Raw genomic sequence first — 55573 nt, forward strand, 5'->3', positions numbered from 1 at the left:
GACGTGTGCGCCCGCTTCCAGACGTCGCGAACGGTTGCGATTTCACGCCTGATCCGCGAGAGCGAAGTGCTGAGCTCCCGGAAGCACCGCAACGATCTGCATCGGGAGCAGGTCGTCTACGAGACGCTGTGCGAATTGTGGCCGGGCAAGGACCGCCGCGACCGCCTCCGTCTTGTCGCGATGGCCGCGAGCGGCGCCCTGCGCATCGCGGTCGACGCCTGGCTCGAGCAAGGCGGCAAGCGCCAGCTCACCAAATACGTCGAGGACGCCTTCGCCAATCTGAAGGCCGCGATCTGATTCCCGTCATTCCGGGGCGCGCGCAGCGCGAGCCCGGAATGACGAAAGATAGATTTCCGCGCCGCTGGCCGAGCAACGCCGCTTCCAAAAAGCGAAGGGCCGCCCGTGGGCGGCCCTTCCTGTCTTTACGCGCTCTCGGGCGCCTTGAGGCGGACCAGCTTGGTCAGGAGCGCATCGAGACCTTGACCGTCGCCCGCATGCAGGTCGATGCGGCCGACCTTCTCGACCAGACGCTCGAGCGACTCCAGCTCCTTGAGCCGCAGCAGCAGAGGGTTCTCCTCCATCAGCTTGGCGGTGTTCAGGAGCGAACGCGTCGCCGCGGTCTCCTCCTGCCGGCGGATCAGGTTGGCCTTCGCCACCCGCTCCGCCTCCACCACCTTGTTGACCAGCTCGCGGATCTCGCCGGGCAGGATCACGTCCTTCACGCCGAGCTCGGTGACTTCGACGCCGGAATCCGCGACACGGGCGCGGACATAGTCGCGAAGCTCCTCGTCGAGCGCCGCCTTCGCAGACAGCACCTCGTCCAGCGTGCGGCCGGCCACCGCCTCGCGGATCGCGAACTGCACCAGGCGGTACAGCCACGCATCCACGTCGGGCACCGTTGCCACGACCCGCTCGGGATCGACGATCCGGCGGAACGCGGTCAGCGTCACGCGCAGCGCGATGCGATCCTTGGTCAGCATCTCCTGCGCCGTGATCTCGATCGCCTGAGGACGCAGGTCGAGGCGCTTGACCTCGATCTTGCGGCCCGCGATCCAGAACGCGTGCCGGCCGGGCGCGAGCCGCTCGACCAGCTTGCCCTCGACCGTGAGCAGACCGGCCTCGTGGTTCTCGACCACCGCCTCGGTGATGACGCCGGCCCGGTTGGGCTGGATCATCGCGAGGTGGCGTGCCGTGACCCTGACATCGCTGGTCACATCGATGCGCTCGACGTCAACCGACGTCGCGACCTTCCAGTAGACGCGCGTCTGCCAGGGCGTCATCAGCTGCACGGGACGGCCGTCGAGGCTGACGATCGCGATCTCGTTCGCGCGGGTCTCGACCGCCTCGAACAGCTCGTCGGCGAGATCAGGGCGCGCGGCCTTGATCACCGCGTAACGATCCGCGGGGAATTCGCTCCGCACGACGCTGAACAGCTCGGCCTTGAGCTGATGCAGGGGATCGAACCGGCGATGACGTCCGGGCGCGAGCACCTGCTCGAGCCGGCCGTCGCGCGTCAGCAACGCGCGCTCGCCATCCTTCACCGTCAATGTGGTCGTCAAGAAATGCCAGGTCATGGCACGCCTCCTTTGTTGCTCTCTGGCCCATGGGCCGGAGAGCGGGTTTCATTTTGCAAAGGACGTGAGGACGCGAACGCGGCTTCCTGTCAGCCAAGCGGGCCGTGGCTTGAGCCTGCGCGATGACGGGCGCACGCGCGCGTTCGCGCGACAAATGTCGCGCGGCCGAGCGGAGCCACCCGGCATCAGCACAAGCGGTATCCACCGCGGCGCAAAGCCGGTCTCACAGTGTCTAGGTTCGGACGAAGAGCCTTGCGGCAGGACGGCCGGACTGCGACTGAAGCGCGCGTCCGGTCCCCTTCAGAGGTATCAGCTTTTCAGGCCGAACGGAGCGCTTGGAACGGGAATCGAACCCGTGACCCGATGAGTATCATTCACCTGCTCTAACCAACTGAGCTATCCTTTGTGAGACGTCCGGAATCGAACCGGTGCCTTCGGGGTTTCATCCCCGATGCTCTCCATGAGCTACATCTCGCGATCTTCATTTCGGCGGAACACGACACCGCAAAGCGGCTCGCGCCAGTCGGGATCTCAACGAGCCCGAACCCATGGCCGAAGCGAAGGAGCGGGCTAATAAACGAAGCGCGCCCAGGTTGCAAGAGGCGGCGTGTGATTTTTTCATGACGGGGCGGCGTTGTGGCCCAGTTGACCACGTTCACCTCGTCATTCCGGGGCTCGCGAAGCGAGAGCCCAGAATCCATCGAGCCGCAAGCGTTGCTGAAAAATGGATTCCGGGCTCGGCGCTGCGCGCCGCCCCGGAATGACGGAGGATAAGTCCGTCTTCCCGTCTCCCCCTCATCCGGTGCGCGCTGCATCCTGGAAGCAGGCGCGCAGCCAGTCGATGGTGACGCGCGTTGCCGCATCGCGCTTGAGATGGCTTTGCACCAGAAGCCAGACGTCGCGCCGCTTCGGCAGCAGCGTGGCGCGCAGACGGCGATCGGTCAGCAGGTCCACGCAACTGTGCTCCGGCAATACGCCGACCGCCTGATGCGACTGGATCAATTTATGGATGATCCGGACATTGTCGGTCACGCAGCGCGCGCGAAGTCGCTTCGCGCGCAGGAACTGCATTTCCGGAATCGCTCCGAGCTCGTCGGGATAGACGCACGTCACTGCTTCGCCCGCCGTCATCGCGACCGGCTCGAAGAAATACAGCCTGACTTCGGCAAGCTTCGAGATCGCAAAATCGCCCTTGTCAGGCTTGCGCAGGCGGATCGCGAGATCGGCCTCCCAGCGCGAGAACTTGACGTTCTCGCTCGACGTCAAAAACTGCAACGTCAAGCCCGGATGAGCGCGCAGCAATTCGCCGGTGCGCGGCGCCAGCACCTCTTCCGCGATCGCATTGGTGGAGGCGATGCGCAGCCGGCCGACCGGGCCGGGCAGGCTCTCGCCGATCCGGCCGATCTCCTCGGCATGCGCGGCCATCGCCTGGATGTGCGCGAGCACCACGTCGCACTGCCGGGTCGGCTTGCGGACGCCGTCGGCAGCCTCGAACAAGCGCAGCCCGAGCGCACGCTCGATCCGCGCCAGCCTGCGGCCGACCGTGGTCTCGTCGATCCGCAGCCGCGCGCTGGCGCCGGCATAGGTGCCCTCGTCCCTGACGGCCGCGATGATGCGAAGATCGTCCCAGTTCATGGCGTCAGGCTACATCGCCTCCGGCCTGCCTGCAATAACGCAGCCACCGGCTGCGATATCCCTGCATAACAGCAGGCCCATCCGCGGCTATATTTTCGCCAGACGCATCCTCTGGAGTTCTCAGGACCATGACCGCAGCCAAAACGCTGATGCAGCTTGCCGGTATCGACCTCACCCCGCCCCGCCTCGGCGACAGCTGCCTCGTGCTGATCGATATCCAGAACGAATATCTCGCCGGTCCCCTCGCCTTGCCCGACGCCAAACCCGCGATCGCGCGCGCCACCGCATTGCTCGCCCGCGCGCGAGAAAGCGGCGCTGTTATCATCCACATTGCGCACAAGGGAGCGCCGGGAAGCCTGTTCGATCGCACTGCGGAGCGTGGCGCGATCGTCGCGCCGCTGGCGCCGCGGCCCGGTGAGATCGTGATCGAGAAGCAGTTGCCGAACGCATTCGCCGGCACAGACCTCGACGCTCAGCTTGCCGCGACCGGCCGCAAGGAGCTCGTGCTCGCCGGCTTCATGACGCATATGTGCGTGAGCTCGACCGCCCGCGCCGCGCTCGATCTCGGCTTCCGCACCACGATCGATGCCGACAGCTGCGCCACCCGCGACCTGCCCGACGGCACTGGCGGCACGATTGCCGCGAAGCTCATTCACGACGTCGCCCTCGCCGAACTGTCCGACCGCTTCGCGATCATCGCCCGCGGCAACGCCCTCGCCTGAGATCACCATCATGCTCGAGCTGTATTTCTGGCCGATGGCCTGCTCGCTCGCCAGCCGGATCGCTCTCATGGAGGCCGGCATCGACGCGCGCTATCACATGGTGCATCTCTGGACCAAGAAGGTGCTGGAGGACGACGGCGACTTCCGCGCCGTCGCGCCGAAGGGCGCGGTGCCGGTGCTGGTGCTCGAGAATGGCGAGCGGCTGACGGAGAGCGCTGCGGTGCTGCAATACATCGCGGACCTCAAGCCCGAACTCGGCCTCGCGCCGGCACCTGGCCATCCGGACCGCTACCGCTTGCAGGAATGGCTGAGCTTCATCGGCACCGAGATCCACAAGGGATTCCTGTTCCCGACCTTCTGGTACAAGGACGATGCATCGCTCGCCAAACCGCGTGCCAGGATCGGACAGACCTTGTCGGTGCCATCAGCGCATCTTACCGACCGCGAATTTCTGGTCGGTAACCGCTTCACGGTAGCGGACACGCATCTCGCCTGGGCTCTGCTGTTGCTTCGCACCGCCGGCGTCGATGTGGCGCAATGGCCGCCGCTGGCCGCCTATCTCGGACGCATCCAGGCGCGGCCACAGGTCAAAGCCGCCATCGGCATCGAGATGCAATTGTGGAAGAGCGTCGCGGCGTGATCGCCGCGCGCCCGGCGCCACGTTACTGAAACGCGACCTCGGCGAAGCTGCGCAGCTTGCGCGAATGCAGCCGCTCGGATTCCTGCTGCTTGAGCCGCTCCAGCGCCTTCAGCCCGATCTGAAGGTGCTGGCCGACGCGCTGGCGATAGAATTCGCTCGCCATGCCCGCCAGCTTGATCTCGCCATGCAGCGGCTTGTCGGAGACGCACAGCAGCGTGCCATAGGGCACGCGGAAGCGATAGCCGTTGGCGGCGATCGTCGCCGATTCCATGTCGAGCGCGATGGAGCGCGATTGCGACATCCGCCGGATCACCTGCGGCCCGCTGATTTCCCAATTGCGATTGTCGACGCTCGCGACCGTGCCGGTGCGCATCAACCGCTTGAGCTCGAATCCGGTGAGCCCGGTCACCTCGCCGACCGCCTCCTCAAGCGCGACCTGCATCTCGGCAAGCGCGGGGATCGGCACCCAGAGCGGCAGCTCGTGATCGAGCACATGATCCTCACGGACATAGCCATGGGCCAGCACATAGTCGCCGAGCCGCTGCGTGTTGCGTAAGCCAGCGCAATGCCCGATCATCAGCCAGGCATGCGGCCGCAGCACCGCGACGTGATCGGTGATGTTGCGCGCGTTCGATGGACCGATCCCGATATTGATCAGGGTGATGCCGCGATAACCGGGTTCGACGCGATGAAACGCCGGCATCTGCGGGACGCGATCCGAAGCCGTTCCGCTCACGCCGCCGCCTGCCAGCGCGTTGCGCGTGATCACATTGCCGGGCGCGACGAACGCCTCGAGGCCTTCCTCACCCGATGCGAGACGCTGCAGGCTCGATTGCGCGAAAGCGTCGACATAGAACTGGTAGTTGGTGAAGATCACGAAATTCTGGAAGTGCTCGGGATCGGTGCCGGTGTAGTGATAGAGCCGGCGCAGCGAGTAATCGACGCGCGCGGCACGGAACAGGGCCAGCGGCTCGGGCGTGCCCGGCGTCAGTTCAAACGTGCCGTCCGCGATCGCATCGTCCATCGCGGCAAGGTCGGGCGTATCGAACACGTCGCGCAGCGACCTTGTGAAGGCCGAACTGTCGGCGATGGTCAGCGCCGCCTCGATATTGATGTCGCGCCGGTAGGCGAAATGGATCGGAATCGGCTCGTTGGACTCGCCGATCTCGACCGCCACGCCATGGTTCTTGATCAGGAGCCCGATCTGCTCGGTGAGGTAGGTCCGGAAAATGTCCGGCCGAGTGATGCTGGTCTCGTGGACGCCGGGTCCCGCGACAAAACCGTAGGCGAGACGGGAATCGAGCCGGGCGTGCGACGAGGTCGTGATGCGGACGAACGGGTAATGCGCCCGCACCCGCGTCGTGCACGGCACCCCGTTGACATAGGCTTCGAAGCGACTGCGCAGGAATCCCGTGTTGCGCTCGTAGATCTCCTCGAGACGGGCAACGGCGGCCGCAGCATCGACGAACGCTTCGGTCGTGATCGGCGGCGGGGTTTCGATGGGGGGTGTCGGAGACATTGTTCGCTTTGCACCGGATCCGTTGCCGAGTTGGGACTCGCCCTGGATCAGCGCAGTATAGCGACAATGGCCTCCAGTTCCAGATCGACCCCGGACTGCGCTATTCCGGCTCGCGCGGCGGCAGCGCGCAGATCTCGGACCGGGTCAGGAACCGGCGCTCGCGCCCGTTGTCGAGCGAGAACATGCCGCCGCGGCCGGGAACGACGTCGATGATCAGATCGGTGTGCTTCCAGACGTCATATTGCGAACCGCTGATATAGAACGGCGCCCCGCCGATCTCGCCGAGCTTGACGTCATGATCGCCGATCAGGAAGTCACCTTGCGGATAGCACATCGGCGACGAACCGTCGCAGCAGCCGCCCGACTGGTGAAACAGCACTGGCCCATGATCGGCGACGATCTCGGCAATCAGTTCCAGCGCAGCCGGCGTCGCGGTCACCTTGTCAGCCATCTCGGCCTCCGTGATGGAGGCTCCGGCGGGACACCCCGCCGAAGCCTGTCGCGTTCGTCCGCAGCGCGCGGCCTGAGACCTCAGAAGAAGCCGAGCTTCTTGGGGCTGTAGCTGACCAGGATGTTCTTGGTCTGCTGGTAGTGGTCGAGCATCATCTTGTGCGTCTCACGGCCGATGCCCGATTGCTTGTAGCCGCCGAACGCCGCGTGCGCCGGATAGGCGTGATAGCAATTGGTCCACACCCGGCCGGCCTGGATGGCGCGGCCGAACCGGTAGCAGCGATTGGCATCGCGGCTCCAGATGCCGGCACCGAGACCGTAGAGGGTGTCGTTGGCGATCGAGAGCGCTTCGTCGTCGGTCTTGAAGGTGGTCACGGACACGACCGGTCCAAAGATCTCCTCCTGGAAGATGCGCATCTTGTTGTGGCCCTTGAAGACGGTCGGCTTGACGTAATAGCCGCCCGACAGCCCGCCGCCGAGATTGTTGCGCTCGCCGCCGATCAGGACCTGCGCGCCCTCCTTCTTGCCGATGTCGATGTAGGAGAGAATCTTCTCCAGTTGCTCGGAAGATGCCTGCGCGCCGATCATCGTGGTCGGATCGAGCGGGCTGCCTTGCGTGATCGCCTCGACGCGCTTCAGCGCGCGTTCCATGAAGCGATCGTAGATCGACTCCTGGATCAGCGCGCGGCTCGGGCAGGTGCAGACCTCGCCCTGATTGAGCGCGAACATCACGAAGCCTTCGACCGCCTTGTCGAAGAAATCATCGTCCTCGGCGCAAACATCGCTGAAGAAGATGTTGGGCGACTTGCCGCCGAGTTCGAGCGTCACCGGGATCAGGTTCTGCGATGCATATTGCATGATCAGCCGGCCCGTCGTGGTCTCGCCGGTGAAGGCGATCTTGGCGATCCGGTTTGACGACGCCAGCGGCTTACCGGCCTCGAGGCCGAAGCCGTTGACGACGTTCAGCACGCCCTTCGGCAGGAGGTCGCCGACCAGTTCGAGCCACACCAGGATCGAGGCCGGCGTCTGCTCGGCGGGCTTGAGCACGACGCAATTGCCGGCGGCAAGCGCGGGCGCCAGCTTCCAGGTCGCCATCAGGATCGGGAAATTCCAGGGAATGATCTGGCCGACCACTCCGAGCGGCTCGTGGAAGTGATAGGCCACCGTGTCATGGTCGATTTCTGAGATCGAACCCTCCTGGCCACGAACCACGCCGGCAAAGTAGCGGAAGTGATCGATCGCCAGCGGAATGTCGGCGGCCGTCGTTTCGCGGATCGGCTTGCCGTTGTCCCACGTCTCGGCGGTGGCGAGCTTGTCGAGATTGGCCTCCATCCGGTCGGCGATCCTGTTGAGGATGAGCGCGCGCTCGGCCGCGCTGGTCTTGCCCCAGGCGTCCTTGGCCGCGTGCGCGGCATCGAGCGCCGCCTCGATATCCGCAGCGTCCGAGCGCGGGATTTCGCAGATCGGCAACCCGGTGACCGGCGAGATGTTGTCGAAATATTTTCCGGAGCGAGGTTCGCGCCATTCGCCCCCAATGAAATTGCCGTAGCGCTTGGCGAACGGCGCCTTGAGCACGGACTGCATGTCCACCTTGTTCATGTGTTCCTCCGTTGGCACGCCGATGCACACAGCGTTGGCTCCAACGGTCGGTCAAATCATGCGCGCAGAACAGGGACCCGCGTCAGGCGCCGACGGGAACTGTCGCAAATCTGAGACAGAGTGCGCCGCCAATCGGCGGCGGCGCGACATCGCCTGGGGGCTGGACCCGGCTCCCGGCGGAAACGCCCTAACGATGCAAGCCAAGCAGCTTCAGCTTGCGGTGCAGTGTCGCGCGGGACATGTCGAGGTCCTTGGCAGCCCTGGACGCGTTGCCGCCGGCCCGCGCCAGCGCGCGCTGCAGCACCGCGCGTTCCGCGGCAACGAGGCCGCCATCATCGCGGGTCTCGCCGATCAGATCGGCGGCCGGCAGCGGCCGCGCCAGCGACGCCGCCGTGAGGCCGAGCGCACGGCGCGCGGCACGCGTCGCACCGACCACGAGGTCGTCGCGATCGACCGCTAGCAGCGAATTCACGGCGCGCTCGCTTCTCGGTGTCAGGAGAATTCGTGCGTCGGGAAACGCCCGGCGGAAGTTCTCGGCTTCGATCGCGCGCGCGGCATCGGTGACCGTGGTCGCGATCAGACGGGAGAATCCGCCTGTCAGGTCGGCCCGACAGGAGGAGACGTCGAGCGCGGCGGCCAGTTCACCGTGCTCGTCGAAGACCGGCGCAGTGGTGCAGAACAGGGCGGAATTGCGCGTGAAGAAATGCTGCTCGCGATCGATCGACAGCGGCCGCTTCTCGACGATGCAGGTGCCGATGCCGTTGGTCCCCTCATGCTTCTCGCTCCAGACCGCACCGGTCCAGAGCCCCCATGCGTCGAACGTCGCGTCATCCGCGTTTGCGCCGCGCCGGTCGACGACAACGCCGTCGCGGTCGGCGAGCAGCACCGAACAACCGACCCCGCCCACGGCAAGGAACAGCCGGTCGAGCGTGCGCTGGGCGACCGCCAGGAATTCGCCGAGACGCTGCTGCGCGGCGGCGACGTCAGCCTGCTGGAGACGATACGAAGGCAGGCGGCTCGCCGGATCGAGCGCGTGCAGATGACCGGAACGACGCCACGACGCCGACAGGTCGGAGGGCGCTCCGCCTCCGGCCAGCACGTCGAGAACCTTGTCCGTATGCATGACACCTGGCGACCGGCTCATGCTTCCCTCCCTGCTCCGCGGGCTCTGTGACCCTCGGGAGCGCGGCGTTGTTGGCCCTGGCACCCCTATATTTTGCAGAATATAGCGTGCCCCGAGGGCTTTCAAGGGAAGGCCTCATTGCGGCGCTTCCGGAACCGGTGTATCCTCCCAAGCCACCTGCCCTGAGGCAAGCCGCGCACGGGTGTCAGTCGCCGCGGCATCAATCGACCGCCGTCCCCGTTCTCTCGATCCGCGCCCCTCCCATTGGGCGATCGCGGCCGGCACATGAAGACGTTCGTGTTGTCGAAAAAGCCGTGGTCCGGAAGGACCGCGCTACTGGATCCGCGCGAGCACCGCGAGGCGGCGGATGCCCTTGTTGCGGTAGGCGTCGAGGAACGCGTAATAGTCCTTGAACGAGACGCAACCGTTGGAGTCGCCGTTCGGGCCGAGCATGAAGGTGTGCGCGAGCAGGCCGTCGCGGTTGAAGATCTTGCCTTCGCCGCCGATCGGATTGAGCCGCAGCGCCGGCACGCCGTGGAACAGCGCCTCGCGCGGCTTGAGCTCGTAGATGTGCGGCGGCGTCACGCCGACCATCTTCATATGCGAGGACCTGGGATCGTCGAGCCGGGAGCCGAGGCCGGAATGCGCCTCGAGCCGCGTGCCGTCGGGCAAATACACGGTCTTGGCCGAGATGTCGTAGACCGCGGTCTGGCGGTCATAGGGCGGCGAGCCGCCGAGCATCGGGTTCTGGTCCAGCGTCGAGGGAATGCTGCCGGTGACATTGGCGTCGGCGGAGGCGAAGGAGAGCAGCCCGCCGCTCGACTCGCGCTTGCCCCACAGCTTCTCGACCATGGTCTGCCGCTCGCTCGATGCGATCGACAGCACCGCGGCCTTGGCGCGCGCGGCCATGTCACGGACGCCACCGGATTTCGTCGCCTGCTTGGCCTCGGGCGCCTTCTCGGCCGCCTTCGACTCAACCGTCGCGGAGGGATCGTTGAGCGCCACCTTCAGATTGGCGGCGGCTTGCTTCTTGGCGGTCTCGACCGATTTCGGCGCCGGCAACGGCTTCGATGTCTCGGCGAGCTCTGCCGTCGCCACCGCCCTCGCCGCGACGGCGACCTTGGGTTCAGCGGCCTGCTTGATCGGGTCGATCTGCGGTGCGGCGTCGGCCACGACGCTGGACGCGACGCCCTCGGGCGCGGCGGCCGCAAACCGATCGTTAAACATAAGTGACGGTGTCGGGGCTTCCGACTTCGCGACCTCGGTCTTGGCGGGCGCCGCCGGCGCGGGCGTCAGGGACGCGAACACCTCGTTGAACGCGGGTGCGGGCCGCGCGGCGACCGCGACGGGCCGCTTCACCACCGGCGCGTCAAACGACGCATTGCCGACCGACGGATAGACGCTCGCCGCAAAGATGTTGGCATAGACGGTCCAGGCGCAGCCAAGCACCAGCCCCGCCACCGCGGCGCTGCCGAGGAAATGCTGTGGGAGGATTTTTCGGGAGGATTTCTTGCGGCTTGGCGCCCCAAGAACATACGCACTCGCACTCGTACCCATACGCCCGGCGCTCAAAACAGGTCCACCTTTGTCCCTCACTCGACGCATCGTCGAACGGTGTTCGGCTCAACGTCGCGCGGGGGCACAGACGGCCATTAAGGCGACTTTTAGTTAAATGCGACTTAACCGGATGCGATCCCCTGCAGCGCGGGAAGTGCCTGTGGCGTAGGGCTTTTTTAAGATGGCATTGGACCGCCAAAACGGCTTTTTTGTCCCATGATGGGACATTCCGGCACGCGGTTCCGCTACCGCATGCCGAGATAAATCCTAGGGAGAATTTCCTTGCCGACGGCCCCGTAATCGAGCGGGGATCGAGCAAAAACCATCTCTCAATAGCTGAGCTTCGGATACCAGTCTGCGCCGCGCCCCTCGCGCGTGGTGTCGAGCACGGTCCAGAGCGGATCCATGTCCGGCGCGCCGCGCGGGTCCTGGCCGGGGTCGACCGTGCCGGCTCCCATTTCGCCGGCCCAGAAATGCCGGATCACGCCGCTCTGGCGGGTGAAGACATTGTAGCCCGGCACGTCGCTGTCATCCTTGCTGACATAGTCACGCGTGTAATCGCCCGACGCATCCGAATAGACCTTGTGACGCGTCCAGCCGCGCGCCTTCTTCGCCTCGATCAGCCGCGCGATCGGCGAGCGTGCCACGAACACGAACGACACGCGCTGCTCGATGTCAGGCAGCTTCTCCTCCCACGTGCCCATGAACGATGTGCACATCGGACACGGCTTCTCGCGCTGCGGACCGAACATGTAGCTGTAGATGATGAGCGTCTGCTTGTTGCCGAACAGATCGGCGAGCGAGGCCGCGCCGGACTCACCCGTGAACTCATACGCCCTGGTCACCTCGCCGCCCGGCGGCAAGGCGCGGCGCAGCTCGGCGACGCGCGCGATGTACCGGCGCAGCTCGATCTCCTCGACGAGCAGTGCCTGGCGCGCCCGACGATATTCGGCGCTCTCATTGGGAAAGCGCCTGGCGTTGGTGTTGGCGAGTTCGCCGGCGGGCTTGAGGACGGAACTGATCATGGTTGGAACCTCGCGTGGTTGACGGGCTCCCTGGAAGACGAACCGGAACCGGTCGATCCGACATCAACGACGACGATTTACTGCAGTTCCGGCGGCGGCGAACGGTCGAAGACCTCGCCCTTTGCGCCGTCCAGCAGATCGAGCGCGTAAGTCTCGATCACCAGCGGCCCGCGCATGCGCTTGGCCTCGGCGACGGTTTCGACATGGGCGAAATTGTCGCGCACCGAGGCCGGCATCGCCTGCTCGACCTCATGCACATACAGCAGCTTGCCGGACAGCTGCGCCGGGCTCGGCTCGGGCATGTTGACCCAGCGAATGCGCTGGCCTTGTTGTGCGACGCAGGTGCCCTTGGGGAGATAGAAGGCAAGCCAGCCGGTGGTGCCGTAGTCCGGCGACAGCACACAGCTCGCGCCGGAGCGCGCGCGCACCGCCTCGATCTCGCCCGCGAGCTCCTGCCAGCCGACACCGACGCTACGCACGGTGGCGTCGCGGCGGTAACCCGAGAGCCAACCGGTGTTGGCCTGCACGATCAGCAGCGCGAACAACACGACGCCTGTCGGCGCAGCCCAGCGGCGGCAGAAATCGATCGTGCGCTGCTCGCGCGGCGCCCACTGCACCTGGATCGCCGCGACCGCGGCCGCCACCGCAAAGGCCGGATAGACCGGCGCGAACCAGTTGGCCTCGACCCGCGCATGCAGCGCGTGCCAGGTGAAGTAGACCACGATGGTCCAGAACATCGTGTTGACCAGCACGCGCGCGGGCATCGCGCCGGCGCGGCGCCGGTAGAGCGCGTAAAGGCCCATCACACCGAGGATGAAGACCAATGGCGTCGCGAACGCAAACTGCGTCGGGATCAGCTCGGCAATGTAGTTCGGCCGGAAGTCCTCGATCCGGGCGCGGCCCATCTGCTTGATGAACGACACCCAGTGGTGATCGGCATTCCAGAGCACGACCGGCGCAAACAGTCCGGCCGCAACCAGGCCGCCGAGATAGAGCCAAGGCGAGAGATACCAGCGCCGCAGCTTCGGCACGACAGCAAGCCAGATCAGGATCGCGGGTCCGAAGAACAGCGCCGTGTATTTCGACAGCAGCGCCAGGCCTGCGCTGACGCCGACCGCGAGCCACCAGGCGCCGCGGCCGCTCTCCAGCACCTTTGCGAGCGAATACAGCAGGAAGCTCGCCGCAACCAGCAGCGGCGCATCCGGCGTCACGATCAGCGTACCGACGGCGGCCATCAGCGTGACATTGAGCAGGATCGTTGCGCTGGCGGCGATGCGCTGGCCGCCGAACAGGATCTCGGCCGCCCGATAGATCGCCCAGCTCATCGGCAAGGCGAGCAGGATCGACACCAGCCGCACGCCGAACGGCGTATCGCCCGCGATCATGGTGCCGAGCCGGATCACGATCGCGACCATCGGCGGATGGTCGTAATAGCCGCCGGCGAGCGCCTTCGACCACATCCAGTAATAGGCTTCGTCGAAGGTCAGCGGCGTCCATGCGGCGGCGGCCAGCCGCAACACGACCAGCGCGCACACCGCAAGAGCGGTGTTCCGGGCCAGCCGCGCCTCGTTCGCGTTCATGCCACCGTCATCGCTTGCGCCAGACGAACAGCCCGGACATCGCGTAGTTCCACACCACGCCCATCAGCGCGCCGGCCGCGCCCGCAAGCCACCAGATCGGCTCCTGGTCGTAGACCGAGAACGCGACGCCGACATTGGCAAGCAGACCGACGCTGCAGACCAGATAGAACAGCAGCAGGCCGCGCAGGATGCCGAAGCCCTTCAGCCGCTGGTCGCGATAGGTCAGGAAATTGTTGAGGATGAAGTTGCTGGTCATGGCGACGATCGCGCCGGCGGCCTGCGCCTCCGGGAACGGCGCCTTGAACAGTTCCAGCGCGATGAACAACACGCTGAGATGCACCAGCAGGCCGAGCCCGCCGACCGCTGCGAACAAAATGAAGCGCAGCGAGATCACGTCGTTGGTCAGCTTCGCCAGCACCAGGCCAAGGAAGTCGAGCGCGACCATCGAGTCAAGCTTGCTCTCGCCATGCTGGCGGGCACCGAATGTGTAGGGAATCTCGACCGCGCGCAGCTTGCCCTCCGCCGTCGCCACGACATCGAGCAGGATCTTGAAGCCCTGGGTCGACAGCTGCGGCGCGAGCTGCTCGAAACGGTCGCGGCGGATCATGAAGAAGCCGCTCATGGGATCGGCGATCTCGACCTTCAACGAGCGCCGCGCGATCTCGGTGGCAAAGGCGCTGGCGCCGGCGCGCTGCTTGTTGAAGCCTTCGGTCTTGTAGCCCTCGATATAGCGGCTGCCGACCACGAGTTCGGCCTCGCCGCTCTGCAGCAGTGCGACCATCTTCGGGAGCTGGGTTTCGTCATGCTGGAGATCGGCGTCCATGACCGCGGCATAGGGCGCGCTCGACGCCAGGATGCCCTCGATGCAGGCGCCGGACAGGCCGCGCCGGCCGATCCGGCGGATACAGCGCACCCGGGAATCCTTCCGCGCCAGCGCGCGCACCACGTCCCAGGTCCCGTCGGGCGAATTGTCATCGACGAAGATGACCTCCCAGGAGACGTCCTTCAGGGTCGCGTCGAGCCGGCGGTACAGCACCGTGACATTGTCGCGTTCGTTGAAGGTCGGGACGACCACCGAAAGCTGCGGCAAACTTGCTGCTTGCGAGGCGGTTTCGGGGGCTAGCTTGATGGCGTCATTCATGAGCGCCAGCGTATAGCCGCAGCCTCCCCCGCTGCCAAGGCGGGCCGGCCCAAACGCGGTCTCGGGAAGCGGGAAAACGGGGCAAAATAGCCCTAAAAATGCCAACGACCACGAACAAGGGGCGCGCGTACATCCGGCGCAGCCAAACAATGTCGTGGTCGTCCCGGCGCCGGAGCCCTTAAGCTGCAACGTCGCCGTTATGAGCTAGATAAGTAACCCCCATGCGATCCGCAAGGGGCGGTCTGCAAATGGGTCTTGGCGCTAGTTGTTGGGGACTTCCCGGATCACCGGGCCGCGTGGCACCGGGGCCGCCGGTGCGGCCTCGGCGGCGGGCGCCGCCTGCGGCTGCACGGCTGCGGGCTTGGTCGGGTTACGGAGCTGGCTTGGCGACGGCCCATAGATGAACGCCGCCGCGAGCGCCACGGCCGCGACCACTGCGCCCAGGAAGCCTGCCGTCGATTGTGACCTCATGCCGATCAATCCCCTCGCCTCCGCGGATTGATATCAAAAATCGGCCGGCCGCAACAGGATTCGGGAACCTATTTCGCCGCGGCCCTGCGGCGGGTAAAGGCGGTCACGATGTCCTTCTGCGCCAGCTCGATCGCGCGGTTGGCCGTCGTCAGGTTGGCGTCGGCATCCTGCTTGGGAAACTGCAGCGACAGGAAGTCGATCAGCGACACCCGAAAATTCTGCCGCTCCGAGGGACAGACATTGGCGATCAGCGAGCTGAACTCCTGGTCCGACATCGCCTTGTTGCTGTCGCGGGGATATTCGCGGGCGAGACAATTCCAGTAGGCGTCGCGACCGGTGATCGCGAGCTTGTGCGCATCGTCGACCTCGTCGGCCATTGCAGCGGACGATACGGCAGCGGAGGACGTGATCAGGAGGGCGGCCGCAACCAGCATGCGCATGTGTTGTTCTCCATTTTGGCGCATCGTAGCGAAGAGCGACAGCGACGATAAGCACCCGCGCGGCAATCTGGCAAACTGGCCAATCACGATTATTTTGACTACTCTCGATCCCTGTTCCCCTCCTCGCGATGAGTGCAGTCGTGGCCAAAGCTCCCACCAAGGCGACCAAGACAGAGACCAAGACAGACGCAGGCAACATCTATATCGGCATCGGCGGCTGGACTTTCGAGCCGTGGCGCGGGGTGTTCTATCCCGAGAAGCTGACGCAGGCGAAGGAGCTGTCCTACGCCGCCTCGAAGCTGACCTCGATCGAGATCAACGGCACCTATTACGGATCGCAGAAGCCGGAGAGCTTTCGCAAATGGGCCAGCGAAGTCCCTGATGGATTCATCTTCTCGCTGAAAGGGCCGCGCTTTGCCACCAACCGCCGCGTGCTCGCCGAAGCCGGCGATTCGGTGAAGCGGTTCTATGATTCGGGCGTGCTGGAGCTGAAGGACCGGCTCGGGCCGGTGCTCTGGCAGTTTGCGCCGACCAAGAAGTTCGACGGCGCTGATTTCGGAAAATTCCTCGAGCTGTTGCCGCGCAAGCTCGACGGGCGCGCGCTGCGCCACGTCGTCGAGGTGCGTCACGACAGCTTTTGCGTACCCGAATTCATCGCCCTCATTCGCGAGCACCAGGTGCCGGTGGTGTTCGCCGAGCACGGCAAGTATCCGGCGATTGCCGACGTCGCGAGCGACTTCGTCTATGCCCGGTTGCAGAAGGGCAATGACGAACTGAAGACCTGCTATCCGCCGAAGCAGCTCGACGCCTGGGCCAGGCGGTTTCAGGACTGGGCCGGCGGCAGCGAGCCGGACGATCTGCCGCGGGTCGACAAATCAGCGCCGAAGAAGACGCCGCGCGACGTGTTCGCCTATGTGATCCACGAGGGCAAGATCCGCGCGCCCGCGGGCGCGATGGAATTGATCGAACGGGTGAAGTGAGGGATAGCTGATGGCGAAGGCGAAAAAGCTGTTCACCATCGGCTACGAGCAGACGCCGTCCAAGGCCGTGCTCGACGAGCTCCAGCACGCCGGCGTCAAGCTGCTGGTCGACGTCCGCGCGGTGGCCTCCTCGCGCCGCCCCGGCTTCTCCAAGAGCCAGCTCGCCGCAGGCCTCGACGAGCGCGGCATCGGCTACGTCCATCTCCGCGGCCTCAGCACGCCGAAGAGCGGCCGGGAGGCGGCGCGCAGCGGGCAATATGGCCTGCTGCACAAGATCTATTCGGCGCACCTGAAGACGGTGCAGGCCAAGGAAGAGCTCGACGAGCTGTCGGCGCTGGTGAAGAAATCCGGTCCGGTCTGCATCCTCTGCTACGAGCGCGACCACGAACATTGTCACCGCCGCTGGATCGCCGAGATCATCGAGGAGCGCGACGGCGTCAAGATCGACAATCTCGTGGCGCCGCAGGTCTAGCCTTTTCCCTCCAGGCGCAACGTCCCCTGCATCATCTGCACACAGGCCCCGCCGACATGCGCGGATAGGACTGCGCCATTCTGCTTGCGCACGCGGGTCAGCAGCAGGCTCGGCCGGCCCATGTCAAAACCCTGGCCGACCGTCAGCTTCAGGTCGGCGTCGCGCAACGGATCGAGCGTGGCAAGCAGCGCGGCCGCGGCGACCGTGGCGCTGCCGGTCGCCGGATCCTCGATCAGGCCGCTCGATCCCGGAAAGAACATCCGTGCCTGCAGATCGCACGGCGCCTCCGCGACGGGGACGTCGCGGGTGTAGAAGTACGCGGAGAATGCTCCGTCACGGGGGAAGAAACGGGCGAACGCCGCCGCATCCGGTTTTGCCCGCCGCACCGCATCGCGCGATGCGACCTCAAAGACCAGGAACGGCGTTCCGACGCCGACCACCTGCGGTGCCTGGCGATCCGTCCTGACGTCGTCTGCCGTGAGCGAGATCAGGCTCGCGACCTCGCCGGAAGAGAACTGCGCCAGGCGCGACAGCGGCTGTGGCGCGGTCAGCTCAGCGGCGACGACCCTGCCGCCCTCGCGCGCGATATCGACCGGGACCAACCCCGCTTTCTCCTCGAAGATCAGACGCGGCTTCGGCTCCTTCGCAAGCTGTGCCAGCACGAAGGCGGTGCCGACATTGGGATGCCCGGCAAACGGCAGTTCTCTGACCGGCGTGAAGATGCGAACCTGGGCGTCGTTGGCCTTGTCCTGCGGCGGCAGCACGAAGGTCGTCTCGGAATAGTTGAACTCGGTCGCGATCGCCTGCATCTCTTCGCTCGACAGCCCTTCGGCGTCGAGCACCACGGCGAGCGGGTTGCCGCCGAAGGCGCGATCGGTGAAAACGTCGACGGTGATATAGCGGCGCTGCATCTTGCGTGTCCTTGTGCCGGTCATTCCGATGGCGCCATCGTAGCACAGCAGCAACGACGCCCTTCAGAGCACTCGGTACAATCGCGCTCCTTGTTTGAGCATGATCTTCTCGGAAAACCGCTTCACACTTTTCCGGATCATGCTTTAGAAGCGAAACAACTCGCGCGGTGACGCGAGCACACGCGCGCGCTCGTCGGCGTCGGTGACGAGCTCATCGAGGAATTTGCGGTTCGTCGCGTAGCTCTGCGTCGCCTCGAATTGGGTGTGCGGCCAGTCGCTGCCCCACAGCAGCCGGTCGACGCCGAAAGCCTGACGCAGCAGCGGATAGGCCTGCTTGGCGAACGCCTCACCGGCCGCGCCGTTACGATAGGGCGCCGAAATCTTCACCCAGACGTTTCGCGTCGCGCCAAGCTCGAGCACCGACTGGAATCCGGGATCGTCGATGCCGAGTTTTGGATCGGGCAAGGCGAAGTGATCGAGCACGACTTTCACGCCCTGGTCGAGCAGGTTTGGCGCGAGCGTCGCGAGATCGGCGGCGCTGCGCTGGATCTCGACCTGCCAGTCGAATGTCCTGATCTGTGCCAGCATTGCCGTCCACTCCGGCGACGAAAGATCAGGCAGCTTCTGGCCGACCAGATTGAGACGGATGCCGGCGACGCCGGCGCGATCGAGCGCGCGTAGCTCGTCGGCGGCAACGGCAACGTCGACGACGGCGATGCCGCGCAGGCGGCCGTTGGTCGCCTTCAGGCATTCGGCGAGATAAGAATTGTCGGTGCCGAGAAAGCTCGGCTGCACCAACACGCCGTTGGTGATGCCGTTCTGGTCGAGCTGCTGCAGATAGAGCGCGAGCGGCGCGTCGTAGTCAGGCGCATAGCGCCGGCCGGGCGCGAGCTTCAGTCCGCGATGGAAGACGTGGGCGTGGGTATCGATCGCGAGTTGTTTCGGCACCTCAGCCCTCAATCCGCCTGCCGACAGTGCGGCAACCACTCCCGCGGCAAACCGGCGCCGCGTCAACCCATGTTCGTACGATGTCATGATCATTCCTCATCATCACGCGCGCGTGGCGACCGCCTGCTCGAAAACCTTGCCGCGGGTCTCCGGCAGCATCAGCACCGCGACCAGCACCAGCGAATAGGCGAACGCCGCGTCGATCCCGATCGCCGCACCGAGGCCGAGGTGATCGCTGAGATAGCCGACCAGGAAGGGAAACGCCGCGGAGACGATGCGGCCGAAATTGTAGCAAAACCCGACGCCGGTCCCGCGCACGCCTGCCGGATAGAGTTCGCTGAACAGCGCCGCCATGCTGGCGGGAATGCCCGCCGAGAAGAAGCCCAGCGGGAATCCGAGTACCAGCATCTGCGAATTCGAGAGCGGCGCGAAGATGTAGACCAGCACCGTCACGACGCAGGCGGCGGCGAACAGCGTCACGTTGGCGCGCCGCCCGATCCGGTCGCTGATGATCCCCGAGATCACGCAGCCGCAGAAGAAGGCGACGATGATCACGGCGAGATAGGCGCTGGAGCCGAGCACCGAGAGATGCCGCACCTCGCGCAGGAAGGTCGGCAGGAATGTCGTCAGCGCCGCATAGCCGCCATGGGCGCCGATGCCGAACAGGCCGCCGATCAAGGTCGAGCGCAGCACGTCGCGGTGAAAGATTCCGGCAAGCGTCGCAAAGAACGGCGGCTCGGCCTCGCGCGTTGCGGCGCGCGGCGGCTCCTTCAGCCCGCGGCGGATATACAGGATCAGCAGCGCCGGGATCAGACCGACCGCGAACAGGATGCGCCAGGCGATATCGGCGGGCGCATAGGTGAAGACCAGGGCCGACAGCAGCACCGCCGCACCCCAGCCGACCGCCCAGGCGCTCTGCACGGCGCCGAGCGCCTTGCCGCGATGCTCGGCGCGAATGATCTCGGCCATCAGCACCGCACCGCAGGCCCATTCGGCGCCGAAGCCGATACCCTGGATCGCCTTCAGGATCACGAGCTGGGTGTAGTTCATCGCGAAGGCCGAGGCGAAGGTCGCGAGCGCAAAGGTCGCGACCGTGATCTGCAACGCCTGCACCCGGCCGAAACGATCGCCGAGCGCGCCGCCGAGCCAGCCGCCGAACGCGCCAAAGAACAGCGTGACCGAGCCGAGCAGCCCGGCATCGGCCTTGCTGATCCCGAATGCAGTGATCAGCGCCGGAATGGCGAGGCTGAACATCTGGACGTCGAGCGCATCGAGCCCCCAGCCGCCGAAGCTTGCCCAGAAGGTGCGCCGCTCGAGCGGCGAGCATTCGCTGTACCAGTTTGCCATTTCTTCTCCCTGTGAATTCTTATGTTGTTATGTTTGGTTGCCGCGCTACCTGATCTCGGCGTGGTAGCGGAAGCGATCCGCCGGCCCGCGCGAGCGGCGCCATTCGATCGGCCGCCGCTCCAGATCGAAGGCCAGACGCTCGATCACGATCAGCGGCGCGTTGGCCTCCAATCGCAGCAGACGCGATTGCATCTCGGTCGCGATCTCGACGGTGAGGATTTCATCGGCGGAGACCACGACCTGGCCGCAGCGATCCTCGTAGAGCGGATACAGCAGGTCGCCGAACTCGGTGGTCGCCAGCGCGAGCAGCGCCTCGAAGCGCGACCTCTCGAGCCAGATCTCCTCGGCCAATAGCGGCACGTCGTCGATCAGCCGCAGGCGCGACAGGCTGATGACCGGCTCGCCGACGCCGATGCGCAGCGCCGACGCCACAGCCGATGTCGCCGGCATCGCCTTGCGCCGCAGGATGCGGCTTTGCGGCACGCGGCGCTCGCCGCACTCGGACTGGAAGCGGAAGAAGCGGAACAACGAGGAATTGAACCGCGCGCGGCGCACGAAGGTGCCGCGGCCCTGCTGGCGCTCCAGCACGCCGTCGCTGACGAGCTGATCGATCGCCTTGCGCACGGTGCCGATCGCGACGCCGTAATGCGCGCCGAGCTCGGCCTCGGAGGGGATCAGGTCCCCGGGACGCCATTCGTTGCGATTGATGCGCGCCGCGAGGTCGTCGCGGAGACGCTGGTAGCGCGGCAGGCGATCGTCGAGGGCTGAACTCATATAGTCATCTATATGAGTATGGGATGCGACGTCAATCGCTACCCTGATACCTCAAGCCTGAATGCTGCGCCCTACCCCAACTGCCAGACCGGCACCGGGTGCTCGTAACCCCGCACCGGAATCTCGCCGCGCGAGACGGCGTCCTTGCATTCGTCGCCGAGCGCCTCGCGCACGGCAGACGAGATCAGGAATTGCGAGCCGAGATCCTTGTTGAGCGCCTCGAGCCGCGCAGCGAAATTCACGGTGTCGCCGATCACGGTGTATTCCTTGCGCCGCGGCGAGCCGATACTGCCGGCCACGACCTCGCCGATATGGATGCCGATCCCGATGCGCAGCGGCCAGCTCGACGACGCATTGGTGCGCTCGTTGGCGGCCAGCATCTCGCGCGCGGCGGCGACCGCCTGATGCGCGGCGTCGCCGGCCTCGAACGGCGCGCCGAACAGCGCGAGAAAGCCGTCGCCGAGAAACTTGTTCACGATGCCGCCATGGCGATCGAGGATATCAACCAGCACGGCAAAGGCGCCGTCGAGCCGATCCACCACCTCCTGCGGCGAGCGTGAGCGCGCGCCTGCGGTGAAGCTGCGGAAATCGACGAACATCACGGCGACGCGGCGGATGTCGCTCGCGGTCGTGGCGCCCTCCGCCATCAGGCGTTCGACCACCTGCGGCGAGACGTGCTGGCCGAACAGATTGGTGATGCGGTCGCGTGCGGTGGCAGCCGCAATGCTGGCCGCGAATTGGCGCCGCAGCTGCAAGCCCACCCCACCGGCCAGCACGCCGCAGATCAGGATGATCGTGCTGCGCGCGGCGTGATAATAAATGCCTTGATCGGCCGCGACGCCGTCAGCCGCATGGAAGAACACCGCCATGTAGAACAGCTCGGTCGCCGCGACGAATCCGGTGAAGGTCGAGAGCCAGAAATCGAGCCGTAGCGTCGAGAGAATGATGAAGACGAAATAGACCAGAGGGGCGACGAAGCCGAGCGCCTCCTGGCGGCCCATGCTGTCGATATGCAGCGCCAGCACGACGGTCGGCAATGAGGTCTCGACCAGCGCGCCGATGTAGCGCCGGATCACCGGCAGGTCGCGGCCCTTGCGCCTGTACCAGCTGATCGCACCATGCACCCAGATTTCGAACAGGATCAGCGGAACGGTGACATAGAAAATGTAGTCGGGGCTGAGATTGCCGTGCCAGACCCGGCTGACCGCCTCGGGCGCGAACACATACACCAGCAGGCTGATCGCCCCCAGCACGATGGTCGTGCCAATCAGCACCTTGATGCGCAGCAGCTCGGTGGTCATCACCTCGCGCATCAAAGCGTGTTGGAAATCGGCGGATACGGTCGTGTCCTGCACCGCTTTGTCTTTAACCCAGAACCCGGCCATGCCTCTCACCCGGTCATTCCGGGATGGTCCGAAGGACCAGACCCGGAATCTCGAGATTCCGGGTTCGGTGCTTCGCACCGCCCCGGAATGACAATGAACAATCACTCCCATTCTGCCTCAATCGAGCGTACGGCGGAAGCGCGTCACGGCGACTGTCATGGCGAACAGCATCAGGGCGGCGAGCGCAATCGTGTCATATCGCAGGTTCGGCATCGCCGCGCCCTTCAGCATGATGGCACGGACGATGCGGATAAAATGGGTCAGCGGCAGGACCTCGCCGATATATTGCGCCCAGACCGGCATGCCCGCGAACGGAAACATGAAGCCGGACAGCAGGATGCTCGGCAGGAAGAACATCATCGAGAGCTGCATGGCCTGCAGCTGGTTCTGCACGATGGTCGAGAAGGTATAGCCGATCGACAGATTGGTGGTGATGAACAGCGTGGTCAGCAGCCCCAGCAATGTAAGGCTGCCGAGCACCGGTACGCCGAACAGCAACACGCCGATGCCGATGATCAGCCCGGCCTGGATGAAACCCACCATCACATACGGAATGATCTTGCCGAACATCACCTCGACCGGCTTGATCGGCATCGACAGCAGGCTTTCCATCGTGCCGCGCTCGATCTCGCGCGTCACCGACAGCGCGGTGAAGATCAGCATGGTCATGGTGAGAATGGTCCCGACCAGGCCGGGCACGATGTTCAGGCGGGATTCAGCCGCCGGGTTGTAGCGGGCATGGGCGCGGATCTCGAACGGCATTTCGGGCGGATCGCCGATATGCAGGTCGTGCGCCAGCGCCGACTGCACCAGCGGCCCGAGCGCGCCGAGCGCCGAGCCCGCCGCGACCGGGTCGGTGGCGTCGGCCGCGACCAGCAGCGCCGGCTTGTCGCCGCGTCGCACCGCGCGCTCGAAGCCGCGCGGGATCTCGACGCCGAACAGCACCTTGCCGGATTGCAGCAGCTCATCGAACTGCTCGACGGTGTGCACCTCGCGCGTGAAGCGGAAATAGGCGGTATTCTCCATCGCCTTCAGGATCGAGCGTCCGAGATCGGAATCCTCCTGCAACAGCACCGCGGTCGGCAGATGACGCGGCGTGGTGTTGATCGCGAAACCGAACAACAGCAGCTGCATCACCGGGATGATGATAATCATGGCGAACGATACGCGGTCGCGGCGAAGCTGGATGAATTCCTTGACCAGCATCGCGTAACTGCGCCGCCAGAAGCCGAATACCGGCTCCCTCTCTTCACCATTCCGGATCGTATCCGTCGCGCTCATCGGAAGTCATCCCTGGAAGTTGTCTCTGGAGCGCCCCATCAGGTCGATGAATACGTCTTCGAGCGACGGCTCGCTCGCCTGCCAACGCCACTTCGCGTTGCGGCGATACGGCGCAATGGCGCCCTCGAGCGCCGCCTTGTCGCGGCCGGAGACGTGCAGGCTGGTGCCGAACGGCGCCACCATGTCGACGCCCGGCTTGCCCGTGAGCTCGGCCATCAGGCCGTTGAAATCCTCGCCGGTGACGGTGTAGGTCGACAGCTCAGACTTTGCGATCACCTCATCCACCGTGCCATGCGCCAGCAGATGGCCGTAAGCGATGTAGGCGATCTCATGACAGCGCTCGGCTTCGTCCATGTAATGGGTCGAGACCAGCACGGTGAGGCCTTCGGCGGCGAGTGCGTGAATCTCGTTCCAGAAATCGCGCCGCGCCTTGGGATCGACGCCGGCGGTGGGTTCGTCGAGCAGCAGCAATTGCGGATTGGGCAGCGTGCAGGCGCCGAGCGCCAGTCGCTGCTTCCAGCCGCCCGACAGCTCGCCGGCGAGTTGCTCCTCGCGCCCCTTGAGGCCGATGCGCGCGATCATGTCGCGCGCGGCGCCGCGCGCGTCCAGCATGCCGTAGAGCCGCGCGACGAACTCCAGATTCTCGCGCACCGACAGATCCTGGTAGAGGCTGAAGCGCTGCGTCATGTAGCCGACCTTGCGCTTGATCTTGTCGGCATCGCGCCGGATGTCGTAGCCGAGGCAAGTGCCCTCGCCACTGTCGGGCGTCAACAGGCCGCACAGGATGCGGATGGTGGTGGTCTTGCCGCTGCCGTTGGGGCCGAGAAAGCCATAGATCGAGCCGCGCTTGACCTGCATCGACAGGTCGTGGACCACCTCTCGCCCATTGAACGATTTGGTCAGGCCCTTCACATCGATCGCGATGGACGATGCGTTGGAGCGGGCGTTGGTCGGACCGCCGTTCATCTGCGCTCCGCCATCGGCGTCTTCGAGTTAGTCTTGGGATTGAGGTAGATACTGATCGGCTGGCCGACGCGGAGGACATCGGGCCGGCTCGGCCGCGCCTGGATCAGATAGACCAGCTTGTTGCGCTCATCCAGGCTGTAGATGACGGGCGGCGTGTACTCCGCCGTGGTGGCGATGAAATAGATCTTGGCGGTGAGATCGGCGGCGCAATTGTCGCAGGTCACCCTCACCTCGTCGCCGAGCGCGAGCTTCGGCAGCTCGGTTTCCGGCACGAAGAAGCGCAGCTTCATGTTGCCGGGCGGCATGATCGACAGCACCGGCCGCTGCGCCTGCACCATCTCGCCCTCGCGGAAATAGATCTGCTGGATCGAGCCCGCGATCGGCGCAATGCCCTTGCGGCGGTCGAGGCGGGTCTGCGAGGTGACGACACGCGCTTCCGCGACGCGCAGCGCCGAGACGGCGGAATCCAGATTGGCCTGGGTGCCGGCGCCGGTGCCGCGCAGCGAGGCGGCGCGGTCATAGCTCTGCTGCGCGTTGGCCAAGGTCGCGTTGTTCTGGTTGAGATCGGCGCGCTGCAGATCGTCGTCGACCGAATAGAGCATATCGCCGGGCTTAACCTCGTCGCCCTCGCGCACATTGAGCTTGATGACGCGGCCGGATTCATCGGGGCTGACGAAGATCATGTCGGCCTCGACCCAGCCCTGGAAGCCGGGGTCGCGCTTCTCCTTGCAGCCGGCCAGCGCCACGACCAGCGCGACTGCTGTCACAAGCTTCATCGTGCGCGACGCGGTCATGTCTTCCTCCGTTCGCCGAAGATCAGATCGAGATGAACCTTGAACATCGCGAGCCCATCGAGCGGCGCGTGCCGGGCAAACAGGCTCTGCCAGATCACCGCGACGATCGCGGGCGCGACGACCAGCTGCGGGAAATCCCCGAGCTCGCGGTGCGTGATCTCGCCGCGCGTGATCGCGAGCTGGACCAGCGCCTTCATGCCGGTCAGGCCCTTCGACACCACCTCGCGGAAATAGAAATCGGCGATCGCCGGAAAGCGCGGCCCTTCGGACACGATCAGGCGGATGATGTCGCCGCGCCGGGTCGCCACGACCTCGCGCATGAAGGTCTCGGCAAATCCCTCCACCGCGTCGCGCACGGGACCGGTGATCGTCGGCAGCGCGGTCAAGCGGCCGATCAGCGGCACCAGTGCGGTGCGGATCAGCTCCTCGAACATCGATTCCTTGTCCTTGAAGTAGAGATAGAGCGTGCCCTTGGCGACGCCGGCCCGCTTGGCGACGTCGTCGAGCCGCGTCGCGGCAAAGCCGCGTGCGATGAACTCGTCCATCGCCGCCTCGATGATCGCCGCGCGCCGCTCCGCGGATTTCCCGGCGCGGCTCGCAGCCGGCTTCGTCTCAGGCACTGTTGCCGAGGCCACCTTCGGGATCCTCGCCGCGGCGGCCCGGATCGTGATCCGGCGGTTGGCGGGCTGGGTGCGGGTCGTCTTGTTGCTGCGCTTTGTCATGGCCATAATATGACTGACTGGTCAGTCATTGTCAATGTGATTCAGGAAAGCCCGGTTCGATACGAAATGTTCCTGTTCGCGTGCTTGAGCGGGATCAAAAACCGTTCCCATTTCCGGGCTGACGGTCAGAGGCCGTGCGACCGCGGTCTCGCGGCGCAACACTCGAGGAAAGCCGGGTCCCGATCGCCCCTACGGGTCCCGTGCACGCTCAAGCGTGCACTGCATTCCACACCGCCCTCTCCGTCATTCCGGAGCGTGCGAAGCACGAGCCCAGAATCCATCGCGCCGCGTAACTCCCGGACAAATGGATTCCGGGCTCTCGCTTCGCGAGCCCCCAGGTGCGCAATTGCGCACCGGGGAATGACGACGGAAAGAGTTGGCGCGCTACGTGTGAAACTTCAGCCCATCGAGGATCTTGTCGACCACCTTGCGCTCGGCGCGAAAGGCAAGGCCGACGAGGTTGAGTTCCGTGCGCGCGACCGCCTTCACGACCTCACGGTTGGCAGCATCATGCGTGGTCTTGAACATGTCCTCGGTATAGAGCGCAGGTTTCACCTCGCGCGCCAGCGCACGTTCCAGCGCGCGCGACAACTGCGCGCGGTCGGCGCCGTAGATCAGGATCGGCTGGCCGATCAGGGACAGATACTTCGTCCCCGAGCCGTCCTCGTAGTTCTCGCCGATGCATTCGGGAAAGGAAGCGGCGATGCCACCGGCGAGAAACGACGCCACGTTGAGCTTCTGCCAGACTTCCAGGTCGGTGCGGATCACGACCGCGATCTTGGTATCGAACTGCATGGCGCGAGTTTAGCGGCAGCGGCGGCGGAGACCAGCCCTGACGGCGCAAGGCACGCTAGCATATTGGTGACAGCGCGTAGCCCGCATGAGCGAAGCGATATGCGGGTTCGACCGCCCCGGATATCGCTTCGCTCATCCGGGCTACGAGAGCCGAGTTGTTGTTTCCGAATGTCGCAGGCCCTCACGCGGCCTCGCGAACGGACCGCTTACCCCTTGGCGTCGCATGCCCAGGCGCGGATCACGCATTCCTTGCCGCCATAGTCGTAGCATTTCTTGGTCGCGGCATTGAGCGAGCTCGAGATCTTCGGCGCCACCGCATAGCCATGCGCGCCGCAAGGATTCCTCATGTCGATCGCGAGCGCGGCACAGGCGCGCTTCATGGTCACGGTGGTGCAATCGTCCTTGCACTGCTTCAGCGCCGCGGCGCGCGCCGCGCCTTCCGCCGGGTAGTCGTAAGCCTGGCCATACGCCCCGCATTTGCCGACCGCGAACGCGCCGGCCGCGCGAGCCTTGGGGATGAAGGATTCCACGGAGAAGCGCGTGGCACCGAGTAGCAATGTCAGGACGAGAATCGTCAGCGCGCGGCGCTGCGCGGCGGCGGTCGAAATGATCAAGCGGAAATCCCCCAAAGTCCGGCGCGGACTGTACAAAGGGGTCGTTTCCAGATGGTGAATGACGGGTTGCGACGAGTTCTATCCGCTGGTCGTCCCGGCGAAAGCCGGGACCATAACCACCGCCTAGTGTGATCGAATTCGCTGGGGCCCCAGCGTCGCACAACAAGTGCATCCTGTGGTTATGGGTCCCGGCTCGCGCTTCGCTTGGCCGGGACGACGGCAGATGGAGCTAGCCGCGGCGCGCGGCTTCCAGCGCCTGCGGCGTGTCGATGTCGAGGAAGGCGCTGTTGCCTTCGACCGGGACCTCGGCGACCACCTCGGTATGCTTGGCGATCAGATGACGGGCGCCGATGTCGCCGTCGAGCGTCATCAATTCCCTGAAGAAGCGCCGCGACCACAACACCGGATTACCACGGCGACCCTCGCAGACGGGCACTGCGATCAGATGGCCGCGATCGGGCGCAAAGTTTTCGATCAGGCGATCGATCAGCTTCGCATCGATCAGCGGCATGTCGCCGAGGCAGACCACCGCGCCATCGGCGCTGTCGGAGACCGCCGAGATGCCGGCCTTCACCGAGCTGGCGAGACCGCCGGCGAAATCCGGGTTGCGGACGAACCTGACCTTGAGTCCATCAAGCGCCTGCTCGACCAGATCGGCCTGGTGCCCGGTGACGACGATCACCTCCGAAGCCTTCGAGGCCAGCGCCTGCTCGGCGACGATTCGCGCGAGCTTCTTGCCGTCGAGCTCGGCGAGCAGCTTGTTCGGGCCGCCCATCCGGGTCGAACGTCCGGCGGCGAGCACGATGGCCGCGACGTTGCGGTTGCCTTCGGTGTCCGGGACGGTGCGCGGCTGCGGCCGCGTCACGATCTCCATCAAGAGGCCGCCGACGCCCATGCCGGTGAGATCCGACCGTGTCACCTTGATGCCGGCGAGCAGCCGCATCAGCACCCAGTCAAAACCGTTCTCGACCGGCGAGCGCGCGCAGCCCGGCGCGCCCAGCACCGGCACGCCGCCGGCGCTGCCGATCAGGAGCAGATTGCCGGGATCGACCGGCATGCCGAAATGCTCGATCGCGCCGCCGATCTCGGTGATGGCGGCCGGGATCACGTCGCGGCGGTCGGCGATCGCCGATGCGCCGAACACGATGACGAGCTCGGCCCCCAAGCCGAGCAATTCCTTGATCGAAGCCGCGAGTACGGTCTCGTCATGCGGCACCCGGCGCTCGGCGATGATGGTGGCACCGGCCGGCGCGAGCCGTTCGGCGGTGACGCGCAGCGTCTTGTCGATCACCTTCGGCGCAAGGCCCGGCAGCAGCGTCGAGACCACGCCGACCTTCTTGATCGTGTAAGGCGCGATCCGCAGCGTATCCTTGCCCGCGACTGCAACTGCGGCATCGCGCAGCCGGCCCTCGACGCCGAACGGGATCAGCTTGACGGTCGCGATCATCTCGCCTTCGACCACCGGCTTGAACGCTGAGAGCGTTGCAAAGGTGATCGCCTCGTCGACGCCGTTGATGCGATCGACCGCGGCGCTGTCGACCACCAGCACGCCCGGGCGCGCCGCGAACAGATTGGCGCGGCCGGTGAAGGCGCGCTCGACATTGACGCCCTCGCCCGCCACCGCCTGCGCGATGCTGGCGGCCGCGACGTCCTCGGAGACGTCGCCCTCCTCCAGCCGTACCACGACGATGTCCTTGACGCCGGCTTTGGTCAGCGCCTCGACCTCGTCAGGGCCGATCGTGGTGCCCTTCTTCAGCACCAGCGTACCCTGGCGGAGCGTGTGCACGGTGACGCCGCCAATCGCGTCGGCCGGACTGGCGGGACCGAACTTCATGCCGCTTCTTCTTTTTCTTTGGGAGGCAAGCGCAGCTGCGCGGTGATCTCGGCCATGATCGCAACCGCGATCTCCGACGGCGACACCGCGCCGATATCGAGCCCGATCGGCGCGTGGATGCGCGCGATGTCGCTGTCCTTGGCGCCCTGCGCACGCAGCCGCTCGGCGCGCTTGGCGTGCGTCTTCCGCGAGCCGAGCGCGCCGATATAGAAGCAGTCGCGGTCGAAGGCGTGCAGCAGCGCCGGATCGTCGATTTTGGGATCGTGCGTCACCGCGACGAACGCCGTGTAGTGATCGACGTTGAGCGGCGGCAGCGCGACGTCGGGCCATTCGGCGACCAGCGGCACGTCGGGGAAACGCTCCGGGCTTGCAAACGCGGTGCGCGGATCGACCACGGTCACGTCGTAATCGAGCGAGCGCGCCAGCGGCGCCAGCGCCTGGCTGATATGGACCGCTCCGATGATCACGAGCTTTGCGGTCGGCGCGTAGACGTTGAGGAACAGCTTCTTGCCCGCGACCTCGACATTGCCGCTCTTGCCCATCCGCAGCTGCTTGGCGAGCTCGGCGCGTAGCGGATCGGCGGCGATGTCCTTGGCCTTGACCAAGCGCTGCTCGCCATTGGCGGTGTCGGTGACGATGATGACCGGGCGGCGCGCGGCGCGTTCGGCATTGAGCTCTTTGAGGATCTCGAGTTTCACGGCAAGTGCCCCGTTTCCGAAGTTCGTACCTCTCTCGCGGCGCCCTCTCGTACGAACTTCGGAAACAAGAGGGGCACTTGCAACTTAACGATTGTAGTGCCGCTTATCGATTTGAAGTTCCTGAACCGCACGCGCGGCATACACTACAGGAACTTCAAATCGGCGGCACTACCCGACCTTCTCGACGAACACGCGGATGGTGCCGCCGCAGGAAAGGCCAACATTCCAGGCCGTCTCGTCGGCGACGCCGAATTCGAGCATTTTTGGCTGGCCGCTCGCGATCACGTCGAGCGCCTCGGTGACGACAGCGCCCTCGACGCAGCCGCCGGAGACGCTGCCCAAGAACGTGCCGTCGTCATTGATGACGAGGCTCGAACCGGCCGGGCGCGGCGCCGAGCCCCAGGTCTCGACCACGGTGGCGAGCGCCACGCCATGGCCCTGCTTCTGCCAGGTCTCGGCGGCCTGAAGGATGTCTTCGTCGCGGTTCAGCATGGTGGCCTCCTGCTATCGGGTCAGGCTTCTTAGGCTACAGAGCGGATCAGGCTGCGGTGGTGCGCCGGTGGCGGGGATGACAGCGCCCCGATCAAGCCCTTGATGGACGTCAAGTTATGCACCGGACGAAATTCGTCAACGTGGGGCAGCATCATTTTGATGCCCTGGGCCTTGGCCTCGAAGCCGGAATAGCGCAGCAGCGGGTTGAGCCAGATCAGGCGGCGGCAGGAGCGGTGCAATCGGTCCATCTCGAAGGCCAGTTTGGCATCGGCCTCGCGTTCTAGTCCATCGGATATAAGGAGGACGATCGCGCCCTGCCCGAGCACCCGGCGGGCCCAGAGCTGGTTGAAGGTGTGCAGCGAGGTCGCGATCCGCGTCCCGCCGGCCCAGTCCTCGACCGAGGACGTGCAGCTCGCCAACGCCTCGTCGGGGTCACGCGCCCGTAACGCGCGCGTCACATTGGTCAGGCGGGTGCCGAACAGGAACACCGAGACCCGCTTGCGGTAGTCGGTGATGGCGTGCAGGAAGTGCAGGAACAGGCGGGTGTACTCGCTCATCGAGCCGGAGATATCGAGCAGCGCCACGATCGGCGCCGGCTTCTCGATCCGGCCGAGCTTTCGGATATCGATGATCTCACCGCCGGTGCGCAGCGAGTTGCGCACGGTGCGCCGCATGTCGAGCCGCAATCCCCGCGCATCCGGCTGGTAGCGGCGGGTGACCAGTTCGGCCTGCGGCAGCCGCATCCTGGCGATCTCGCGCGTCACCTCGGCGATCTCCGCCGCGGTCATCTGCGCAAAATCCTTCTTCTGCAGCACCTCCTTGTCGGAGACCGAGAGCTTGAGCTCCTGCTCCTGGGCCTGCGGCCGCTCCTCGCTCTTCGCCGGCTGCGCCATCGCCTCCTGGACGCGGCGCGAGGCCGGCGGCGGCTTCTTCCTGGCGTGATCGGGCAGCGGGACCGAATCCAGCATGCTCTTCCACTCCTCGGCGGCGCGGAAGAACAGCTCGAAGGCCTGGCGGAAGATCAGCGCGTGCTCATGGCGCTTGACGAAGATCGCCTCCAACGTGGCGTAGAAGTCTAAGCGATGGCCGACCTCGATAAGCTGCAGCGCATCGAGCGCATCGATCACCGAGCCCGGCCCCACGGGAAGCCCGGCCGCCCGCAACGCGCGGGCAAAGCCGATCACGTTGTCGGCCATGTGGCCGGTTGGGGGATTGAGGTGGTTGATGGCCATTAGATGCGCACTCTCTCCAACCCGTCATTCCGGGACGCGCGCAGCGCGGGCCCGGAATCCATTTTTCAACGCCGATGCGGCCCAATGGATTCCGGGCTCGCGCCAAGTGGCGCGCCCCGGAATGACGAACCTTTGTTGCGGCGCCCGACTGAACGTTGTTGCGGCGCGCGCGACTTACGTCTCGCTCGTCGCTTCCTTCAATGTCTTCTGCAACGCATCGCCCTGCATGCGCGCGATGTCGTCCTGGTACTTCAAGAGTGCGCCCAGCGTGTCGCCGACCACCTGCGGCGTCAGCGAGCGCGCGTCGAGCTCGGACAGCGCGGTGGCCCAGTCGATGGTCTCGGCGACGCCCGGCGACTTGTAGAAATCCTGGTTGCGGAGCGCCTGCACGAAGCGGACGACCTGCTGCGACAGTTTGGCGGAAATGTTCGGCACCCGCGACTTGACGATCGCGAGCTCGCGGTCGGCCGTGGGATAATCCACCCAGTGATAGAGGCAGCGTCGCTTCAGCGCGTCGTGGATCTCGCGGGTGCGGTTCGAGGTAATGATGACGATCGGCGGCGCCGGCGCCTTCACGGTGCCCAGCTCGGGGATCGTGACCTGGAAGTCGCTGAGGATTTCCAGGAGATACGCCTCGAACGCCTCGTCGGCGCGGTCGAGCTCGTCGATCAGCAGCACCGGGGGGCCAGCGACATCGGGCTCGAGCGCCTGCAGCAGCGGCCGCTTGATCAGGAAGCGCTCGGCGAAAATGTCGCTGGCGAGCTGGTCGCGATCGGTATCGCCGGAGGCTTCCGCGAGCCGGATCGCGATCATCTGCGCCGCGCTGCTCCACTCATAGACGGCGGAAGCGACATCGAGACCTTCATAGCATTGCAGGCGGATCAGCTTGCGCCCGAGCGCCGCCGACAGGACCTTTGCGATCTCGGTCTTGCCGACGCCGGCCTCGCCTTCGAGGAACAGCGGCCGGCCCATGCGCAGCGCCAGATAGGTCACGGTCGCGAGCGACCGCTCGGCGAGATAGCCGCGCGACGTCAGCAGCTCCTCGAGCGCATCGACGGAAGTGGGTAACGCCGGTGCACTCATGGAACAGCCAGTCTTCGAACAGGGGTTAGCAAAATCACGCCGTGGATTTGGTTCTTGGAACTAGACCTTGCGATCTAGCTCTTGGGATCTAGTCCCTTGTCTAGTCCCTTGGATCTAGTCCTTGGCGTTGGCGGCTTCCACCGCCCTGCGCGTCAGAACGCCGATCAGATGGGCGCGGTATTCGGCACTGCCGTGCAGGTCGCTGTTCAGCCCGTCGGCCGGAACCGCGATGCCGTCGAGCACCTTGTGCGAGAAGCGCTTCTTCAGGGGCTCCTCGAACGCGGTGACGCGGAACACGCCGTCAGAGCCCGCACCGGTGACCGCGACGCGCACGTCGGACGGACGCTTGGCCACGAACACACCAACCAACGCGTAGCGCGAGGCCTGGTTGCGGAACTTCACATAGGCCGCCTTCTTCGGCAGCGGGAACATCACCTTGGTGATGATCTCGTCGGCCTCCAGCGCGGTCGTGAACAGGCCCTGGAAATACTCCTCGGCCTTGAGGCGGCGCTTGTTGGTGACGATGGTCGCGCCCAGCGCCAGCACCGCAGCCGGATAGTCCGCGGTCGGGTCGTTGTTGGCGAGCGAGCCGCCGATGGTGCCACGGTGGCGCACGGCGGGATCGCCGATCATGCCGGCAAGCTCGGCCAGCGCCGGGATCGCCTCGCCGACAACAGCGGAGTTCGCGACCTCGGCGTGCTTGGCGGTGGCGCCGATCACCAGCGAGCGGCCCTTCATCTCGATCGTGTCGAGACCTTCGATATGGGAGAGGTCGACCAGATGCGGCGGGCTTGCGAGCCGCTGCTTCATGACCGGCACCAGCGTGTGACCGCCGGCGATCAGCTTGGCGTCCTCGTTCTTCACCAGCAGGTTGGCGGCCTGCCGCACGGTGCCAGGGCGATGATATTTGAATTCGTACATTGGAATGTCCTGATCGCTTGTCGCGACGAATTGCTGATTAGGCGAGGTCCGATTTGGCCATCGCCTTGGCGCCGGCGGCGATCGAAGCAACGATGTTCTGGTAGCCGGTGCAGCGGCACAGATTGCCTTCCAGCTCCTCCCGGATCACCTCGTCGGAGAGGTCGTGGCCCTTGCGATGGACCAGGTCGACGGCGGTCATGATCATGCCCGGCGTGCAGAAGCCGCACTGCAGGCCGTGATGCTCGCGGAAGGCCTCCTGCATCGGATGCAGCGGCGCGCCATCGGCCGCCAGCCCCTCGATGGTCTTGACCTCATGACCGTCGGCCATCACCGCAAGCGTCGTGCAGGACTTCACCGCCTTGCCGTCCAGATGCACGACGCAGGCGCCGCACTGCGAGGTGTCGCAGCCGACATGGGTACCTGTCAGCCGCAGGTTTTCGCGCAGAAACTGGACCAGAAGGGTACGGGGGTCGACGTTCGCGTTCACGGGGTTGCCGTTCACGATCATTGAAATCTTGGCCATCAGCACTCTCTTATCTGCCCCACCGCATATCGGCGAAGCAGGCGGTTTAAAATCATTCCAGACGGCATAATATGGGCGCGCCCTGCGATGGGCAACCTTTCGAGCCACCCATCCAGGACATAACGGCAAGGCACGGCGGGGCCTGAATGATCCGGCCCGCCTGCGGGGCTAACCTTGTACCGCCTTGGCAAAATTTGCAAAGAATTCGTCCGCCAGCTTCTTGGCGGCGCCGTTGATCAGGCGCTGGCCGAGCTGGGCGAGCTTGCCGCCGATCTGCGCCTCTACGTTGTAGCTCAGCAGCGTGCCGCCATCCTTGTCGGCGAGGCCGACGGTGGCGCCGCCCTTGGCGAAGCCGGCCACGCCGCCCTCGCCTTCGCCTGAGATCTTGTAGCCGTTCGGCGGATCGAGATCGCTCAAGGTGACCTTGCCCTTGAAGCGGGCCGAGACCGGGCCGACCTTCATCTTGGCGGTGGCGCGGAAGCCGCCCTCGTCGGTCTTCTCCAGCTCTTCGCAGCCGGGAATGCAGGCCTTCAGCACCTCGGGATCGTTGAGCTTGTCCCACACAGCCTGGCGCGGCGCTGCAAGCTGGACTTCGCCGGTCATTGTCATGGCCATGGGGGACCTCCTCGATCGCTAGAACCTTTGCCCCCAAGTAAAGCAGCCCGGGCGCAAAGGAAAGGGCACCTTCGGAGGATGAGCGATGCATATTCGCACCGCAGCAAGACGCGTCCGCCGTTCACGAAATCGCGCAATCTACGCTGCCGAAATTGGCGGCAGCGGCGGGCCATTGGCAGGAGCGCGCGACAGTGGTTAGGTCGCGCGCCATGAGCACAGCCCTCTCCCCCCTGCTTGCGCCGATGCTGTCGAGCGCCGCGATGCGCGCGGTGTGCGACGACGCTGCCACCCTGCAAAACATGCTGGATTTCGAGGCCGCGCTGGCCGGCGCCGAAGTGGCCTGCGGCGTGATTCCCGCGGCTAGCGCGGGACCGATCGCTAGCGCCTGCAGGGCCGAATCATTCGACCTTGCCGCGCTGGCCGATGCCGCGACGCGATCCGGTAATCTGGCGATCCCGCTGGTAAAGGCCCTGACCGCCAACGTCGCCAAGGCGGATGCCGAGGCAGCGCGCTATGTGCATTGGGGGGCGACCAGCCAGGACGTCATCGACACCGCGACCATGCTGTCGCTGCGCGCCGGCATCGATGCGCTGCTCGCCGACCTCGACCGCGCCGTTGCGGGTTTTGCCGGGCTTGCCCGTGCCCATCGTGACACCGCGGTGGTGGCGCGGACCTGGCTGCAGCATGCGCTGCCGATGCCGTTCGGCCTGAAGCTCGCCGAATATGCCGCGGCCCTGCATCGATCCCGCAAGCGCTTACTGCGCCTGCGCCGCGAGACGCTGGCGGTGCAATTCGGCGGCGCCGCCGGCACGCTCGCCGCGCTCGGCAACAACGGACTTTCGGTCGCAGCAGCGCTTGCGCAGGAATTGGACCTGCCCTTGCCGGATGCGCCCTGGCACACCCACCGCGACCGCATCGCCGAGGCCGCGTCGGTGTTCGCCATCCTCGCCGGCAGCTGCGGCAAGATCGCGCGCGACATTTCACTGATGATGCAGACCGATGTCGGCGAAGCCTTCGAGCCCGCCGGCGCCGGCCGCGGCGGCTCCTCGACCATGCCGCACAAGCGCAACCCCGTCGCCGCCGCGAGCGCGCTGGGGGCTGCGACCATGGCGCCGAACCTCGCTGCCACGATCTTCGCAGCGCAGGTGCAGGACCATGAGCGCAGCGCCGGCCCGTGGCATGCGGAATGGCCGACATTGCCGGGCCTGATGCTGGTGACCTCGGGCGCGCTTGCCGCCATCGTCGATCTCGCCGAAGGCCTCGAGGTCGATGCGGCGCGCATGCGCGCCAATCTCGATGCGACCCACGGGCTGATCATGGCGGAAGCCGTCACCTTTGCGCTCGCCGAAAAGATCGGCAAGGGCGACGCCCATCATCTGATCGAAGCCGCGAGCAAGAAGGCGGTCGCCGAGAAGAAGCATTTGCGCGACGTGCTGTCGGCGGATGCGACGGTCACCGCGCATCTCGACGCCAAGAAAATCGCGGGGCTGTTCGAGCCGATGGCCTATCAGGGCGCCTCGCAGGCGCTGATCGACCGCCTGCTGGCTTCACTGGATGACAAGTAGCGGGATGACGAGAGGGACAAGACAATGCCGATGATCAACGCCGACGGATGCCTGCTCAACGTCCAGGTGGATGGCCGCGACGGCGGGCCGACCTTGATGCTGTCGAACTCGCTCGGCTGCACCTTGCAGATGTGGGAGCCGCAGATGCGCGCGCTGACACAGATGTTCCGCGTCATTCGCTACGACCGCCGAGGCCACGGCAAATCCGGCGTGCCCGCAGGGCCCTACTCGATGGAACGGTTCGGCCGCGACGCGCTAGCGATCCTCGACGACCTCAATATCGAGAAGGTGCACTGGTGCGGCCTGTCGATGGGCGGCATGGTCGGACAGTGGTTAGGGGCCAACGCGCCTGAAAGATTCGGCAAGATCATCCTCGCCAACACCGCCTGCTACTATCCCGATCCGACCAACTGGCTGAACCGCATCAAGGCGGTGAAGCAAGGCGGCATCGCGGCCGTCGCCGACACCGTCATCGCGGGCTGGCTGACCGCCGACTTCCGCGAGCGCGAGCCCGAGACCGCGGCACGCATGAAGGCGATGCTGCTGGCCTCTCCCGTCGAAGGCTATCTCGCCTGCTGCGAGGCGCTGTCGACGCTCGACCAGCGCGCGCTGTTGCCCCGGATCAAGAGCCCGACCCTGGTGATCGCGGGAAAGCAGGACATGGCGACGCCGGTGTCGGCGGGTGAGATGATCCGCAGCGGCATTCCCGGCGCCAGCATGACGCTGCTCGATGCCGCGCACATCTCCAATGTCGAGCAGTCGCACGCCTTCACCGAAGCCGTGGTCGGCTTCCTGACGCAACGCTGACCACGACGCCGTAGCCCGGATGGAGCGAAGCGAAATCCGGGACAAGTATCGAGACGAACGCCGAACCCCGGATTACGCTTCGCTCCATCCGGGCTACGATTCCAAATGCACAACAGCATCATTGCGAGAAACGAAGCGACGAAGCAATCCATCCTTCCGCATAGGCGGCCCCATGGATTGCTTCGCTGCTCGCAATGACGGGAGGAGACATCAATGGACGACAATCAGCGCCGCGACGACGGCATGACGCAGCGCCGCAAGGTGCTTGGCAATGAATGGGTCGACAAGTCGATCAAGAACCGCAACGCGTTCAACACCGACTTCCAGGACCTGATCACGCGCTATGCGTGGGGCGATATCTGGACCCGGCCGCATTTCGATCACCGCACGCGCCGCGTGCTGGTGATCGGCACCATGGTCGCGCTCGGCCAGTGGGACGAGTTCCGCCTGCATGTGCGCGCAGCGCTCAGCGAAGGCGGCTTCACGCCTGAGGACATCAAGGAGATCCTGCTGCAGCAGGCGATCTATTGCGGCGTGCCCGCCGCCAATCACGCCGTCAAGGAAGCCGGCGCGATCATTGCCGAACTAGGGCTGCTGAAGGGATAGTTCGCTCGCCGGTGTGCTGGCCTCGGCGGCCGGCGCCTCGGTAGCGGGCTTCGGCGAGGTCTCGAGCAGCATCACGATCGCGGTGCCGAGCAGCATCAGAAGCTCGGCCGCATGCATCCGCAACGCTTCGATCTCGCCGACCTTGGATGCCATCATCATGCTGGCAAAACTCAGCACGCTGCCGAGGCAGAGCGCCACCGCCAGCGCCTCGTCCGCGCCGCTGCTGGTCTTGCGCAGCGGCGAGAACGCGGCCATCGCGAGGAAGACCGCGAAGAACGCCACCACGGTGATCCGCGCCAGCGCCAGCAGCCATGCGAGCCGCACCGTCGCCATCTTGCCGAGGTGCAGATAGTCGCTCGCATACAGCGCGATCGACACGCTCGGCCGCTCATAGAGGCCGTGGATCGGCGACACCATGATGCTGAAGGCGATGATGGTCCAGACCGGAATGAAATAGGCCGCAAGCAGCGCGCCGTTGAAGGAGCTGATCCGCCAGTTGCTCGACATTGCCGCTTCCCGCTTCTCTCCGGCGCCTTTTGGATCGGCGACGGTTCAGCCTGCGAGGTAACGCCGATCGATTGCCGGCAGCAATTTAAACCCTTTGTTAAGGTTAAGCGCGGTGCGATGGTTCCGGATCGATGCGATCGGGCCCGGCCAGCACCTGCGCCGGCCGAGATAAAGGGGGTAAAATGACCGAAAGAACCCGCGTTTTCGTCGCGACGCCCTGCTTCGGCGGCGACCTGAAGATGGCCTATGTGCTGTCCGCCCTGAAGCTTCAGGCTGCGGCCACTGCCCGGGGCATCGACATCCAGTTCCACCTGATCGGAAACGAATCGCTGATCGTGCGCGCCCGGAACGAACTGGCCCACCAGTTCCTTGTATCCGGCGCCAGCCATCTCCTGTTCATCGATGCCGATATCGGGTTCGAACCCGAGGCCGTGTTCCGGCTGCTGGATTGCGGCACCGATGTTGCGGCCGCGGCCTACCCGCTCAAGCACATCGATTGGGCAAAGGTGCAGCGGGCTGCGGAAGCCAAGCGCAAGAACCTCGCGTCTTCCTCGCTGGACTATGTCGTCACATGGGAGGGCGACCAGCTCACGGCTCGCGGCGATGGCTTCGCCAAGGTCCGATATGCCGGAACCGGCTTCCTGATGATGAAGCGATCCGCCCTCGTCAGGCTGTGCGACGCCCATCCCGAACTCAAATATCGGGCGAACCACAAGAGCAACGACTTGAACACCGGCGACCTGGTTCGCGCCGACCTCGACCGCGTCTCGCTGTTCGAATGCATGATCGACAAGACGACCGGCGAGTATTTGTCCGAAGATTACGCCTTCTGCCGGCGCTGGATCGATCTCGGCGGCGAAATCTGGCTGGACCTTCGAAGCGAGCTCACGCATTTCGGTTCATATGCCTTCCGCGGCCGCTTCGCCGATCAATTGGCCTGAACAGACAGCAGAAACAAATGAGCTGACAAAAGGGCTTCGCCATTCGGCGAGACCCTCTTGTTGCATCCGCTCAATTGCCCGGAATGAGCGCTCCGGATTGGGCTTCTGGCCCTGCCGGCGCGGATCCTGCTGCTCCCCGGGCTTCAGATTGCCGCCGTGGCTCGGCCAACACGGGTTCCGGCGCGATCATTGCAAGGCAACAAGGTGTCGACCCTGTGACATCGGAACCGCACCCGCCGAAGTAGTTATGTACAAGCCCTCTCTGCTGCTGCCACGCTGTTGCCGCCGCCGGGGTTCCACTGTTAGAAAATACCACGACGCGACGGATCAGGCTGCCGGGGGCCCTCGGCGCGTCACCCCTCGAGTTACGGCAGCGCATGGATTATTTCGCCCAGCAACTGATCAACGGCCTCGTGCTCGGTTCGATCTACGGCCTGATCGCCATCGGCTACACGATGGTCTACGGCATCGTCGGCATGATCAACTTCGCCCATGGCGACATCTTCATGATCGGCGGCTTCATCGCGCTGATCTCGTTCCTGGTGCTGGTGTCGCTCGGCCTCACCGCGATCCCCCTGATCCTTCTGATCGTGCTGCTGGTCTCGATGGCGATCACCGCGCTCTATGGCTGGACCATCGAGCGCATCGCCTACCGGCCGTTGCGGCATTCGTTCCGCCTGGCGCCGATGCTGTCCGCGATCGGCATGTCGTTCGTGCTGACCAACTTCTCGCAGGTGTCGCAGGGCGCGCGCGTCAAGCCGGTGCCGCCGATCATCACCGGCGGCTACACGCTGCATGAGGGCGCGCAAGGCTTCGCCGTGCAGCTCTCCAACGTCCAGATCATGGTCGTGCTCGCCACCATCGTGGTGCTGGCGCTGTTCACCTGGCTGGTGTCGCGCACGCGGCTCGGGCGCGACATGCGCGCGTGCGAGCAGGACCAGACCATGGCCGCACTGCTCGGCGTCGACGTCGACCGCACCATCTCGATGACCTTCGTGATCGGTGCCGCGCTCGCCGCCGTCGCCGGCATGATGTACCTGTTGTATTACGGTCTGGTCGATTTCTTCATGGGCTTCGTCGCCGGCATCAAGGCGTTCACCGCCGCCGTGCTCGGCGGCATCGGCTCACTGCCGGGCGCGATGCTCGGCGGGCTTGCGATCGGCCTGATCGAGACGTTCTGGTCGGCCTATTTCTCGGTGGAATACAAGGACGTCGCCGCGTTCTCGATCCTGATCGTGGTGCTGATCTTCATGCCGACCGGCCTGCTTGGCCGTCCCGAAGTCGAAAAAGTCTGACAGGCACTTCGTGAGCGCGACCTCAGCCCGCCCATCGCCCGCCGCGCAGCCCTCGGGCAGCGCCTTCATTCTCAAGAAAGCCCTGATCAGCGCATTGGTCGCGCTGGTGCTGTTCTCGCTGATGATCGGCGTACGCACCGAGGCCGGACCGCAAGGCGGCCTGATCTACTGGACGCGGTTCGGCGACCTCGCCGCCCTCGTCGGCACGGTGTTCGGCGGCAGCATCATTGTCGAGCTGCTGCGGCAATGGTGGGGACCGGTCGACAAGGACAGCATCGTGCCGAAGCCGGTGCAATCGGCGATATCGTTCGCCGGACGATGGCTGGCGCCTGCGCTCCTGGTGTTCACCTTCCTCGTGCCGGTCATCTTCTACAACCAGCGCTACATTCTCGACCTGTCGATCCTGGTCCTGACCTATGTGATGCTGGGATGGGGCTTGAACGTCGTGGTCGGCCTCGCCGGCCTGCTCGACCTCGGCTATGTCGCCTTCTATGCGGTCGGCGCCTATTCCTACGCGCTGCTTGCGACCAATTTCGGATTGTCGTTCTGGGTCTGCCTGCCGCTCGCCGGCATCCTGGCGGCGTTCTGGGGCGTGCTGCTCGGCTTTCCGGTGCTGCGGCTGCGCGGCGATTATCTGGCGATCGTGACGCTCGCCTTCGGCGAGATCATCCGCCTCGTCATCATCAACTGGCAAAGCCTGACCGGCGGCCCCAACGGCGTCTCGGGGATTCCGCGCCCGACCATGTTCGGCATTCCGCTGACGCCGGGCGACGACGGGCTCGCCGCCAAGCTCGGCATCGAGTTCTCGCCGACCCACCGCCTCGTCTTCCTGTTCTATCTGATCCTGGCGATGGCGCTGCTCACCAACTGGGTGACGATCCGGCTGCGGCGGCTGCCGATCGGCCGCGCCTGGGAGGCGCTGCGCGAGGACGAGGTCGCCTGCCGCGCGCTCGGCATCAACACCACGACCACCAAGCTGACGGCGTTCGCGACCGGTGCGATGTTCGGTGGCTTGGCCGGCGCGTTCTTCGCCACGCGGCAGGGCTTCATCAGCCCGGAATCCTTCACCTTCCAGGAATCGGCGCTGGTGCTGGCGATCGTCGTGCTCGGCGGCATGGGCTCGCAGCTCGGCGTGGCGCTGGCCGCGCTCGCCATGATCGGCGGCTTCGAACTGTTCCGCGGCCTCGATCAATACCGCATGCTGGTGTTCGGCATCGCCATGGTGCTGTTGATGATCTGGCGGCCGCGCGGGCTGATCGGCCATCGCGCGCCGACCGTGTTCCTGGAGCGCAACCAGGCGATCTCCTCCGACCTCGTCAAGGAGGGCCACGGATGAGCGGCGACCACATCCTCACCGTCGACCGCCTGATGATGCGCTTCGGCGGCATCGTCGCGGTCAACGAGCTCTCCTTTGCGGCCGAGCGGCGCAAGATCACCGCGCTGATCGGGCCGAACGGCGCCGGCAAGACCACCGTCTTCAACTGCATCACCGGCTTCTACCGGCCGAGCGGCGGCGCGATCCGCCTCGCCCATGATGACGGCCGCACCATCCAGCTTGAGCGGCTGAACGATTTCCGCATCTCCAAGCAGGCCAAGGTGGCGCGCACCTTCCAGAACATCCGGCTGTTTCCCGGCATGACCGCGCTGGAAAACCTGATGGTCGCCCAGCACAACGCGCTGATGCGCGCCTCGGGCCTGACCCTGCTCGGCCTGCTCGGCCTGCCGTCCTGGCGCGAGGCCGAAGCGCGCGCCATCGAGCTGGCACGGACCTGGCTCAACCGCGTCGGCCTGCTCGACCGCGCCGACGATGCCGCCGGCAATTTGCCCTATGGCGACCAGCGCAGGCTCGAGATCGCGCGTGCGATGTGCACCGAGCCGGCACTGCTCTGTCTCGACGAGCCCGCGGCGGGGCTGAACGCGCGCGAGAGCGGCGGGCTCAACGAGCTCTTGCTGTCGATCCGCAACGAACAGGGCACCTCGATCCTCTTGATCGAGCATGACATGTCCGTGGTGATGGAGATCTCCGATCACATCGTGGTCATGGACTACGGCGTCAAGATCGCCGAAGGCACGCCGCAGGCGGTGCGCGACGACCCCAAGGTGATCGCCGCCTATCTCGGCGCCGACGAGGAAGAGGCGATCGCCGTGATGGAGAGCGGCACGTGAGCGCGGCAGCGGCAACCACACCCCTGCTCGCGGTGCGCGGCGTGCGTGCGGCGTATGGCAAGATCGAGGCGCTGAAGGGCGTCGACATCGCGATCAATCGAGGGGAGATCGTCGCCCTGATCGGCGCCAATGGCGCCGGCAAGTCGACGCTGATGATGACGATCTTCGGCCGGCCGCGCGCCCGCGCCGGCACCATCGAATTCGACGGCCACGACATCACCGGCGTGTCGACCCACGAGATCGCGCGGCTGCGCATCGCGCAATCGCCCGAGGGCCGGCGGATCTTTCCGCGCATGAGCGTCGCGGAAAACCTGCAGATGGGCGCCGACGCCACCGAATGCAGCGAGGCCGAACGCGAGGCCGGGCTGGAGCGCGTGTTCGCGCTGTTTCCGCGGCTGAAGGAGCGCGTCACACAGCGCGGCGGCACGCTGTCGGGCGGCGAGCAGCAGATGCTCGCGATCGGCCGCGCCCTGATGAGCCGGCCGCGCCTGTTGATGCTGGACGAGCCCTCGCTCGGCCTCGCGCCGCTGATCGCGCGCCAGATCTTCGACGCCATCCGCACGCTGAACCGGCAGGATGGCCTCACCGTGCTGATCGTCGAGCAGAACGCCAACCATGCGCTGAAGCTCGCACATCGCGGCTACGTCATGGTCAACGGCCTGATCACGCTGGCCGGAACCGGCGCCGAATTGCTGCAGCGCCCGGAAATCCGCGCCGCCTATCTGGAAGGCGGCCGCCGCGGCTAGCTCAGCCCTGAGCGCCGCCCTTGCAGCAGGATGTGGCTGATGCAGCGTCGATTTGCCTGAAAATTGCCGGTGACTTCGCCGCGAAATCAGCCGAGAATGCCGGCGGTTTTGGGGCCCGGCGTGCCGGGCCCTTCCGCAAGAGGCAACGACCACGAGGGACGTCTCATGAAATCACTGAAGCTGATCGGCCTGGCACTGGGCGCGTCGTTCGCATTATCGGCGAGCGCGTTCGCGCAAGACATCACCATCGCAGTCGCGGGCCCGATGACGGGCTCCGAATCCGCTTTTGGCCGGCAGATGAAGAACGGCGCCGAGCAGGCAGTCGCCGACATCAACGCCGCCGGCGGCGTGCTCGGCAAGAAGCTCGCGCTGGAAGCCGACGACGATGCCTGCGATCCGAAGCAGGCGCGCTCGATCGCGGAAAAGATCGGCTCCGCGAAGATCCCGTTCGTGGCCGGCCATTTCTGCTCGTCGTCCTCGATCCCGGCCTCCGAGGCCTATGCCGACGCCAACGTGCTGCAGATCACCCCGGCCTCGACCAACCCGCTGTTCACTGAGCGCAAGCTGTGGAACGTGGCGCGCGTCTGCGGCCGTGACGACCAGCAGGGCCTGGTCGCCGCCGACTACATCATGAAGAACTTCAAGGGCAAGAACGTCGCGATCCTGAACGACAAGACCACCTACGGCAAAGGCCTCGCCGACGAGACCAAGAAGGCGCTGAACAAGGCCGGCTTCCAGGAGAAGATGTTCGAGTCCTACAACAAGGGCGACAAGGACTTCAACTCGATCGTCTCGCGCCTGAAGCGCGACAATATCGATCTGGTCTATGTCGGCGGCTACCATCAGGAGGCCGGCCTGATCCTGCGCCAGATGCGCGACCAGGGCCTGCAGACCGTGCTGATGGCGGGTGACGCCATGAACGACAAGGAGTTCGCCTCGATCACCGGCCCCGCCGCCGAAGGCACGCTGTTCACCTTCGGCCCCGATCCGCGCAACAAGCCGACCGCGAAGGCGATCGTCGAGAAGTTCAAGGCCAAGAACATCGATCCCGAAGGCTACACGCTCTACACCTACGCCGCGATGCAGGTCTGGACGCAGGCGGTCGCCAAGGCCGGCAGCACCGACGCCAAGAAGGTGATGGACACCATCAAGGCCGGCGACTGGGACACCGTGCTCGGCAAGATGGGCTTCGACGCCAAGGGCGACATCAAGGCGATCGACTACGTCGTCTACAAATGGGACGCCAAGGGCAACTACACCGAGATCAATCCGAAGGGCTCCTGAGCCTCTCGCGTCTGATCAAGTTAGAGAGACGAAACGCCCCGGTCCGCCGGGGCGTTTTTTTGACCGGATACCCGCAAGTCTTACCAACGTCCTGCCGCAGGTCCCTGCTCACGCGCGGTCAAAGGTTGCTGCATCCGCCGCGGCTGATATACCGGTTCGAGCAGCCAAAGCTCGGACAAGGCGCGGACGGACTCGATCGTGAAAAACCTTCTCACCGATATTGCCGGCGTCAGCGTCGGCCACGCTGACGACGCCGTGATCGCTTCGGGCGTCACCGCGATCCTGTTCGAGCGGCCGGCGGTGGCCTCGATCGATGTCCGCGGCGGCGGTCCGGGCACCCGCGAGGACGCGCTACTGTCCCCGCACAATGTCGTCGAGGCGATCGACGCCATCACGCTGTCCGGCGGCTCCGCGCTCGGGCTTGACGCGGCCGGCGGCGTGCAGGCCTGGCTCGCCGAGCGCGGCCGCGGCTTTCGCATCCGCGATGCGGTGATCCCGATCGTGCCGGGCGCGATCTGCTTTGATCTGCTCAACGGCGGCAACAAGGCATGGGGACGCTTTCCGCCCTATCGCGATCTCGGCTATGCGGCGGCGAACGCCGCCTCCGACAATTTCGAGCTCGGCAGCGTCGGCGCCGGCATGGGCGCGACCACCGCCACCCTCAAGGGCGGCCTCGGCTCGGCGTCGGCTGTGACCGACGACGGCGTCAAGGTGGCGGCGCTTGCGGTGGTCAACGCGGTCGGCAGCGTCACGGTCGGCAGCGGCCCGTGGTTCTGGGCGGCACCGTTCGAGGTCGACGGCGAATTCGGCGGTCGCGGCCTGCCGCCCGCGTTCACGCCGGACATGCTGAAGCTGCGGCTGAAGGGCGGCGCGGACGCCACCGCCGCCGAGAACACCACGCTCGTCGTTGTCGTGACCGATGCGCAGCTGACCAAGCCGCAGGCGAAGCGCCTTGCGATGATCGCGCAGACCGGCATGGCGCGCGCGATCTACCCGGTGCACGCCCCGCTCGATGGCGACGTGGTGTTTGCCGCGGCCACCGGCGCGAAGCCGGTCGATCCGCTGTTCGGCTTGACCAAGCTCGGCGGCATCGCGGCCAACACGGTGGCGCGCGCCATCGCACGCGGCGTCCATTCAGCCACCGCCCTGCCCTTCCCCGGCGCGCTGCCGAGCTGGCAGGACAGATTCGATTAGGCGCTGACCGAAAGCGACGACGAGGCCTGAGCCGAGATCGCCTGCGACTGGCGCTGGATCAGCTGCTCGATGAAATTGTAGGACGAGGTCGCGCTGCTGGTGGTGGAAGCCGCCGCCGACGTCATCGACACCTTGGAGCCGTCGGCATAGGTCGTCGTTGTCGTGGTCGAGCCATCGCTGTTGGTCACCGAGGTCGAGGTCGCGCCGTTCAACGCTTGCATCAACGGATCGGAGCTCGATCCGCCCGAGCCGCTGCTGGCGCCGGATCCGTCAGTCGAGCCGCCGGCCGCATGATGATGGTGATGGCCGCCGCCCTTGTGGCCCTGCAACGCCTGCGACATCTCGTCGAGGCTGACGCTGCCGTCGCCATTGGCATCGAGCTTGGAGAACACGTCGTCGGCCTGCGCGATGTTGGTGCCGCCGGCACCGAGCGCCTTCTCGAATTCCGCTTTGGTGATCTGGCCGTTGCCGTCGGCGTCGATCTGCGAGAACAGGTCCTTCAGCGCGTCCGACCGGCTGGTCGGGGTCGCACTGGTCGAGGCCGTGGTCTGCGACTGGCTCTGCGCGTCGAGCAGCGCGCTCATGGTCAGCGGCGAAATCTGCGTGGAGCTGCTGCTGCCCGAACCGGTAGCCGAGCTGCTGCTGGTCGATGTCGAGGTACCGGTCGAGGCCGAGAACAGCCCGGTCGACTGATTTCCCTGCGTGGAGCTGCCGGTCTGTGTCGTCGACTTCGACGACATCAGAGAACTCAAAAGATCGATGGCGGATGACGCAGCGCCAATGGCAAATAACATGGCAATACTCCAACAAGGCCGCGCGTGGCGGCTCAAACGCTTGGCAAAGGCGCAGCAAGCGGCGTGCCATGGCAAAAACCCAATAAAACCAGGCCTTGGCGCATCGATGCAGGTTCCGCGCACCCGGCAAGAGCTGCCGCCGGCGGCAGAATTTTCCGGCTCCGAGGCGTGGTCCGCTCGCATTGCCCGCCACGCGTCCGCGTGTTAGGCGGGATCACCCGTCGCCCCCTGAAGTCTTCCGGAACAGCTGACATGACTCAGTCATTCACCCCGCGTCCTCTCGTCATCGCTCCGTCGATCCTGGCGTCGGATTTCTCAAAGCTCGGCGAGGAGGTCCGCGCCGTCGACCAGGCCGGCGCCGACTGGATCCATCTCGACGTGATGGACGGACATTTTGTGCCGAACATCTCCTACGGCCCCGACGTCATCAAAGCGATGCGGCCGCACACGAAGAAGATCTTCGATGCCCACCTGATGATCTCGCCCTGCGACCCCTATCTCGAGGCGTTCGCCAAGGCGGGCTGCGACCACATCACGGTGCATGCCGAGGCCGGCCCGCATTTGCATCGCTCGCTGCAGGCGATCCGCGCGCTCGGCAAGAAGGCCGGCGTCTCGCTCAATCCGGCAACGCCTGTGAGCGCGATCGAATATGTGCTCGACCTGATCGACCTGGTGCTCGTGATGTCGGTCAATCCCGGCTTCGGCGGCCAGGCCTTCATCCGCTCGGCGATCGGCAAGATTTCTGACGTCAGGGCGATGACAGCGGGCCGCCCGATCGACATCGAGGTCGACGGCGGCGTGGCGCCCGATGTCGCGGGCCAGCTCGCCGCCGCCGGCGCCAATGCCTTCGTCGCGGGATCCGCCGTCTTCAAGGGCGGCACCGTCGAGGCCTACAAGACCAACATCGCCGCGATCCGCCATGCGGCCGCCGAAGCGCGCGGCGAAGCGATCTGATCAAAACAGCGTGGGCGGCGTGACCGCGGCATTCACCGACGGGACCGCCGCCTCATCGTCATTCGTCGCCGGCGTCAGCCGCGACGGCCGCACCACGGTCACGGTGCACGGCGCTTCCCCGGCGACCTTGGCGGAGACGCTGCCGAGCAGCGCACGCCGCACCGAGTTCTGCCGCGCGCCGATGATGATGTGATCGACCAGATTGACCGCGGCGAATTCCAGGATCGCGGCGGCGGGATCGATCGCCTCCAGCACATGCACGGTCAGCCGCCCCTCCGCGAGCCTGAACGGCCGCGCCCAATGCTGGAGCGCCACGAGGCGGTCGACATGCTTGTTCTGGCCCTGCTCGTCATGGGTGCGGTCGATCGCCAGGCGATTGAGCTTCAGCACGTTGACGCAGGCGAGCCGCGCCGATGGCGACGTCGACAGCACCTGCTCGGCGGTGACGCGGATGGTCTCGTTCAGCGTCTCGGTCCCCTCGCCGAGATCGAGCGCAACGGCGACGATCGGGCTCGATGCGAGCTGCGCTGCGACATCGGACTTCGGCTGCGCCGCGCCGAGATTGAAGCGGCGGCGCCACACCGTGCCGAGCGGATCGCGGTTCTGCCGCTGCGCCCGCGCCGTCAGCTTGACCTGCTCGGGATGGCCGAGATCGAACGCAAGCTGCGCCGCGGTCGGATAGCGCGCCGCCGGGTCAATCTCCAGGCAGCGCAGCACGATCTCCTGCAACCACGGCGGATAGTCGGGCATGAGCTTGCGCGGCGGCGTGGGATCGCGCCACAGCCGCCGGCGCATGCCGCGCAGGGTCTCGGTCTCGCCGAACGGACGGACCCCGGTGGTGAAGAAATACAGCAGCACGCCAAGCGAGAAGAGATCGCTGCGCGGATCGTCGCGCACGCCGAGCAGGCGCTCCGGCGCCATATAGGGCGCGGTGCCGTAAGGCAGCCGAAACTCCTCCTGCAACAGGTCGGGCAGATGCTGGTGATCCGAGAGACCGAAATCGATCAGCACCGCCTCGCCGCGCTCGCGGAACATGATGCTGCTTGGCTTGATGTCGTGATGGATGACGTTCTGCCGGTGCAGGCTGGCAAGCGCGGTCGCGACCTTGCCGCCGATCACCCTTACCTCCTCATACGGCAACGGCAGCGCGTCGAGCCGCTTGTAGAGCGTCTGGCCGGGGATGCGCTCCATCACCACATAGGCCTGGCGCTCGAAGTCGCCGGTGCCGAAACAGGCCGGCACGTGCGGCCCCGACAGCCGCGGCAGGATCATCTGCTCCATCTCGAAGCTGACGATCGCGGCCGGATCCTCGCCCTCCGAGGTGAGCGGCACCTTCATCAACAGCGGCACGGTGATGCCGGGATGGGTGACGCTCCACAGCGTCGCCATGCCGCCGCGATGCACGCGCTCGCCGATGGTGAAGCCATCGATCTCGGCGCCCGGCTGCATCGTCAGCGCCGCCATCGGCATTACCTGCCGCTCGAAAGACGATCGGCGAGCCAGAGGGGCAGGCCATTGGCCTTGATCCGCGCGGCGGCGGTCGCGACGTCGTAGGGGACGCGGTGATAGGCGATCTCGCGGCTGATGGTGTCGAACATCGCAAAAGATGCCGCGGGATCGCCGTCGCGCGGCTGGCCGACCGAGCCGAGCACGGCGAGCCAGCGCCGCCCCGTCAGCAATTGCACCGCGACGCCCGCGGTCGGAACGAAGCTCGTCATCTTCGCAGTCGAGGACATCGAGTAGAGGCCGGGACGATGGATGTGCCCGCAGAAGGTGATCTGCAATTCGGTTGCCATCATGCTGCGCGCGGCGTCGGCGGTGTCGCGGACGTAGCGCCACTTCGCGGGGTCTGACGCCTCGGAATGCACGTAGAGCCGGTTGTCCTCCTCCCGCGACATCGGAAGCTCGGCGAGGAACTGCTTCTGCCCGGCGCTGAGCCGGCCGCGGGTCCAGTCGATGGCGGCCTGCGCGTCGGCATTCATGCTGTCGTTCGGTACGCCAATCGCATTGTCATGATTGCCGCGCACCGCGATCGCGCCCTTCGCGACGAGGTCCATCACCGTATCGACGGCCCATTCGGGATCGGCGCCGTAACCGACGATATCACCGAGGCAGATCAGCCGCTCGGCGCCGCGCGCACGCGCAGCGTCGAGGCAGGCGGCGAAGGCCTGCCGGTTGGCATGAATATCGGCAAAGAGTGCAAGCCGCATCGAGGTCCGCGCTGCTGATCCCTGCCCGATATCAAGCACAGGCGGCCCCGGGCTCGCAATCGGGCCAAAGGCATCAGGTGGTCAGAGGCTGTTGGAAGAAAGGTCGGCTAGGGCTTGCACGCCCGCACGCCCCGCAGCAGCAGGGCGATCAGGGCGTCGATCCGCGACGGGCATTCCGGCTTGGCCCACTCCTCGGCATGCGCCGGGTGGTGGTAGCGGACGGTTGCGTCGAACACGGCCCGCGCGGTCGCCTTCACATTGTCGACCTCGAACACGCCCTGCGCGACACCGTCGGCCAGGATTTTCGCGATCAGATCGACCTGCTTGTCCTTGTAGGCTTCCACCACCTCACGCGCGTCTTGCGCGAGCGCGAGGTAAGTCGCGAACATCTCGGGATCGTCGCAGACCTTCTTCTGCTTGATCGTGAAGGCGGTGCGCAGCCATTTCTCCAGCCGCTCCGGCGCAGGGCCATCGCTTGCCGCGAGCTTGCACAGCGGCTCGTTGGCGCGGTCGAGCCAGCGTTTGGCGACCGCATCGCGGAGCGAGGCTTTGCTGGGGAAATGGCGGTAGACGCTGCCGTGGCTGACATCCAGCGCACGGGCAACGTCGACAACGGTGGCCTTGGCGAGCCCGAAGCGCCTCAAAACATCCTCGGTTGCTTCGAGGATCCGCTCGGGTGTCAAAACCAACGCCTCGTTCATGCGTTTACCGTCTGGTTATCGCTGTCCTGCCCGCGGCTGAACTTGGCAGCCTGGGCTGCCAGATGGCGGGCGACGCGAAGATTGAGCCACTGTTGAATCTGGGCGGTCAATTGAAAGATTTCTATCGTCATGGAGGTAGTCCTTCGAGGTAGTCAAATTAAGTACGGCTCCCCCGGCGAAACGCCGGAACAGCCACTGGGCGCCCTCCTCCCTTGGGCTGTTGAGTATATACACCGTCCCGCTGACAGATTTCAATATCTGTCAGACAAACTTTGCGAGATGACAGCTATGCGGTCCGGACGGGCCCATCGGGGCCGCCGGCCCGGGCCCTGGATGGCGCGCAACAACGTTCCGTGAGCAGCCGGGCGATCCGACGGTCCGTGCCTATGTCTCCTACGGTTACGCTGGGAGAGGCTGCCATGGACCGGCCGATGACCTTCAAGGAGATCGCCAAGATCACCGCGGGCGCGGTGGTCTCGCTCGTCATCGTCGGGTGGCTGATGGTTCTCGCGATCGCATTCCTGACGGTGCTCTGAGGCCGCCTCACGGCACCGGAACCGGGTGCCGGAATCGAAAGGGGCCGCCTCACGCAGCGGCCCCTTTGCCGGGAAAATGGCTTGGGGATGAAATCTAGCCCCGGTTATCCACAGACTACACGGTTCAGGGAATTGAGGAATTCCGGTTGACTACTGTCCACCCCGCTGACCGATTATTGGCGATCCCTATTTTTATGCCATTCGCCGGGTGGGCGCCCCCTATCGCTGCTCGTCCTTGGGCGGCATCCGGGGCGGTGGCAGCGGCGTGAAGACCGACCCTTGCGCGCCCGCCGGCGGCGGCACGAAGGACCCGGTCGTGGAATCGCCGCCTGATGTCTCCAGGACCGTCTTCGGCGTGATGTACTCCCGGACGAAATCCATGATGGTGCCGTCGCCGCCGCCGAAATCGGCTGCCCGTCCGCCCTGCGGATGCCCGGCCTTGATCTCGTTGTCAGCGGTGTGGGTCTGCTCGGCCAGCGCATCGCTGTAGGGAATCCGGAAGGCGCGCGGCACGGCGCTCGGCCGGTTGTCTTCATCAAGCTCCTCAACCCAGAGATAGATCGAGCCCGGATCGCCCTCCAGCGAATGCGGCTCCACGATCCGCGTCGAGAGCAGCTTGAAATTCGACGGCAGCTTCTCCGCGGAGGCCCAGCCGAGCAGGCCGCGCATCCCACCGAAGCTGACGAAATAGAACGCGCTGGTGACGACGATGACGACAGCCTTCAGCGACCAGTGCAGCCGCGCATAGACCAGCACGATCAGCAGCAGCGCACCGACCATCGCGTAGGCCACCGCGAGCGTGAGGATCACTGACTGCAGGCTAATCATTGCGGAGCACCCTCACGCCGGATTTCGGGACGCCGGTGTTCGGATCGAGGTCGGCGCCATTGCGCCAACTGCTGCGGAAGGTTTCCAGCAGCGATTTCGGCCGCCGGTCGACGTTGATCACCTTGCCCTCGGCATCGAGACGAAACCTGACCGCAGTCTTCTCGTCGCCGGTATGATCGACGGTCAGCTTGTCGTCGAAGATCACCTGTGCGGTTGGATTGAGCTTCTGCACCTTCACATTGGCCTGCACCGGCTCGCCGGTCGTCGCCTGGAAATGCGAGACGTTGACGGTGTATTCGCCGGCGACGACGCCGCGCAAGGTGACGATCTCCTCGCGGATCGGGGACGCGATCTTCTTGCCGTTGACCACGATGAAGTCGTTGGCGCCACCGCGATCGTCGCGATCGAGCGTCAGGAAGCCTGCCTCGCGATGGCGGTACCAGGCGATGTTGCCGGCCGGGTCCTGCACGAACAGGTCGAGATCATCAGGGTGGTTGTCCGGCCAGTCCATCGTGATGATGAACTCCGCCTTGGAGTCGATCTTGCCTTCCTTAGAGTCCGGCGACACCGAAAGCAGCGCCAGGAAAAACAGGAAAGCGATCACCTGCAGCGCCTTGAACAGCATGACACCAAGGGGATCGAATGTTTCCTCGCGCGGATAGAGCCCGAACTCGTCCATCATGGCGGCGATCCGAGGCGACGTTCCAGCGCCGGGGTGACGTGCGTCTCGGTCAGCACGACCGCATCGGAGAACACCCGCTGGGTCGCGGAATCCAGCATGTAATACTGGATCCGGACCAGGATCGAGCCGATCAGCCCGGCCAGCGTCGTGTACATCGCGACCGCCATGCCGTCGCTCATCAGGCCCATCGACGATTTCATCGCGACCTTGTCGGCGGCATCGAGGGAGGCGATCGGCGCCAGCATGATGATGAAGCCGATGATGGTGCCGAGCAGGCCGAGCTTCATCAGCGTGTCGGACACGAAGGCTCCAAAGCCGTTCGACCCCCGCAGGCGATCGGCCAGCGTCCGCAGCAGCAAGGTCTGGTCGATGCGGCCCTTGGCTTGCGCATCGGCCTTCTGCACCAGGCTCCTGATGTGATCGGTGACGAGGCCATCAGGCAGGCCGCGTGCATCCGATGCCAACACCTTGGCGCCATCGGGCGCGGCGAGGATGGCGCGGCAGCCGCGCGCGACCTCGCCTTCCCGCGCAATCGCCCGTGTCCGCCAGAAGCAATGGATGCAGGTGACGATGTAGAGCACGGCGATGACGCTGGAAATGTAGGTGCGGTCGGAACTGACCATGAGACGGATCAGCCCGTAGCGCCACAGCAGGAAGGCGGCGAACACCGAAAGGCCGGTGAAGATCATCCAGAGCAGCAGGACGCTGCGCTCCGCCGCATCCGTGCCGGCCGATGCGGCGGCGGCGCCGACCTTGGCATTCATGCTGCATGAGCTCCCTGTGACGATTGTTCCATGAGGCTCCGCGACGGCCTCACCTCCCGTTAGAGCAGAGCCTGTGGGCGCCGTCCAAAGACATCTGCCCAAGCTTCGTCGGGCAAATTTCCCGACCTGCATCGTTGCGCATGCTTACACTTGCCGGGAACGGGGTTGCTGTTACGCTTCGCCCCTGTTTCTGGATCGTGCTCCGGCCGTGGAGTGTCGCATGCGCCTCGTGCTTCAACTGGTCGCCCGCCTGCTCGTCATCGTCGCGCTGTGCCTCGGCGCGGCCACCGTCTGGGCCACGATCGATGCCTATCGCAGCGTCGATCGCGCCACGTCGGCGTCCGCCGAGCGGGTCTCGCAGGCGCTTGAAGCATTGTACTGGCGCGAATTGCTGCTGCGCAGCAACCGGATGCGCGAACAACTGCTGCCGGCGCCGGACTGGCGCACCATCGAAACCATGGGACTGATCGCGCCGGGGATCTGCGTGCAGTTCGAACCGGCCGGCGCCTTCGAGAAGCCGCTGTGCGGCCAGAGCAAGGGGATCGGCAAGGCGCCGCCGCGCTGGTTCGCGGCAACCGTGCAGACCGTGCTCGGCGATCACGCGACCGTCGAGCGGCCGATCAGCGCCCGCACTGCCACCGCCGGAACCGTCCGCGCCGTCTCCGATCCGGACGCAGCGATCGCGCTCGCCTGGCAGCACATCCTGGACAACATCCACGTCGCGCTGCTGATGGCGCTCGCCATCGCGCTGCTCGCCTCGCTCGCGATCGCGCACACGCTGGCGCCCGCCCACTCCATCGTGTCGGCGCTGCGGCGCATGGCCGAGGGCGAGTACCGCACGCCGCTGCCGCGCGTCCGCTCGATGGATCTCGCGATGATCGGACGCGCCGTCGGCGATCTCGGCGACCGCCTCGCGCAGGCCGAGGAGGAACGCACGATGCTGACGCGGCGGCTGCTCGAAATCCGCAGCGACGAACGCCGCGCGCTGGCGCGCGAGCTGCACGACGAGTTCGGCCAGAATCTCACCGCGATCCTGGCCTTCGCCACCACGATCGAGGCAAGCGCCGGGGACAAATACGCCGCCGGTACCGAAATTGCGCAGGATGCACGGATGATCTCGCAGGCGACGCGCCGCATCATCGCCTGCCTGCGCGATACGCTGAACCGCCTGCGCCATCCGCCGGCCGAGGAGCTCGGGCTCGAGGCAAGCCTGGTCGATCTCGTCGACAGCTGGCGATCGCGCTCGACGCAGCCGATGATCCAGCTCGATTTGCAGGGCGATCTGGCCGACATCAGCGGCACGGTCGCCGCGACTGCCTATCGCATCGCGCAGGAGTGCCTGACCAATGCGCTGCGCCACAGCGCTGCGCGCGAGATCGTGCTGCGGATCGAGCGGCGCACCGGAACCGAGAACGCGCTCTTGGTGCGGGTCGAGGACGACGGCGGCGGCGATGCCGCCAAGGTGGCGCAGTCGGCGGGCTTCGGCCTCACCGGCGTGAGCGAGCGCGTGGCCGCGCTCGGCGGTTCGCTGTCGATCGCGGCTGCCCGCCGCGGCCTCTCGGTCGCCGCCACGATCCCGCTTGCCGCCTGAGATGACGACCGCGAAGACGATGGCCGCAAAGACAACGAATGTGAAGAGTCGTGGCATCTCGATCCTGCTGGTCGACGATCATCCCGTCGTCCGCCAGGGCTACCGGCGCGTGCTCGAGCATCAGGACGATTTCAGCGTGGTCGCCGAGGCCGACAACGCCGCCAACGCCTACCGCGCCTTCAAGTCGCACCAGCCCGATGTAGTGGTGATGGACATCTCGATGCCCGGCGCGAGCGGACTGGAAGCGATCCGCAACATCCGCGCGCGCGACGCCGACGCTCGCATCCTGGTCTTCAGCATGCACAGCGAGGCCGCGCAGGTGAAGGCGGCGTTCGGCGCCGGCGCCAGCGGCTTCGTCACCAAGGGCAGCGAGCCGGCAGAGCTGATCGCGGCGATCCGCTCGGTGGCGCGCGGCGAGCATGCGATGAGCGACGACGTCGCCCGGGTGCTCGCGCTGGAGAGCCTGGTGCCGTCCAAATCGGCCCTCGACCAGCTCGGCGAGCGGGAGATCGAGATCCTCCGGCAGTTCGCGGCAGGCC

Annotated in this window: 59 protein-coding genes and 2 tRNA genes (2 of these 61 cut by a window edge); 19 read left to right on the forward strand and 42 right to left on the reverse strand. The window is 65.7% G+C overall.

The window, feature by feature from the left end; translation table 11 throughout:
- Positions 1-297, forward strand: partial view of a TetR family transcriptional regulator gene (locus tag AAFG13_RS10315; RefSeq protein WP_342711943.1) — the 3' end only. It extends 315 nt beyond the left edge of the window; 297 of the gene's 612 nt are visible here — the last part of the coding sequence; the start codon falls outside the window, past its left edge; the stop codon is at positions 295-297.
- 125 nt (positions 298-422) lie between these two features.
- On the opposite strand, the gene AAFG13_RS10320 is transcribed toward AAFG13_RS10315, so the two are convergent.
- From AAFG13_RS10320 to AAFG13_RS10335, 4 genes are all read right to left on the reverse strand, one after another.
- The gene (locus AAFG13_RS10320) at positions 423-1574 is read right to left on the reverse strand and encodes a slipin family protein (RefSeq protein WP_342711944.1); all 1152 of its coding nucleotides are present in this window, start codon (positions 1572-1574) and stop codon (positions 423-425) included.
- A gap of 335 nt (positions 1575-1909) precedes the next feature.
- Positions 1910-1976, reverse strand: a tRNA-Ile gene (locus AAFG13_RS10325).
- Positions 1977-1979: 3 nt separating this feature from the next.
- Positions 1980-2049 (reverse strand) — tRNA-Phe (locus tag AAFG13_RS10330).
- 320 nt (positions 2050-2369) lie between these two features.
- Positions 2370-3209 carry a LysR family transcriptional regulator gene (locus AAFG13_RS10335; protein ID WP_342711945.1) on the reverse strand — a complete coding sequence of 280 codons (840 nt, stop codon included), beginning with the start codon at positions 3207-3209 and terminating at the stop codon, positions 2370-2372.
- 128 nt (positions 3210-3337) lie between these two features.
- On the opposite strand from AAFG13_RS10335, the gene AAFG13_RS10340 reads away from it, so the two are divergent.
- Positions 3338-3931 carry a cysteine hydrolase family protein gene (locus tag AAFG13_RS10340; RefSeq protein WP_342711946.1) on the forward strand — a complete coding sequence of 198 codons (594 nt, stop codon included), beginning with the start codon at positions 3338-3340 and terminating at the stop codon, positions 3929-3931.
- A gap of 10 nt (positions 3932-3941) precedes the next feature.
- Positions 3942-4571 (forward strand): glutathione binding-like protein, encoded by a 630-nt coding sequence (locus AAFG13_RS10345; protein ID WP_342711947.1) that lies wholly within the window; start codon positions 3942-3944, stop codon positions 4569-4571.
- 22 nt (positions 4572-4593) lie between these two features.
- Here AAFG13_RS10345 and AAFG13_RS10350 read toward each other — a convergent pair whose 3' ends face one another.
- The 10 genes from AAFG13_RS10350 to AAFG13_RS10395 all read right to left on the reverse strand — a co-directional run bounded on the left by AAFG13_RS10350 (position 4594) and on the right by AAFG13_RS10395 (position 15476).
- Positions 4594-6090: an AMP nucleosidase gene (locus AAFG13_RS10350; protein WP_212309917.1), complete on the reverse strand. Its 1497-nt coding sequence runs from the start codon at positions 6088-6090 to the stop codon at positions 4594-4596.
- Positions 6091-6190: 100 nt separating this feature from the next.
- Positions 6191-6541, reverse strand: coding sequence for a DUF779 domain-containing protein (locus tag AAFG13_RS10355; RefSeq protein WP_342711948.1), 351 nt, complete (start codon positions 6539-6541; stop codon positions 6191-6193).
- Positions 6542-6621: 80 nt separating this feature from the next.
- Positions 6622-8139, reverse strand: coding sequence for an aldehyde dehydrogenase (gene adh / locus AAFG13_RS10360; protein ID WP_212309919.1), 1518 nt, complete (start codon positions 8137-8139; stop codon positions 6622-6624).
- Between the two features lie 187 nt (positions 8140-8326).
- Positions 8327-9283 carry a GAF domain-containing protein gene (locus AAFG13_RS10365; protein ID WP_342711949.1) on the reverse strand — a complete coding sequence of 319 codons (957 nt, stop codon included), beginning with the start codon at positions 9281-9283 and terminating at the stop codon, positions 8327-8329.
- Between the two features lie 312 nt (positions 9284-9595).
- Positions 9596-10819 (reverse strand): tlde1 domain-containing protein, encoded by a 1224-nt coding sequence (locus tag AAFG13_RS10370; protein ID WP_249131602.1) that lies wholly within the window; start codon positions 10817-10819, stop codon positions 9596-9598.
- A 329-nt stretch (positions 10820-11148) separates the two neighbouring features.
- Entirely contained in the window at positions 11149-11844 is a 696-nt protein-coding gene (locus AAFG13_RS10375) for a DUF899 family protein (RefSeq protein ID WP_342711950.1), read from the reverse strand.
- Positions 11845-11921: 77 nt separating this feature from the next.
- Positions 11922-13424, reverse strand: coding sequence for a glycosyltransferase family 39 protein (locus AAFG13_RS10380; RefSeq protein WP_342711951.1), 1503 nt, complete (start codon positions 13422-13424; stop codon positions 11922-11924).
- Between the two features lie 7 nt (positions 13425-13431).
- A complete protein-coding gene (locus tag AAFG13_RS10385) occupies positions 13432-14565 on the reverse strand; it encodes a glycosyltransferase family 2 protein (RefSeq protein ID WP_212309923.1) in 1134 nt (377 codons plus the stop codon).
- Positions 14566-14826: 261 nt separating this feature from the next.
- On the reverse strand, positions 14827-15036 hold the full coding sequence (locus AAFG13_RS10390) for a hypothetical protein (RefSeq protein WP_212309924.1): 210 nt from the start codon (positions 15034-15036) through the stop codon (positions 14827-14829).
- Positions 15037-15104: 68 nt separating this feature from the next.
- The gene (locus AAFG13_RS10395) at positions 15105-15476 is read right to left on the reverse strand and encodes a hypothetical protein (protein ID WP_212309925.1); all 372 of its coding nucleotides are present in this window, start codon (positions 15474-15476) and stop codon (positions 15105-15107) included.
- Between the two features lie 128 nt (positions 15477-15604).
- On the opposite strand from AAFG13_RS10395, the gene AAFG13_RS10400 reads away from it, so the two are divergent.
- Both AAFG13_RS10400 and AAFG13_RS10405 read left to right on the forward strand, forming a co-directional pair.
- Positions 15605-16456, forward strand: coding sequence for a DUF72 domain-containing protein (locus tag AAFG13_RS10400; protein ID WP_212309926.1), 852 nt, complete (start codon positions 15605-15607; stop codon positions 16454-16456).
- 10 nt (positions 16457-16466) lie between these two features.
- Positions 16467-16928: a DUF488 domain-containing protein gene (locus AAFG13_RS10405; RefSeq protein ID WP_342711952.1), complete on the forward strand. Its 462-nt coding sequence runs from the start codon at positions 16467-16469 to the stop codon at positions 16926-16928.
- On the opposite strand, the gene AAFG13_RS10410 is transcribed toward AAFG13_RS10405, so the two are convergent.
- From AAFG13_RS10410 to AAFG13_RS10450, 9 genes are all read right to left on the reverse strand, one after another.
- A complete protein-coding gene (locus AAFG13_RS10410; RefSeq protein WP_342711953.1) occupies positions 16925-17839 on the reverse strand; it encodes a PhzF family phenazine biosynthesis protein in 915 nt (304 codons plus the stop codon). The genes AAFG13_RS10405 and AAFG13_RS10410 overlap by 4 nt on opposite strands.
- 144 nt (positions 17840-17983) lie before the next feature.
- Entirely contained in the window at positions 17984-18874 is an 891-nt protein-coding gene (locus tag AAFG13_RS10415; RefSeq protein ID WP_212309928.1) for an amidohydrolase family protein, read from the reverse strand.
- Positions 18875-18889: 15 nt separating this feature from the next.
- On the reverse strand, positions 18890-20134 hold the full coding sequence (locus AAFG13_RS10420) for an MFS transporter (protein WP_342711954.1): 1245 nt from the start codon (positions 20132-20134) through the stop codon (positions 18890-18892).
- Between the two features lie 45 nt (positions 20135-20179).
- Positions 20180-20908, reverse strand: coding sequence for a GntR family transcriptional regulator (locus AAFG13_RS10425; RefSeq protein ID WP_342711955.1), 729 nt, complete (start codon positions 20906-20908; stop codon positions 20180-20182).
- Between the two features lie 71 nt (positions 20909-20979).
- Positions 20980-22293: an adenylate/guanylate cyclase domain-containing protein gene (locus tag AAFG13_RS10430; RefSeq protein ID WP_212309931.1), complete on the reverse strand. Its 1314-nt coding sequence runs from the start codon at positions 22291-22293 to the stop codon at positions 20980-20982.
- A 117-nt stretch (positions 22294-22410) separates the two neighbouring features.
- Entirely contained in the window at positions 22411-23574 is a 1164-nt protein-coding gene (locus tag AAFG13_RS10435) for an ABC transporter permease (RefSeq protein ID WP_212309932.1), read from the reverse strand.
- A gap of 6 nt (positions 23575-23580) precedes the next feature.
- Entirely contained in the window at positions 23581-24540 is a 960-nt protein-coding gene (locus tag AAFG13_RS10440; protein WP_212309933.1) for an ABC transporter ATP-binding protein, read from the reverse strand.
- Entirely contained in the window at positions 24537-25316 is a 780-nt protein-coding gene (locus tag AAFG13_RS10445) for an efflux RND transporter periplasmic adaptor subunit (RefSeq protein WP_212310738.1), read from the reverse strand. Before AAFG13_RS10445 ends, AAFG13_RS10440 begins: the two co-directional genes overlap by 4 nt.
- A gap of 14 nt (positions 25317-25330) precedes the next feature.
- A complete protein-coding gene (locus tag AAFG13_RS10450) occupies positions 25331-25954 on the reverse strand; it encodes a helix-turn-helix domain-containing protein (RefSeq protein WP_342713314.1) in 624 nt (207 codons plus the stop codon).
- Here AAFG13_RS10450 and AAFG13_RS10455 point away from each other — a divergent pair.
- On the forward strand, positions 25866-26069 hold the full coding sequence (locus AAFG13_RS10455) for a hypothetical protein (protein ID WP_342713584.1): 204 nt from the start codon (positions 25866-25868) through the stop codon (positions 26067-26069). The genes AAFG13_RS10450 and AAFG13_RS10455 overlap by 89 nt on opposite strands.
- Positions 26070-26440: 371 nt before the next feature.
- On the opposite strand, the gene AAFG13_RS10460 is transcribed toward AAFG13_RS10455, so the two are convergent.
- From AAFG13_RS10460 to AAFG13_RS10505, 10 genes are all read right to left on the reverse strand, one after another.
- Entirely contained in the window at positions 26441-26851 is a 411-nt protein-coding gene (locus tag AAFG13_RS10460; RefSeq protein WP_212309935.1) for a DUF2000 family protein, read from the reverse strand.
- Between the two features lie 206 nt (positions 26852-27057).
- Positions 27058-27408, reverse strand: a complete 351-nt coding sequence (locus AAFG13_RS10465; RefSeq protein ID WP_342713315.1) for a DUF4189 domain-containing protein — start codon at positions 27406-27408, stop codon at positions 27058-27060.
- Positions 27409-27694: 286 nt separating this feature from the next.
- Complete coding sequence (locus AAFG13_RS10470; protein ID WP_342711956.1) at positions 27695-29299, reverse strand: molybdopterin-binding/glycosyltransferase family 2 protein; 1605 nt, start codon at positions 29297-29299, stop codon at positions 27695-27697.
- Entirely contained in the window at positions 29296-29997 is a 702-nt protein-coding gene (locus AAFG13_RS10475; protein ID WP_212309938.1) for an XdhC family protein, read from the reverse strand. Before AAFG13_RS10475 ends, AAFG13_RS10470 begins: the two co-directional genes overlap by 4 nt.
- A 168-nt stretch (positions 29998-30165) precedes the next feature.
- Complete coding sequence (locus AAFG13_RS10480) at positions 30166-30489, reverse strand: XdhC family protein (protein ID WP_021077800.1); 324 nt, start codon at positions 30487-30489, stop codon at positions 30166-30168.
- Between the two features lie 29 nt (positions 30490-30518).
- A complete protein-coding gene (locus tag AAFG13_RS10485; protein WP_212309939.1) occupies positions 30519-31721 on the reverse strand; it encodes a VWA domain-containing protein in 1203 nt (400 codons plus the stop codon).
- A 174-nt stretch (positions 31722-31895) separates the two neighbouring features.
- Positions 31896-32804 carry a MoxR family ATPase gene (locus tag AAFG13_RS10490; protein WP_092115264.1) on the reverse strand — a complete coding sequence of 303 codons (909 nt, stop codon included), beginning with the start codon at positions 32802-32804 and terminating at the stop codon, positions 31896-31898.
- Between the two features lie 114 nt (positions 32805-32918).
- Positions 32919-33725 carry a xanthine dehydrogenase family protein subunit M gene (locus AAFG13_RS10495; protein ID WP_342711957.1) on the reverse strand — a complete coding sequence of 269 codons (807 nt, stop codon included), beginning with the start codon at positions 33723-33725 and terminating at the stop codon, positions 32919-32921.
- A gap of 37 nt (positions 33726-33762) precedes the next feature.
- Positions 33763-34248 (reverse strand): (2Fe-2S)-binding protein, encoded by a 486-nt coding sequence (locus AAFG13_RS10500; RefSeq protein WP_021077804.1) that lies wholly within the window; start codon positions 34246-34248, stop codon positions 33763-33765.
- A 168-nt stretch (positions 34249-34416) separates the two neighbouring features.
- Positions 34417-34863, reverse strand: coding sequence for a carbon monoxide dehydrogenase subunit G (locus AAFG13_RS10505; protein WP_016840413.1), 447 nt, complete (start codon positions 34861-34863; stop codon positions 34417-34419).
- A gap of 209 nt (positions 34864-35072) precedes the next feature.
- On the opposite strand from AAFG13_RS10505, the gene AAFG13_RS10510 reads away from it, so the two are divergent.
- The 3 genes from AAFG13_RS10510 to AAFG13_RS10520 all read left to right on the forward strand — a co-directional run bounded on the left by AAFG13_RS10510 (position 35073) and on the right by AAFG13_RS10520 (position 37841).
- Positions 35073-36428, forward strand: coding sequence for a 3-carboxy-cis,cis-muconate cycloisomerase (locus tag AAFG13_RS10510; protein WP_342711958.1), 1356 nt, complete (start codon positions 35073-35075; stop codon positions 36426-36428).
- Between the two features lie 24 nt (positions 36429-36452).
- Positions 36453-37235 carry a 3-oxoadipate enol-lactonase gene (pcaD, locus tag AAFG13_RS10515; RefSeq protein WP_342711959.1) on the forward strand — a complete coding sequence of 261 codons (783 nt, stop codon included), beginning with the start codon at positions 36453-36455 and terminating at the stop codon, positions 37233-37235.
- A gap of 213 nt (positions 37236-37448) precedes the next feature.
- Positions 37449-37841: a carboxymuconolactone decarboxylase family protein gene (locus AAFG13_RS10520; RefSeq protein ID WP_173637433.1), complete on the forward strand. Its 393-nt coding sequence runs from the start codon at positions 37449-37451 to the stop codon at positions 37839-37841.
- On the opposite strand, the gene AAFG13_RS10525 is transcribed toward AAFG13_RS10520, so the two are convergent.
- The gene (locus AAFG13_RS10525) at positions 37821-38348 is read right to left on the reverse strand and encodes a hypothetical protein (RefSeq protein WP_342711960.1); all 528 of its coding nucleotides are present in this window, start codon (positions 38346-38348) and stop codon (positions 37821-37823) included. The two genes, AAFG13_RS10520 and AAFG13_RS10525, sit on opposite strands and share 21 nt — an antisense overlap.
- A gap of 182 nt (positions 38349-38530) precedes the next feature.
- Between AAFG13_RS10525 and AAFG13_RS10530 the strand changes: the two genes are divergently transcribed.
- The 7 genes from AAFG13_RS10530 to AAFG13_RS10560 all read left to right on the forward strand — a co-directional run bounded on the left by AAFG13_RS10530 (position 38531) and on the right by AAFG13_RS10560 (position 45974).
- Entirely contained in the window at positions 38531-39289 is a 759-nt protein-coding gene (locus tag AAFG13_RS10530; protein ID WP_212309944.1) for a hypothetical protein, read from the forward strand.
- A gap of 377 nt (positions 39290-39666) precedes the next feature.
- A complete protein-coding gene (locus AAFG13_RS10535; protein WP_176530347.1) occupies positions 39667-40584 on the forward strand; it encodes a branched-chain amino acid ABC transporter permease LivH in 918 nt (305 codons plus the stop codon).
- Between the two features lie 10 nt (positions 40585-40594).
- Positions 40595-41920, forward strand: a complete 1326-nt coding sequence (gene livM, locus AAFG13_RS10540; RefSeq protein ID WP_342711961.1) for a high-affinity branched-chain amino acid ABC transporter permease LivM — start codon at positions 40595-40597, stop codon at positions 41918-41920.
- The gene (locus AAFG13_RS10545; protein WP_176530346.1) at positions 41917-42750 is read left to right on the forward strand and encodes an ABC transporter ATP-binding protein; all 834 of its coding nucleotides are present in this window, start codon (positions 41917-41919) and stop codon (positions 42748-42750) included. Before livM ends, AAFG13_RS10545 begins: the two co-directional genes overlap by 4 nt.
- The gene (locus AAFG13_RS10550; RefSeq protein WP_212309945.1) at positions 42747-43496 is read left to right on the forward strand and encodes an ABC transporter ATP-binding protein; all 750 of its coding nucleotides are present in this window, start codon (positions 42747-42749) and stop codon (positions 43494-43496) included. Before AAFG13_RS10545 ends, AAFG13_RS10550 begins: the two co-directional genes overlap by 4 nt.
- Positions 43497-43661: 165 nt before the next feature.
- Complete coding sequence (locus AAFG13_RS10555) at positions 43662-44780, forward strand: branched-chain amino acid ABC transporter substrate-binding protein (RefSeq protein WP_212309946.1); 1119 nt, start codon at positions 43662-43664, stop codon at positions 44778-44780.
- A gap of 198 nt (positions 44781-44978) precedes the next feature.
- A complete protein-coding gene (locus AAFG13_RS10560) occupies positions 44979-45974 on the forward strand; it encodes a P1 family peptidase (RefSeq protein ID WP_342711962.1) in 996 nt (331 codons plus the stop codon).
- Here AAFG13_RS10560 and AAFG13_RS10565 read toward each other — a convergent pair.
- A complete protein-coding gene (locus AAFG13_RS10565; protein WP_342711963.1) occupies positions 45971-46768 on the reverse strand; it encodes an EF-hand domain-containing protein in 798 nt (265 codons plus the stop codon). The genes AAFG13_RS10560 and AAFG13_RS10565 overlap by 4 nt on opposite strands.
- Positions 46769-47020: 252 nt before the next feature.
- Here AAFG13_RS10565 and rpe point away from each other — a divergent pair, with 252 nt between their 5' ends.
- Entirely contained in the window at positions 47021-47722 is a 702-nt protein-coding gene (gene rpe, locus AAFG13_RS10570) for a ribulose-phosphate 3-epimerase (RefSeq protein ID WP_212309949.1), read from the forward strand.
- On the opposite strand, the gene AAFG13_RS10575 is transcribed toward rpe, so the two are convergent.
- From AAFG13_RS10575 to AAFG13_RS10605, 7 genes are all read right to left on the reverse strand, one after another.
- Positions 47723-49192, reverse strand: coding sequence for a bifunctional serine/threonine-protein kinase/universal stress protein (locus tag AAFG13_RS10575; protein WP_342711964.1), 1470 nt, complete (start codon positions 49190-49192; stop codon positions 47723-47725).
- Complete coding sequence (locus AAFG13_RS10580; protein ID WP_212309951.1) at positions 49192-49932, reverse strand: metallophosphoesterase family protein; 741 nt, start codon at positions 49930-49932, stop codon at positions 49192-49194. Before AAFG13_RS10580 ends, AAFG13_RS10575 begins: the two co-directional genes overlap by 1 nt.
- A gap of 107 nt (positions 49933-50039) precedes the next feature.
- A complete protein-coding gene (locus AAFG13_RS10585; protein WP_342711965.1) occupies positions 50040-50633 on the reverse strand; it encodes a TetR family transcriptional regulator in 594 nt (197 codons plus the stop codon).
- Positions 50630-50764 carry a hypothetical protein gene (locus tag AAFG13_RS10590; RefSeq protein WP_256375171.1) on the reverse strand — a complete coding sequence of 45 codons (135 nt, stop codon included), beginning with the start codon at positions 50762-50764 and terminating at the stop codon, positions 50630-50632. The genes AAFG13_RS10585 and AAFG13_RS10590 overlap by 4 nt, the downstream gene beginning before the upstream one ends.
- Before the next feature lie 624 nt (positions 50765-51388).
- Complete coding sequence (locus AAFG13_RS10595; protein WP_342711966.1) at positions 51389-51997, reverse strand: hypothetical protein; 609 nt, start codon at positions 51995-51997, stop codon at positions 51389-51391.
- On the reverse strand, positions 51990-52679 hold the full coding sequence (locus AAFG13_RS10600; RefSeq protein ID WP_212309954.1) for a hypothetical protein: 690 nt from the start codon (positions 52677-52679) through the stop codon (positions 51990-51992). Before AAFG13_RS10600 ends, AAFG13_RS10595 begins: the two co-directional genes overlap by 8 nt.
- A complete protein-coding gene (locus AAFG13_RS10605; protein ID WP_342711967.1) occupies positions 52676-53443 on the reverse strand; it encodes a MotA/TolQ/ExbB proton channel family protein in 768 nt (255 codons plus the stop codon). Before AAFG13_RS10605 ends, AAFG13_RS10600 begins: the two co-directional genes overlap by 4 nt.
- Positions 53444-53663: 220 nt before the next feature.
- On the opposite strand from AAFG13_RS10605, the gene AAFG13_RS10610 reads away from it, so the two are divergent.
- Both AAFG13_RS10610 and AAFG13_RS10615 read left to right on the forward strand, forming a co-directional pair.
- Positions 53664-55034 carry a histidine kinase gene (locus AAFG13_RS10610; protein ID WP_342711968.1) on the forward strand — a complete coding sequence of 457 codons (1371 nt, stop codon included), beginning with the start codon at positions 53664-53666 and terminating at the stop codon, positions 55032-55034.
- A gap of 19 nt (positions 55035-55053) precedes the next feature.
- Positions 55054-55573: the 5' portion of a response regulator transcription factor gene (locus AAFG13_RS10615; protein WP_342711969.1), read on the forward strand. The gene runs 146 nt beyond the window's last position; the window shows 520 of its 666 coding nt (coding positions 1-520); it begins with the start codon at positions 55054-55056; its stop codon lies beyond the right edge, outside the window.

It is taken from the genome of Bradyrhizobium sp. B124, assembly GCF_038967635.1.
In the GTDB taxonomy this organism is placed as follows: Bacteria; Pseudomonadota; Alphaproteobacteria; order Rhizobiales; family Xanthobacteraceae; genus Bradyrhizobium.

Excerpts from the sequence above, each read along its gene's own strand:
- AAFG13_RS10520 (WP_173637433.1), top strand. The coding sequence starts at position 37,449 with ATGGACGACAATCAGCGCCGCGACGACGGCATGACGCAGCGCCGCAAG.
- AAFG13_RS10370 (WP_249131602.1), bottom strand. The coding sequence starts at position 10,819 with ATGGGTACGAGTGCGAGTGCGTATGTTCTTGGGGCGCCAAGCCGCAAG.
- AAFG13_RS10530 (WP_212309944.1), top strand. The coding sequence starts at position 38,531 with ATGACCGAAAGAACCCGCGTTTTCGTCGCGACGCCCTGCTTCGGCGGC.
- AAFG13_RS10405 (WP_342711952.1), top strand. The coding sequence starts at position 16,467 with ATGGCGAAGGCGAAAAAGCTGTTCACCATCGGCTACGAGCAGACGCCG.
- AAFG13_RS10480 (WP_021077800.1), bottom strand. The coding sequence starts at position 30,489 with ATGCTGAACCGCGACGAAGACATCCTTCAGGCCGCCGAGACCTGGCAG.
- pcaD (WP_342711959.1), top strand. The coding sequence starts at position 36,453 with ATGCCGATGATCAACGCCGACGGATGCCTGCTCAACGTCCAGGTGGAT.
- AAFG13_RS10375 (WP_342711950.1), bottom strand. The coding sequence starts at position 11,844 with ATGATCAGTTCCGTCCTCAAGCCCGCCGGCGAACTCGCCAACACCAAC.
- AAFG13_RS10420 (WP_342711954.1), bottom strand. The coding sequence starts at position 20,134 with ATGGCAAACTGGTACAGCGAATGCTCGCCGCTCGAGCGGCGCACCTTC.
- AAFG13_RS10425 (WP_342711955.1), bottom strand. The coding sequence starts at position 20,908 with ATGAGTTCAGCCCTCGACGATCGCCTGCCGCGCTACCAGCGTCTCCGC.
- AAFG13_RS10390 (WP_212309924.1), bottom strand. The coding sequence starts at position 15,036 with ATGAGGTCACAATCGACGGCAGGCTTCCTGGGCGCAGTGGTCGCGGCC.
- AAFG13_RS10385 (WP_212309923.1), bottom strand. The coding sequence starts at position 14,565 with ATGAATGACGCCATCAAGCTAGCCCCCGAAACCGCCTCGCAAGCAGCA.
- AAFG13_RS10545 (WP_176530346.1), top strand. The coding sequence starts at position 41,917 with ATGAGCGGCGACCACATCCTCACCGTCGACCGCCTGATGATGCGCTTC.
- AAFG13_RS10350 (WP_212309917.1), bottom strand. The coding sequence starts at position 6,090 with ATGTCTCCGACACCCCCCATCGAAACCCCGCCGCCGATCACGACCGAA.
- AAFG13_RS10410 (WP_342711953.1), bottom strand. The coding sequence starts at position 17,839 with ATGCAGCGCCGCTATATCACCGTCGACGTTTTCACCGATCGCGCCTTC.
- AAFG13_RS10445 (WP_212310738.1), bottom strand. The coding sequence starts at position 25,316 with ATGAAGCTTGTGACAGCAGTCGCGCTGGTCGTGGCGCTGGCCGGCTGC.
- AAFG13_RS10535 (WP_176530347.1), top strand. The coding sequence starts at position 39,667 with ATGGATTATTTCGCCCAGCAACTGATCAACGGCCTCGTGCTCGGTTCG.
- AAFG13_RS10580 (WP_212309951.1), bottom strand. The coding sequence starts at position 49,932 with ATGCGGCTTGCACTCTTTGCCGATATTCATGCCAACCGGCAGGCCTTC.
- AAFG13_RS10525 (WP_342711960.1), bottom strand. The coding sequence starts at position 38,348 with ATGTCGAGCAACTGGCGGATCAGCTCCTTCAACGGCGCGCTGCTTGCG.
- AAFG13_RS10555 (WP_212309946.1), top strand. The coding sequence starts at position 43,662 with ATGAAATCACTGAAGCTGATCGGCCTGGCACTGGGCGCGTCGTTCGCA.
- AAFG13_RS10495 (WP_342711957.1), bottom strand. The coding sequence starts at position 33,725 with ATGTACGAATTCAAATATCATCGCCCTGGCACCGTGCGGCAGGCCGCC.
- AAFG13_RS10510 (WP_342711958.1), top strand. The coding sequence starts at position 35,073 with ATGAGCACAGCCCTCTCCCCCCTGCTTGCGCCGATGCTGTCGAGCGCC.
- rpe (WP_212309949.1), top strand. The coding sequence starts at position 47,021 with ATGACTCAGTCATTCACCCCGCGTCCTCTCGTCATCGCTCCGTCGATC.
- AAFG13_RS10365 (WP_342711949.1), bottom strand. The coding sequence starts at position 9,283 with ATGAGCCGGTCGCCAGGTGTCATGCATACGGACAAGGTTCTCGACGTG.
- AAFG13_RS10415 (WP_212309928.1), bottom strand. The coding sequence starts at position 18,874 with ATGACATCGTACGAACATGGGTTGACGCGGCGCCGGTTTGCCGCGGGA.
- AAFG13_RS10460 (WP_212309935.1), bottom strand. The coding sequence starts at position 26,851 with ATGCAGTTCGATACCAAGATCGCGGTCGTGATCCGCACCGACCTGGAA.
- AAFG13_RS10335 (WP_342711945.1), bottom strand. The coding sequence starts at position 3,209 with ATGAACTGGGACGATCTTCGCATCATCGCGGCCGTCAGGGACGAGGGC.
- AAFG13_RS10395 (WP_212309925.1), bottom strand. The coding sequence starts at position 15,476 with ATGCGCATGCTGGTTGCGGCCGCCCTCCTGATCACGTCCTCCGCTGCC.
- AAFG13_RS10600 (WP_212309954.1), bottom strand. The coding sequence starts at position 52,679 with ATGATGGACGAGTTCGGGCTCTATCCGCGCGAGGAAACATTCGATCCC.
- AAFG13_RS10345 (WP_342711947.1), top strand. The coding sequence starts at position 3,942 with ATGCTCGAGCTGTATTTCTGGCCGATGGCCTGCTCGCTCGCCAGCCGG.
- AAFG13_RS10565 (WP_342711963.1), bottom strand. The coding sequence starts at position 46,768 with ATGTTATTTGCCATTGGCGCTGCGTCATCCGCCATCGATCTTTTGAGT.
- AAFG13_RS10430 (WP_212309931.1), bottom strand. The coding sequence starts at position 22,293 with ATGGCCGGGTTCTGGGTTAAAGACAAAGCGGTGCAGGACACGACCGTA.
- AAFG13_RS10470 (WP_342711956.1), bottom strand. The coding sequence starts at position 29,299 with ATGAAGTTCGGTCCCGCCAGTCCGGCCGACGCGATTGGCGGCGTCACC.
- AAFG13_RS10605 (WP_342711967.1), bottom strand. The coding sequence starts at position 53,443 with ATGAATGCCAAGGTCGGCGCCGCCGCCGCATCGGCCGGCACGGATGCG.
- AAFG13_RS10500 (WP_021077804.1), bottom strand. The coding sequence starts at position 34,248 with ATGGCCAAGATTTCAATGATCGTGAACGGCAACCCCGTGAACGCGAAC.
- AAFG13_RS10485 (WP_212309939.1), bottom strand. The coding sequence starts at position 31,721 with ATGGCCATCAACCACCTCAATCCCCCAACCGGCCACATGGCCGACAAC.
- AAFG13_RS10595 (WP_342711966.1), bottom strand. The coding sequence starts at position 51,997 with ATGATTAGCCTGCAGTCAGTGATCCTCACGCTCGCGGTGGCCTACGCG.
- AAFG13_RS10340 (WP_342711946.1), top strand. The coding sequence starts at position 3,338 with ATGACCGCAGCCAAAACGCTGATGCAGCTTGCCGGTATCGACCTCACC.
- AAFG13_RS10455 (WP_342713584.1), top strand. The coding sequence starts at position 25,866 with ATGAACTCGTCCATCGCCGCCTCGATGATCGCCGCGCGCCGCTCCGCG.
- AAFG13_RS10505 (WP_016840413.1), bottom strand. The coding sequence starts at position 34,863 with ATGGCCATGACAATGACCGGCGAAGTCCAGCTTGCAGCGCCGCGCCAG.
- AAFG13_RS10435 (WP_212309932.1), bottom strand. The coding sequence starts at position 23,574 with ATGAGCGCGACGGATACGATCCGGAATGGTGAAGAGAGGGAGCCGGTA.
- AAFG13_RS10380 (WP_342711951.1), bottom strand. The coding sequence starts at position 13,424 with ATGAACGCGAACGAGGCGCGGCTGGCCCGGAACACCGCTCTTGCGGTG.
- AAFG13_RS10610 (WP_342711968.1), top strand. The coding sequence starts at position 53,664 with ATGCGCCTCGTGCTTCAACTGGTCGCCCGCCTGCTCGTCATCGTCGCG.
- AAFG13_RS10575 (WP_342711964.1), bottom strand. The coding sequence starts at position 49,192 with ATGCCGATGGCGGCGCTGACGATGCAGCCGGGCGCCGAGATCGATGGC.
- AAFG13_RS10585 (WP_342711965.1), bottom strand. The coding sequence starts at position 50,633 with ATGAACGAGGCGTTGGTTTTGACACCCGAGCGGATCCTCGAAGCAACC.
- AAFG13_RS10440 (WP_212309933.1), bottom strand. The coding sequence starts at position 24,540 with ATGAACGGCGGTCCGACCAACGCCCGCTCCAACGCATCGTCCATCGCG.
- AAFG13_RS10490 (WP_092115264.1), bottom strand. The coding sequence starts at position 32,804 with ATGAGTGCACCGGCGTTACCCACTTCCGTCGATGCGCTCGAGGAGCTG.
- AAFG13_RS10590 (WP_256375171.1), bottom strand. The coding sequence starts at position 50,764 with ATGACGATAGAAATCTTTCAATTGACCGCCCAGATTCAACAGTGGCTC.
- AAFG13_RS10355 (WP_342711948.1), bottom strand. The coding sequence starts at position 6,541 with ATGGCTGACAAGGTGACCGCGACGCCGGCTGCGCTGGAACTGATTGCC.
- AAFG13_RS10320 (WP_342711944.1), bottom strand. The coding sequence starts at position 1,574 with ATGACCTGGCATTTCTTGACGACCACATTGACGGTGAAGGATGGCGAG.
- AAFG13_RS10400 (WP_212309926.1), top strand. The coding sequence starts at position 15,605 with ATGAGTGCAGTCGTGGCCAAAGCTCCCACCAAGGCGACCAAGACAGAG.
- adh (WP_212309919.1), bottom strand. The coding sequence starts at position 8,139 with ATGAACAAGGTGGACATGCAGTCCGTGCTCAAGGCGCCGTTCGCCAAG.